Consider the following 57,671-nt stretch of genomic DNA (forward strand, 5'->3'; position numbering starts at 1 on the left):
TTTGTTTGAACAATATATGTGGGAATATAAATTAAAGAGGGATTTTGGATATATATCTAATATGAGAAATTATTATTTTCTTGACAATGATAGAAACCGACTCTATATTTTTATTGAAACATTATTAATTAAAAGCGGCTTATTATGAATGATGAATTATTAAAGAAACGCATAAAGATAGAATTTGATTTCATAGATGGTAAGATCACAGAGCAGGAAGCAATAGAACAATATATTGCTTTGGGGATTAAACCATCTAATGCTAAAATATTAATTAACAATATAAAAAGCGATATGATGAAAGCTAAATATAATTTAAAATAGATATAGTTTTATATTATTAAGTATAATATACGCTAATTTTTGCCATTTGTCCCTTGCTTCTCGCCTTTTTTTATTATTTATTCCCCTGTATGAAAAATGAACACCGATATGACAAGGGTATTGCCCAGGCGCAAAGCTTTGGCGATGGATTTTTACGTGCCAGAGTGACCATCGCACGGCCTGGAGTATTCCCCTATCTAACAAGAGATGGAAATATTCGTTGGGAAGCGAAGCTTCCTGAGGATTTATTTAGCGATATAACAATTAATACTGCGAAAGGTGCGCCTGTAACAGATGGCCATCCCCCAATTGATGATGCAAATGGTATGGTAACGCCTGAAAATTATACTAAATATATAAAAGGAAGCCTTGGAGATAGCATTGTAATTCGTGATGGGATGTTAGAAGCAACCGAAACGGTGTTTGATGCACAACTTATTAACGATTTAAAACAAGGGAAAAAGGTAGAGGTATCAATTGGTTTTATTACGGATGTTGATTATACGCCAGGCGAGTATAATGGCATGAGGTATGATGCGCGGCAAACTAATATTCGCATAAATCATATTGCCCACGTTGAAGCTGGCAGAGCGGGTGAAAAAGTACGGGCATATCTGGATACAGATTATCCATATGCAGTTATGACTGAAACTAATTACAGGAGGGATGTAAAAATGGATATTTTAGAAGCGTTGAAAAAACTTTTAGCAGCGCTTGGTATTGCACTAAACGATAATACCGAAAATGCAAGCAGCGAAAATGGCAAAAACAGTGAAGGAGCTGCTAATGAATCAAAAGAGGGAAACGATACTGAAGAGAAAATGGCAGATGCATCTGATATTGCAAAGCTGAAAGAATTAATTAAAAAACAACAGGCTAAAATTGATGCATTAGAGGAAATTCTAAAAAAGAAAAAAGAAGAACAAAAACGAAACGATGAAGCTGTGCGCATTGATGAAGCAGTAAAAAAGCGTCTTGCACTTATTGATGCTGCTAAAAGCGTTGTTCCAGAATACAAATATGATGGTGAAAGCGAACGTGATCTTAAATTAAAGATAATAAACAAAATACTGCCTTTTGAAAGTTCGGTGAAAATTGATACGCTTGATGATGTATATATAGATGCACGTTATGATGCAGCGCTACAGTTTGCAAAGGAAAAAGCAAATATCGATATTGGCAACAATGCAGTACGCATTGATGAACATGCGATTGAAGAAAAGAAGAAGAAACGATTACAATTGATGGAGGGATAATATGGCTATTAATGATGGTAGCACATACAATGATGATGTGCGTAATGCAGGCGAAATTGCTGAACACTTACCAGATGAATATATTACAACGCATACAGCACAGGAAGAAATTCCTTTTGGATATGCGGTAGCCCGTGGAAGTAATGCTGATGCTGCAAAGATTATTTCTTCTGCAACTGATGAATTATTAGGAATTGCTGCCCAATCGTTTGAAGCATCGTTATTAAATGATATGAAATACGCTGCTGGCGATGTTGCTGGTGTGGTGCGTAAAGGGATAGTAGTAGTATATGTTGAAGAGGCTGTTGATCCCGGTGATCCAGTAAGAGTGCGACATACTGCCGATACCAATAAGCCAAATGGTGTATTTTGCACTACTGCGGTAGCAGGAAAAACTGCAATCGTTAAAAATGCAGAATTTAAAGGAAGCACTACTGGTCAAGGATATGTAGCGCTATGGATAGATGGGCCGTTTACACTAATTGCAGATCAAGCATAGTGGAGGATTATAATGGAAACAAGATTTGATGCAGTATTATTAAGAAAGGAAGATTTGCTGGCAATAGAGAATGTATTATATGAAGCAAAGAAAGAAGAGCTTGTAGCAAGGCAGTTTCTTAATGTTAACACCAATTTTCCACCCTATGCAATGGAAATTGGGTATGACTGGTTTGATGTTGCAGGAAGTGCAAAGATTTTGGCCGCAGGTGCAAGTGCAAAGGATGTCCCATTTGTAGGCGAAAAAGGCGGCCGCGAAACAATGAAGGTATATAGCATCGTTACAGGTATCCGGTATACGAGAGCAGAGCGCATGGCTGCGCAGGCACGAAATGCATTGGGCAAAGGCCCACAAATTAGCCTTGATACCACACGCGTGGCCACTGCACGCAGATTTGTTGCTGAAATGGAGAATAAATTAGCTTTCATAGGCGATACCTCGCATAACATTAAAGGGATTCTTAACCATCCCGGTATCACTGCTGAGGATGTTGCTGCTAGTGGCACTGGAGCAACTGATGCGGCAAAACGGTTATGGGCAAATAAAACTCCTAAGCTTATACTCAAAGACCTTCTTGCTGGGAAAAGGAAAGTGGAACAGGGTAATATATTTAAAGCTCGTGTGCTTATTCTTGATTCTGACCATTATAATGCACTGCTTGAGCCATACAGCGATTATTCTCCAATGACAGTGCTTTCCTGGTTACAGAAAGAAGGTGCTTATTTTGAAAAGATAGTTGTGACAAATAGCATTGCGTCAACAGTGAATGGGCTGAATGTAGGATGCTTTGTTATACTTGATAATGCACCAGAGATAGTAGAACTTGCAGTGCCTATGGATTTGACCCTGGGTGAGCCAGTATATGATCTGCTTGGCACAAGCGAGCAGGTAGTTGAAGAACGTACAGCTGGGTGCATAATTCGCCATCCTGCAGCAATTTATGTTGGCAAAGGAATATAATGCCGCTTGCAACAGTTACAATGTTTAGGGAGCTTTTGGGCGGGGCATCGCATTTGGCCGATGCCCGCCTGCAAAGCGTTTTGAATTTTGCTGAAGTTAAAGTTAAAAATGATGGTATAAGCGATACTCATGAGCTTTTTGCACAAATGCAAATGTATTATGCGGCGAGCATACTTGAACGGAGTGGCGAAATTGATTATGTAACTATTTCACGTCAGGTTGGTGACGTATCAACAAGCTATTTAACCAATCAGTATGGCGGCTTTTTTAACTTATATGTAAAAGAATTACGCAATATTATTGGGAAAAGCGGGTTTATTGTATAATGCCAGGAAAAGTAACATATATTGAAATTGGCAATATAGAAAATGAGCTGCAAAAGCTTATCGGGAAACATATAATTGCTGGCGTTGCTGCGGAAGAGAAATCTGTTTTAGCGCAATATGCAGGTGCAAATGAATTTGGTGCAATTATCCGTCCAAAAGCTGGGAAAAAGTATATTGCAATACCACTACAGCCTGAATTTAAAGGTAAAAGCCCAAAGGATATACCAGTTAAATTTATTATTAAACAAAGCAAAGATCACACTAAGGCTGTGTTATTTATAGGTGATATCCCCGCATTTTTATTAGTTAAATCATCAAAAATACCAGAAAGGGCATTTTTGCGCACAACGTTAGATAATAAAGCTACTATTGATGCAATTATTGCAAAAGCAAAATATGGGCTACGAGCTGTATTGACTGGCAAAGCAAGTGCAGAAACAATATTAAATGCAATTGGGGCAACATTAGTAAGCAGGATAAAAATTACTATATCATCCAATCTTCCGCCAGCTAATAGTGGGATTACATTGCGCATGAAAAATGGCGATGTGACGCTTATAGATGAAGGAATTTTGCTTAAATCAATAAGCTATATGGTTGAGTAATATGCGTCTTGGCAATGATTATAAATTTGTAAAAATTTATAAATATGGGAGCGGAAATTATAGTGATGGTGAATGGGTTAAGGGGGATAACACTGCAATTAACGATATAATGATCCCAAGGCCCATAACCCCGCAGCAGGAGAGAAGATTGCCAGAAGGAAGTTATAAAGCAGGCGATATGAAATTTTATAAACGAGGTGAAGCAGTATATAAAAGCGGTGATGTAATAGAATATAATGGGAATAAATATCGCATTGGTGACATTAGCGAACGACATGAGGGAGGATTTGTAATTTATTTCGGTAAACTTGAATATGGAAATGATAGGTAAAATTAAAGCATATATTAAAGAACTTTCAACATATTGCAATATTCCATTCGTACGCAGCGAGCAAAGTGGCGTGCGCCCAGGCGAACTTTTTTTATCATATAAAATTTTATCAAATCAGCCAGAGCCGGAGCAATGTGTTATCATAAAATACTTAGAAAAGGATGATACACAAGCTATTAAGCAGAAAATTAAAGAAAGTGAAATAATTGTATCGCTTACGTTTATAGGAAATGAAGATAACTTTGGTAATGTATGGGATGCTACAAATAAAGCATATGATTTTATTGATTCAATAGAAGGATTTGAGGCGGCATGTGCTATTGGAATTGGAGTAAGTGTTAAAGGTCCAATCCAGGATAGAACGGTATTTTTAGAAACATCGTATGAATACAGGCTTGGATTTGATATCATAATCAGGAATGAAATGATTACTGAAGTGATAATAGATGCTGTTGATATTAATGCAACATTATACAATTTATAATTTTAATGAGGAGGACACAAATGGCGTATATCAATGATTTAGATATCCAAATTACCCTTGCGACGAAGCCGCTTACCGTGCAGGGTTTTTCGAAAATTTTAATCCTTGGCAATCGAACAAGCCCCAATACTCTCATCGGGCATTATGGGGAATATGCTGACCTTGCGGGCATGATTACGGCGGGATTTGTCAGCACTGATCCCGAATATAAAATGGCCGCGCTTATTTTTGCGCAGTCTCCCTGCCCCAGCGAAATCGCGGTACATATTCATGATGCCGCAACGGACATCGACGATGCGCTTGATACACTGGTACTCACTCACAACGACTGGTATGGGCTGCTCATCACCAGCCGCGACGCGGATGATCTCCACACTGCCGGAACATGGGCTTTGGGGCATGAGAAACTCTTTATTGGATGTACCGCATCGCCGACAGCCTTAACCGATCGCAACAACATCCGGGAAGCGTATGTGATACACGACAAAGCGACGGATTATCCCGAAGCGGCCTGGGCGGGGCTTTGTTTCCCGCAGTCGATTGGTTCTATCACCTGGAAGTGGAAATCGCCAACTGGAGTTGTGGCAAGCAGTTTTACGCTCACGCAACTGAATGCCATACGGGACGGCAAAGGACAGACATTTTCCGAAAGAAGCGGGATTGTCTATTCCGACGAGGGAATCACAACTGGCGGAGAATATATCGACGTCATCATGAGCAGAGATTACATCAAAGCGCGTCTCGGTGAGGCGCTGTTTGCGCTGCAAACTCGCGTGGGTAAAATTCCTTTTGATGATTACGGTGGTGCAATGCTTGAAGCAACGATACGCGATGTATTGCGCCAGGCGGGCAAGCAGGGAATCATCGCGAAAGCGGTGAGCGAAGCAGACAAGAAGCTCAGCGACGAAGGTGAATATATGTATCAGGTCTATGTACCGCCGCGCAGTGAAGTTCCCGCAAATGACAGGGCTGAGCGAAAATGGACGGGTATCACTTTCAGCTTCGCGCTTGCCGGCGCAGTACATAAAACTCAAATTTCCGGTACGATTACGATTTAAGGAGGTAGAAAATGTCTGGTTTTTATGATCCTAAAGAAGTGAGGCTTATAATAAATGGACTGGATGTTACTGGTTTTGCTGAAGGAGAAAAAATTAAAATAGAGCCTGTTACAAAAGAAGACTATAAAAGTTTTGTTGGGGTTGATGGCGAAGTGAGTTTCTCAAAGGTGAACGATGATCGGCATACTATCACTTTCACGTTGAAAGAAGAATCTCCAAGTAATAAGGTGCTGGATGCGCTGCGCAAACTTCCAACAAGTTTTGCGGTTATGGTGAAAAACACCAGCGCAGGCAAATTTATTGGTGGTTCGATTGGTTGCCGCTTCGCCGAAAAGCCGTCGATCACCTTTGGCGCAGAGGATCCGAAGCGTGAATGGAAAATTATAGCCCCAAGCTGGAGTGGCCAGGCTTTGCCAGAATAAGGAGGTAATAATGTCGACAGTGAGTGTGATATCAAGCGAGCGTGATGGGCTTGTTGTAGTAATAAAGTTTGTGGACGGTAAAACATACCGTCTCCAGCATCCTGGGAATCGCACATACCTTGAATGGCAAAAAGAGTTTTTTACTGTAACCGAAGGGATGGATGTGGCAAAGTTTCTGGATAAGGCTTTTGAATATTGTGTAATCCCTGAAGGGCATACCTTTCGTCCTACGGTCGATACGGTAAAGCCTAAAGAATTGGGGGTTTGGAGCCGTGTGCTCCGGCGGTTTCTTGACGGGGACCTTGACGCTCCCGTACGAAATGAAGCAGATGCGCCAAAGAATAGCCAAAGAAGTGCAGGATAACTGGCACTATTGGCGGCCTATAGTATATGGCGTAGTAAAAATTACGTTAGAGGAGTATGATTTATCATCTCCTCTATTTGTATGGAAGCTCAATGCGGCAATGGATTATAGAAGCGAGCTTGAAAAACGGGAATTTGAACGGGCAAAGGCAGAAATAAAATGAGTGATGTAATACGCAGTTTAGGCATAGAGATAAATCTTACTGGTAATGCAGACGATGAACTGCGCGCATGGGGACAGGAATTGCGCGAAGCTCGCGGTGCCGCACTAGGATTTACAGATAATATGAATGAACTTGAAAAAGAAATGCTTGAGGCGGCAAAAAAAATTGGACTCACTGAAGAGCAACTTAAAGATCTTGTTAATGAAACCAGAAGAGGAAGAGAAATTCAAGATTTTGCTCAAAAATATGGCTTTTCAATAGATCAAATCAGGCAAAAAACTGAAGGTGCAACCGAAAGTATCGCTACATTTGGCAACGCCATGCGTGCGCTGGCTGCGGCAGGCTTAATACGAGGATTGTTTGGTGTGGCAAGCGATATAGTGCAGGTAGCAGCGCGCTATGAACAGACCGCAACAAGCTTTGAGGTAATGTTAGGCTCCGCCGAGCGCGCCCGCGATGTTCTAAGACAGCTAACTGAGTTTTCAAACGTAACGCCTTTTACCCCGGAAGAGGTCACGGCGGCAGGCCGTTCACTTATGGCTATGGGTGTGCCGGCAGAACAGCTTATTAATACCATGCGCATGGTGGGCGATGTGGCAAGCGGCGCGAATATGGATTTTAATGAGCTTGCGCAGATATGGGGCAAAAATTTAGCCTCTGGAGTTGTGCAGATGGAAGACCTCAATCAGATTGCCGGCCGCGGTATTCCTATCATGGAAGAGCTCTCAAAAGTGTTTTTCGGGAATAAAGAACATGTGCAGCAAGTACGGGAACTTTCATCTAAAGGGCAAATATCGTTTAAGCATCTTGAACAGGCATTTCGCAACATGACAAGCCAGGGAGGGCGTTATTTTAATTCAATGGAACGCCAGTCGCGCACCGCAATGGGACTCTGGAGTACTCTTACCGGCAACATCGGCGAAACAAAGCGTCAGATTGGAATGATGCTCCTGGAAGCGCTAAAACCTTTACTGGAACTTCTGGTAAAAATTACCGGGTGGCTTGTCAATACCAAATGGGCGATGAATGCGCTTAAAATAATGTTCTTTGCGGCAATCCCGGTAATAATTGGCATATCTGTTGCATTAGTGAAATCGCTCATTCCTGCTATCATCGCCGCGACAATAAAATTCTGGGGTATGGCTGCTGCGACAATCGCCGCAACATGGCCGTTTATGCTCATTGCTGCAGCAATTATCGCGCTAATAGTTGTCATTGAGGATTTATATGTATGGATAACCGGCGGGCAATCGCTTATTGGTGAGTGGCTTGGTTCTTTCTCGGATTTTGCAGCAAAAATTAAAAATATCTTCATTGGGCTATGGGAGAAAATAAAATCTATCTTTATTGGAGTAGTTAATTTTTTTAAGAATTATGGGAAATATCTCATGATGGCAATATTCCCGCTTTCAGCGTTATATTTTTATTGGGATCAGATTGTTGCATTTTTTAAATCAATTCCAAATAGAGTAGTATCATTCTTTAGCTCTATCCCAGAACGTATTGTTTCATATCTATCAGGCCTTGGGTCTCGTATCCGCGATGCACTCACTGGGATTTTGCCTCAATGGGCAGTAAATTTAGTTGCGCGTATTTCAGAACCATCACGGCAGAATCTGCAGGCTCGAGCTTCGGGCGGTCCAGTGAACGCAGGAAGTACCTACTTGGTAGGCGAAGAAGGTCCAGAGCTTTTTACGCCTTCACGGTCTGGCTATATCATTCCAAATGGTGCTTCAATTTCGGCAGGACGTGCACATATTGTAATATCTCCTGTGCTGAATTTTAATGCACCTGTTCGCAAAGACGATGCAGAATATGTACGCGATGTGGTATCAAGAGTGCTATCTGAGATAGCAACGCGTATAGAATGCAGTGTGCGTGCAGGCCTTGGACTGGAGGTTGGCTAATGGGACTTTTAAATCTCATTTTTGGCACACCTGGGATGCTGTATGACAAAAAGACCGGTAAAAACCAGGTGATACTTGGTCCAATATCAGGCGAGGATGAATCGTATTCTGCTAATGTATGCTCTCACGCTGTCGAAAATGGCTCTGAGATTTCGGATCATGTGCATGCTCAGCCAGGGCAATTTTCGATCAAAACATTTTTGGTGGATAAAAACGACCTGATGGCAATGGCAGTGGGGCTTGTAACTGGCGACAATCAAACAGTGTCGGAAAAACTCGCACTTCTGAAACTCTGGCGCGAAAACGGGGAACTGTTGGTCTATAGCGGCCCAGTTTTTTCGGGACTAATTTTACGCGGCTATGATATGTATGTGGAGGACGTGGTAATAACAAGTCTAGGGATATCGCGAACAGTTGATAACGGTGAGGGAATGGAAGTTTCTTTATCACTAAAAAAAATTATAATTGCGGATGCACTCACCACCAGTGTGCGGCTTCCACAGCCAGTGCGTTCTGCAACAATTTCAGGTCAACATAATACTGGCAACATAAGTGCAAATGCAAGTAAAACAAGTTTTGCAGCAAAAGTTTTTGGGAGTAAATGATGATAATACATTATTTGCCATACTCACATGTAGAGCTCCCAATATCGAAGACATTTGATATTTTCGGATCGCGCTATGATGTAACAATATATTACAACGACCGCTGCGATATCTATAGCATACTAATATCGAAAGATGAAAAGGTTTTATTCGCTGGTAAAATTACCTATTTGAGGAATGCGGTCGATGTAATAATGGCAGATATACCCGATAGCGCAATGATAGTACCATTAATACTCGAAGATGTTTTAAGGGAAGTTCCGCGAGTAAAACGTGTTTCGAAGGAAAATTTCGATAGGGTTATGTTAGCATATGAAATTATATAAGCGAATATGCAGTTTTACGATAGAAGGTAGAAAGCTTACCTACCCGCCGATGACGCTTGAATTTGAATCAGAGTTTTCTGCAAACGGCATATCGACTGCAAAGGCAAAAATAATGAACCCTGCGCATGAAACAGTGAATAAATGTCAAAAAGTGGGTAATAAATTCCCACAAATTATTATCGATGCGGGCTATGAATATGATCATGGTACATGCGTAATAGGTGAAATCATTAAATGGGAACTCAAAAAAGGCTCTCCTGACTGGAGTTTAGAGCTTACTATTGCAGATAAATCGTCACTTTGGACAAGCGCAATAGTTAATAAATCGTGGCGGTCGTTTATTACTGCACGGCAAGCCGCAACGGAGCTTTTATCTGAATTTGGTATCACCGCCGTAGAAATGGTATTTGGCGAAGAAAAATCATATCCGAATGGACTTGCATTTTCGGGAGTATCATTACGAAGCGCTCTTGAACGCATTGCACGAGATACGCGAAGCTCATTTTCTTTCGTTAATGGGCAGGCGAAATTTTACACACAGCAAGCAGGTACAGCAACTGCGATAGTTCTGCGATATGATTCCGGGCTTTTGGAAGCAACGAAAACGGAAAAAGGGTATAAGATTAAAACGCTTTTTATGCACAAGATAATGGGGAATTCAATAGTACAATTACAGTTCGACAATCAAATGACAAATTTAAAAGTAATAAAAGGCAAACATGTGTTTTCCCCAGAATCAGCAAGCACTGAGTTTGAGGCGAAACGCTTATGATCGCTGAATTTATAAAACTTTTTGAGGATTTTTGGAATAATCGTGCCAAAGAAATTATCATTGGTGCAATTGGGCGCATTGAATCGCATAATCTTGCAACGATGCGTGCCGATGTAACGCCGCTCTTATATTTTACGCCGCAAGGGACAACTTCACCGCGTAACTTTACGGTTATTGCAAATGTTCCGGTGCTGTTTATATGGGCAGGAGGTTATTATATCCGTCCCGAGTATAAACGCGGTGATTTGGTTTGGCTTAGTTTTGCAACATTCGATATATCAAAAGGCCTTTCTGGACAGGCGGATGCTGCAGATGGGGCGATGTTTCGCCGTGAAAGCGCAGCCGTGGTTGGCGGCATTGCAAAAAATAGCTGGCAAAAGCCTTCCGATATCACTAAACCGGGGCTTCTTGTTGGGCATAAAGACGGAAATGTGCTTTTGCAAATAACAGACAGCAAAATTATAATTAAAGGCGATATCGAGATTACTGGCAACCTATGGGCAAGCGGCGAAATAACCGCCAAAAAGACCACAATGCCAGTGAATCTTTCGACGCATACACATCCTACTGGCGTTGGCCCTTCTGGCCCGCCAAATCCTGGAACGTGAGGTGTAGTATGGCACTTGATAAAAACGGCTTAAAATCTGCATTACAGTCAATTTTTGAAGATTTAAGCAATAAATCAGCTGCGACCGTTGCACAACAGATGGCAGATGCAATCGATACATACGTAAAAACTGCTGAAGTAGTGCCAGGTATTCCAGTGAGCGGGACCTGCCCACAGGGGCCTGTGACAGGACAAACTTCTGGGCCTGGGAGTCTTATATGATTACCTGGGAAATGCAAGACGGTGACATTGTACTGCAAAAAGGATGCCCAGTAATACTTACTGAAAATGAATGCTTGCGACAAAGGCTTGTGAATAAAATTAAACTCGATAAAGGCGGTTGGTTCTTTGATCCAGATAGAGGGATCCCATGGATTGATATTTATAACAATAAAAACGTTACCGAACGGCTTGTTCGATCGCATATCCAAAGAGTTTTACAAGAAGATGCTGAAGTCACAAAAGTGAGGTCAATCAATATTGATTTTGATCGAGCATCGAGAACACTTATTATATATTTTGAAGTTGAAAGCAAATATGGTGTGGTAAGAGGCAATATATGAACTATGGGATTACACCGCAGGGGTTTATTCGAAAACCTTTTAATGTAATTTTACAGGAATTAGTACAGACTGCTCAATCTGGCGAATATTTTGGAAGCGAAATAGACTTATCACCCGAAAGTCCGCTTGGTGCTTTAGTGCATTTAATGGCATTGGCAATAGACAGGCAATGGCAACTTGCAGAAGATGTCTACTACTCAATGTGGCTATCGACTGCAGAAGGGGTACATCTGGACAGAGTTTGTAAATTGGGATTTGTGTCACGAAGACCTGCCACTTATGCAACTGTGATGCTCCGGTTTTATGGCGAGCCTGGATCTGAAATACCAGCAAAAACCCAAGCAGAAACAGCACAGAATATTGTGTTTGAGACGATAAACGATGCGGTAATTGCAAGCGAAGGCTATGTCGATGTTCTGGCGCGATGTGCTCTGCCAGGAACAGTTGGCATAGTACAAAGCGGCATGATTAATAGCATTAAAACACCGTTGCCTGGAGTCGATTCGGTTATAAATCTACAGGCGTCATTTGGCGGGAAAGACATTGAAAGCGATTACGAACTCGTTGAGCGTTACCAACAGCTTCCTGCTGCCACAGGGAGTTCTGTACATTCTCTGATTTCAGCATTAAAAAATACTGAAGGCGTTATTTCTGCTACGGTATTCGAGAACACTGGCAATGTTGTAGATAGCAATGGACTACCTCCTAATTCAATTGTGTGTATCGTGCAGGGTGGCGCTGACCAGGATATTGCACGAACAATATTTACTAAAAAAGCAGCAGGAATTGCAACGCATGGCTCCGAAGAAATACAGATTGTCGATGAGTATGGTATAGATCGGTTAATAAGATTCTCCAGGCCTCTAAATATTAATGTATATGTCCGCTATGAAATACAAACTAATCAGGAGTGGAGCGATGATAATATAATTGTTATTAAGCGCAATGCAATAAAGTATATCGGTGGTGTTGATGATAATAATGTTGAGCATAGCGGTGTCGGGATTGCAAATACGGTATATATCTGGAAACTCATTGCGATGCAGCAGGAGATTGTCGGGATAAGCAGTATTAACGTCAAAATAGGCAAAACATATCCTCCATCACAATTAGATAATCTCACATTTTTACCGCTCGAAAGAGCCTGGACAGATATTAATAAGATAGAGGTTGTGAAGATATAATGTATTCAGAAATAATACAGCTTTTACCAAATACGATATATAGCCGAAGTGGCAATATTAAAAAGCTATTTGAGCTATTCGCCGGTGAGCTTAATAATCTTTATGCGACATTTGAAGAGCTTCGATATGTAAGAGATATAGAGAATCAACAGGGAGTTGTGCTTGATCTCATTGGCGAAATATTGCGCGAAAAGAGGTTTGGCTATGATGATATCTCCTATCGCTTATATTTATCGATTGCTATACAAAAATTATTATGTTCAGGTTCGATAGAATCGTTACAAACTGTTTTGCGCGCAATCCTTGATGATGATTTTGTTGGAATTTATGAGTTAACTCCAGATTATCAGGATTTTTTATATAGTGACAAACGAATATATACTGATGGTAATAGATACCTTGACGGATCATATTATCTTGCTGGCGAACCGCCAGAAGGAAGTTATTCTCCGTATGAGATGTGGCTTGATGGCAAATACTATTTAGATGGAACCTATTATCTCTCCGGAACAATTTTCCAGCCAGGGATGATCGAAGTGGTCGTTGTATCATCGATTAGCGATGTGCTGCTAAATTATGTAAATAGCATCATGGCATATATTAAGCCGGCGGGAGTCCGGTATAGAATAAGAAAACTGGAGGCATAACATGACTATCCCAAACCCTACAAAAACCCGCGAATGGAAAGATGGCAACACCCCCGCGACGGGTACGCCTGCGCTTGGAAGTTATTTCAACGCTGAATTCGATCAACTGTATGCTAATGATAATTATTTAGATACAAACAAGCTTGATAAATCTGGAGGCGTAATCACAGGTAATTTAACTATAAATGGCGATCTAGCCGTTCAGGGCGATAATGTTGTAATAAACGTAACAGAAGTGCAAGTGGAAGATAAAATTATTACATTGAATAATGGCGAAGTTGGTCCGGGAGTGACTGGAACTGGAATTTCTGGTATCGAAATAGATCGAGGAAACGGACAAGATAAAGCAAGATTGGTATTTGATGAAAGCGACGATAGTTTTAAAGCTGGTCTCGGTTCAAATATTGTACAGATAATTACAAAAACTGCATTTGAAGCAAGGCTAGGTTTACAATTTTTTAATGTTTTCCAACGTATACGAAAGAATGGGTCGAACAATGAAGTGATTGTGCCACCTTTTAGGGTTGTGCTTAATTCAAAAGAATATTTTACAACGGACAATGCGATCCTGGGGATTGCACATTTAGATACCGGATCGAGCTGGATGTTTGGCTCTGATTATTACATTTGGGCTGGAGAACCAAATTCCGGAGATGCTCCTGTGCTAAAAATATCATTATCACAAACCTCACCTCAGGAAATGACTAATCCGCGTATTATTGGCGGATTTCATTATGGAAAAATTCGCAATTCAATTACTATTAGCGATGTAAGTAATGGCATAATACCAAATTCTGTATGGGATCTAAACCATATGCCGCGATGTTATTTGTTAGGATTAGAAGATCCAGAAAATTATCAGATCGGCGGGATGGTTGAAGTGGTAAAAGGAAGTCTGTGGGTAGATATCTATCTTGCAAGCCACGGTGGCGGTAGCGGATTTAATAAGCGTGTTTATAGCAAGATAAACCAATTACCTCTTACTGGTACAGATGGGCTTAATTGGTATGATTTTGTTGTTAGGGGTAAAAATTCTGGTAAACGAATGCTTACATACGAAGAATGGATTGCAGCTGCCGTGGGGAGTCCTCAGGGTCGCAGTGATAGCAACCTGCATGGATGGACTAAAACAAGCAATACCGGGAGAATTAAGACTGCAGCTACGAATCAATCTGATGCAGACGCTGATTATATTAATGGCTATAATACAAGTCTTATGAATGTAAGAGACTGCGTGGGCAATGTATGGGAATGGCTCAATGAGCTATCTAACCGAACCGATACGACCTCGTGGAACTGGTATAATGTATTAAATGCAGGAGAGATGGCTGCAGATACCGACTTTGGACAAGCAAATATGCCCAATAATATAGGTCTTGTCGCTTATTTAGCTGGCGGCGATTGGGGCCATGGTATCTATGCCGGCTCCCGTGCGGTGTACGTGGGCAATGTGCCGTGGCTCGTCGGCCCGTACTATGGTTGCCGCTTTGCCTGTGAATCTCTGTAATCTGTATTCTGGGTATCTATTTTATGAAAGAATTTATATTATACCAAAAGGTATATGATTTTATGTTATATCTATTCCCACTTGTGGATAGATTTCCGAAGCATGAAAAATTTGCTCTGCAAACACAAATAAAAAATAGTATATATAACTTGTTGCGATTGACCATTGAGATTCAAAAATCAAAAAATAAAATGAAACTACTTTATGATTTTGATAAAGAATTAGAATTTTTAAAAACGTTGATAATGTTTGCAAATGACAAGAAGCCAGCTTGTTTGAGTACTAAATCGCGCCAAACAAGTATGGAAAAATGCATTGAGATAGGCAAAATTGTTGGAGGTTTGCTTAAAACATTTTCTTAATTTGGGTATTGCTCGTTTAGCAGGCGGCAATTGGGACAATGGTATCTATGCCGGCTCCCGTGCGGTGAACGTGAACAATGTGCCGTGGAACGTCAACCCGAACATTGGTTGCCGCTTTGCCTGTGACTTCATAAAAGAAGTCCAGATTATTGTTTCAGAGCAGACAATAACAGTGACAAAGAGAGTCAGGAGCAAATATCCAGGCTTTACGCCAAAAGAGAGAAGACTGGAGCAGTTGCGACTGCTCCAGATATTATGGTGAAATATATGGATAAATTATTTGCTTCGATTTATGATTATAGTAACTTACTTTTGGCATGGAAGAAGACTCAAAGGCTTCGTAAATATAATCAAGATATTATATTTTTCCGAAAAAATCTTGATGAGAATCTTATAATTATCCAAAATGAGTTAATTTGGAAGTCTTACAAGGTTTCAGAATATCAGAATTTTGTTATTTATGAGCCTAAAAAACGCCTTATAAGCGCTTTACCGGTAAAAGATAGAATTGTGCAACATGCCCTTGTTAATATTATAGAACCAGTCATTGACAGAAAATTTATTTTTGATTCCCATGCTTGTCGCAAGGGTCATGGTCTTAAACTTGCAGTTGATAGATTTATAAAGTTCGCAAAGAAAAATAAATATTGTTTAAAATGTGATATTGCTTCATATTTCCCTTCTATTAATCACGTCGTATTAAAATTATTATATAGAAGACATATCTCATGCGATGACACTTTATGGTTAATAGATAGAATAATAGATTCTACTGAAAATCCAGGCTTGCCAATAGGAAATCTTTTGTCGCAACTATCTGCAAACCTATATTTGCATGAATTAGATTTTTATGTTAAACATCAGCTCAAACTAAAATATTATATTAGATATATGGATGATTTTGTCGTTTTTGATAACAACTACCAAAGTTTAATAAAAATCAAAGATTCAATAAGAGATTTTTTACAAAATCACTTATTATTAAACTTAAAAGAGGAAAAATCAAAAATTCATGAAACAAAAAATGGAGTAGATTATTGTGGATTCCGTTGCTATCCCTCCCACGCGGTTGTCAAAAAAGAAACAAGAATAAGGAATTACAAGCGCATAACTCAATTAGCAAATGGTTTAAAGAATAATATTATAACTCCAGATGATTTTTTGAATTCTTTAACATCTATAATAGGGCATTCGATGTATTCAAGAAATTATTCTTATAGGAAAAATATTATTGATATATTTTATAAAATTAATATTTGAAATTTTAGAATTTCTCATTTTAACTGCGCACGAACAAATTTTTTATCGCACACAAACATGATTTTGAAAATATCGATTATTCATATATTCAAGAAGTACCAGTTACTAGTTCGGAAGATGTTAAATATTCAGAGGAGTATCATTTAGACGGAGTAAATAATAATGTTAAAGAAATATATTCATATTTAAAAGATAAATTATTAAACATTAATAGGGATCTTATTTTTAATCCACAAAAGTATTATGTATCAATTGTAAATAATCGCAATGTAGCTTACTTCAAATTTCGAATGAAAAAAATAGGTATTGTTGTAATGCTTCCTTATGAGGAAATATTAAATAAAATTACCAATCATTCTGTTAAACAATTATCTGATAGTGTTCAAAGTTTTTATAATGGTCCCTGTGCAGAAGTTGAATTATTTGAACCAAAATCACTTGAAGAAGTAATTCTCTTGTTAAAACCTTTAGTAACAAAAGATTAATTGCCAATATTCACTCGAAAACGTAATATAACTAAGCATAGCCGCTTTGTCGCTGCGCTCCTCGGCCTGCGACACACTAGGCCAAACGACTAGCCTGGCGCCGGGTAAGCTTTAATGTTAGACACAAGTGGTGAGCAAGAAAAAAAGGAGGAAAAAACATGAGTAATGAACCAACAGTAAGCCAAGCATTTATGAGTTTTGCAAAGAATGCACCTGAGCATCAAAAGATATGGATGGAGGCTGCACAAAAATTAAGTGAGGCAAGTAAATTAGACAAAAAAACAGATGAACTCGCTTATATTGCTGTCCTTGCGGCTTTATGGTTAGAAGGTGGTATACCTTTTCACGTAAAACATGCTAAAATGTTAGGAGCTTCACGTGATGAGGTTATTAGTGCAGTTCTAATAGGTTTACCTGCTGCCGGAAATGTAGTGATCCAATCAATTCCAATCGCGGTATAAGTATATGATGAAAACGATTGAGAATCTCTTAAAGAATTCTGGACTACCAGGGCCAAGAGGCAATTTAGAACTTTTATATTTATTTTCAAAAAAAGCCACAGAAAACGAAGTAGATGAATGTTTTTCCTTCTATAAAGATGATTTGCATAATTCTCCAGAAGAATTTGTTGTAATGTGTGGGATAGTTGGGTATTGCATTTTAAACAAAGATAATATTAAAAAGACGTTAAAAACGATAAAAAAATATGCGTCTCATAGTAGCTGGAGAATTAGAGAAGCAGTTGCTATTGGTATCCAAGAAATTACAGAAAACAATACGACTGAGATAATTAATAATCTTGAAAAATGGACGGATGGCAATGACTTAGAAAAGCGTGCTGTTGTTGCAGCTTTATGTGAGCCAAAGCTTTTAAAGGAAAAATCATTTATTATTGAATTATTTAAAATTCTTAATAAGATTACGATGAGTTTTAATAAGATCGATGGAAAACTTTCTGAAAACCAAAATTCTTTACGAAAAACGCTTGGATATGGATGGAGCGTTGCGATTGTTTCTCTACCAGACGAAGGCAAAGTAGCTTTCGAGAAAATCGCAAGATGTAATAATAAACATATTAAATGGATTGTGAAAGAAAATTTGAAAAAGAAGAGATTAACTGTATTGGATAAAAAATGGGTTGAGAAGTTGCTTGCCACCTTCGTCTAATGGCGCATTTATGGTTCAACTCCCGTTGGTCGCTTCGATCTTAGCCACATTTTCATCTCCGGGAGTACCCTCTGGCAAAACGTCGCTTACCCCACAAACATTAGAAGAAACGGCAGCGGAAAAGAGAAAATAATTATGAATGAAAAATATAAACAAATAATCGTTATGGGATGCTCTGCAAGTTATTCTTTAAGTGACGATGCATGGCAAATGGCAGACAAAGGTGATGCTCAAATCAGATTGGAAGAAGAAAATATCTCCCTTCCTCCAAAGTTTGCTGATCCGTTATTTTTATCTCGAAAAGATATTCTTGAAAATTTTGAAAATGTCCATAAAATTCATCTTACCCTTGCTTAAAAAGAAATTAACACAATCTTTAATCTTGGCTATAAATAAGAAGATTTCTTGAGTTTGCTCATGTTTGCGCAATTGAAATACTTTTGAAAGATATGATGATGCATGAAACGCTAAAAAAATACGGAGGAGAAGCAGAATTTGTTTTTCAAAAATGAGCAAAGAATTTGACGGGTGCTTCTAAAGGCCTAAACATTCTTAATACTGCTATAAATAAAATATTTACCACATTTATTGTTTTTTTTTGTTATATTAATATAATGAAACCCTATTTGATGCTATAATTGAAGTAACTTAAAATTTATGCAATAAACGAGGTAAACCAATGCCTAATCAGATGCCTGAGAATTTAAAGAATATTAAAGATATACTGGATTTAGATGAGGAATTACATAAAGTATCGCCTGAAGCTGAACCTGTTGGTGGCAAGGCTGGTGTAAGGTCCAGGCGAGGTGATATTAATTTTCAGTTAAAACCTGAGGAACTGGAAAGCTACTTAAATAAATATATTGTTGGTCAGGAAGAAGCAATAGAGATTATTGCTACAAAAATATGTACCCATTTTAACCGCATGCACTTAGAACAGGAATTACCTGAAGATGAGAAGATAGTTGGCAATATTAAAAGCAACATGTTGCTCATTGGCCCTACTGGTGTGGGGAAAACATATATTATTAAATTGATAGCAAAAAAGATTGGTGTTCCGTTTGTAAAGGCCGATGCAACTAAATTCAGTGAAACGGGGTATGTGGGTGGTGATGTTGAGGATCTGGTACGAGAATTAGTACACGAAGCTGATGGTGATATAGCTAAGGCAGAATATGGGATAATCTACTTAGATGAAATTGATAAAATAGCTTCTAGTGGTACTGTGTATGGACCGGATGTATCTCGTGCGGGAGTTCAGCGCAACCTTTTAAAACTTATGGAAGAAGCAGATGTTGACCTTAAAACACCCCATGACTTAGCATCACAGGTTGAAGCTGCAATGGAGGCACAGCGTACAGGAAAGGTAACCCGCAAAAAGATCAATACCAAGAATATTCTGTTTATTGTTTCCGGTGCATTTGGGGGCCTGGAGGACATTATTAATAAACGCTTAAATAAGCAAGCTATTGGTTTTGATAAATCACAGGTGAGGCGCGAGGATAGGCAGAGTGTCCTTAAAATGGTAAAAACACAGGACCTTATTGAATATGGTTTTGAATCAGAATTTGTTGGGCGTTTGCCTGTTACAGTTGTGCTCAATGATCTGGACCAGGAAGGTTTGTACAAGATTTTGAAGAACAAATACAGTACTGTTGTACTGGGCAAAAAGCTAGATTTCAGGGCTTACGGTATAGACCTTGAATTTACCGATGAAGCATTACGGATGCTTGCATCCAAAGCTTATAAAGAGCGTACAGGAGCCCGCGGGCTGTTGAGTGTATTTGAAAAAACGCTGATTAAATTTGAAAAAACACTCCCATCCACTGATATAAAAAAGCTTACTGTAGACAGGGAAGTAGTTGAACACCCTGAAGAAGTATTAAAGCGAATACTGTTGAGTGATAACATTCGCAAATTCCAGAAAGAATTTTTAATAAAGCATGGTATAGTGATGGAATTTGAGGATGAAGCATTACAGATTATACAGGAAAAGGCCCGTGCAGCTGGGATGAGTATAAAACAGTATTGTGATGATTTATTCCATGATTATCCTTATGGGATTAAATTAATGAATCTTGAAAGATTTATAATTACAAAAGCTGCCGTTGAAGACCCTCAAGGGTATATTGATGAATATATCCGTAATTATTACAGCCAGAAAAAATAGGTTATTCTATTATAGATTTTATTAGTTGACATTTATTAAAATGTTCATATATACTACCTTCATAAAGGCTGGTAGGCTTTGTATATAGTGAGGGAACAATGGCTACAACTGAAGACAGAAAGAAAAAATCAAAGAAAAAATCTACTCTTTTTGATAAGGTTTTTACACTCATTATTCAGTATAAAGAAACATCTCTTTTTAGATGGGTGTATAATCATCCTGGTATTGCTATGAGCCTTGTGGCACTCTGGGGTATCATTATTGTTGTTATGTTCATGTGGTTTGTTATTTCTCTGGCTACCCCTTGATGTACTGATAATCTTTAGCAACTAATTTTACCTGCGCACTGAGGTTTGATATGTAAGCATTCCTTTCCTGATGAATTGTTCCTTTTTTGTCATATTCTTCCCTGGTTATTAACTCAATTGCCTGTTCAATATCTCCATTAACTTTATCAAGGTAATCTAATAGTAATTTTTTGTATTTCTCAGTTGCTTTTAATGATGCGGTAAAAAAAGATACTACGTCATCTTCGGTATAAACAAAACCATGGGCCATACAAAGAATCTTTACTTCAAGGGATGCCATTTTTTCCAGTGAAGAATAATACTCTTCATATGATGATAAAAATTCAACCTGAACATCCTGTCCATTCATTCCCTGAGGAACACCCACAGCTTCACCAGGGCATAACATTTTGATTTGGGGGAAATAATACGCCAAGGAATCACGAGTATGTCCTGGTACTTCATACACAATGCAGGTAAGATCTCCAAGATCAATAGTATCACCATCTTTCACAGGTAAGGTTATATCAAAACTGGAAAGTGAAACATCCTCCTGGCCTGTTATATCTGCAAATAACGGTTTTTGGATGTTGCTTAAGTGAGTCATAAAATCAATAACTGACTGTTTTGCAAGTAGTTGCTGAATGCGATCTGCACCTACTATGGTTAATCCGGGAATTTTTTTTAAAAGATATGGAATAGCTCCCAGATGGTCGTAGTGTGAATGGGTTATTGCTGCATAATTGAGTTTTTGCGGATTACCCAGAATAGTTGAAAGATCAGTATAATATTTTGGGGCTAAAAGATTAATACCTGCATCTATCATCATAATCTTGTTATGTCCCTTAATAATATAAGCTGGATAGCCTATATGCCCTATAACCTGACAATAATCGTTAATTGTTCCCTGTGCAAGTAATTTCATAATAACCTCGTATACAATAAGGTTTATACTATGAGCTATCGCCCATGAATTAAAAACAATTCATTTATAAAAAAAATACTGCATGATTATTGCTACAAGATAATAACCTTAAAATTTTTCAATAACATTTGGTATATTCAGATTTTTTTATTATATTGCGTAATGATAATTATTTTTTGTATAATAATGATAACAAAGCTACATTGTTTTAAAATAAGGAATATATATATGGGTGGTTTTACAATAAAAAGGAACGGATTATTGTTACTACTGTTGCTTTTATGGCCGTTGAGCATCTCCGGTTATGAGGTTAATATTGCAAACGTCCGACCAAACTTGATGAATATTAGAACCACTAATGGGAAGTTGTATGCGTATATAGTTTTACTGTTTAATGAAAATCCGCATTTTGTCAATTTAATACAGGCTGATAGTATACCTGTAAGGCTTATGCAGACACCTGGCTTTAATGTTATGCAGTATGAAGCGTATATTAGAACACTTCAGGATGCACCCTTGAAAGGACTGGCACAGCAAATTCTCCAAGTGTATAAAGAGCCGGATAAAGTAACAGATACTGAATTAGAACAACTGACACAGAAACTGGAATATAGAAATATAGTATTACGTTTTTCAAAGGCCAAGGATGGAAATGGATCAAGATATCTTCTTGACTATTGCATTTTTGGTAAACGAAAGCCGGTAACCATTAATCATCCTCTTTTTAATATTAAGGAAAAAATATTTAATATCCAGCCTTTGATTTATTATGATGAATTTTCAACCAGCAATTCAACCTTCTATTTTGACATGATATACATAAATCCTGATGAAGTGTATAATGATTATATTATATCAAAAAGAATAATTGAAGGGAAATCCTGCGAGAATATGTTTTTTGTTGGTGCACATGTAACTGAAGATATAAAGTATTGCATAAAAAAAGCTTTTGCCAGCAAGGAAACTATATTTGATGAAATCTGGAGAATGTTTGAAATACATGAGTTAACCCATAAAATCCTGAATAATTACTATTATTTCTTTGATCAGGTAACAGGCGAAGAGCTTGCATTAAGCAGCACCATTTATTATAACACGTATTTAGGATTGGGAATACTTTACAGCTACTTAGATTACAACACTATTAATCCACATCGCATTGCTGCTACAAATTTCATTAAGTTCTTATCACTGTATACTGCTAATAGTGAGTATATTGAAAAGCCAACACTTATAAAACAAATTCCACTTGAAGATATAAAGAAGATTGCAAAACTTCATTTTGAAACAACTATAAAAAATCTAAAATAATGAAACTTTTAAAAACTGTTTTTTAGAAGTACCCATAAACTTTAATTGCGTAACCTGATAGGGTTCTGCAGAGTCATTTTGTCTATGGAAAACCCTTTTTTACCAGTGTAAGCGTTGGAATATTCCAGCACAGTACTTAATTGATGTGCAGTAATATGTTCTTGTTGGGTAAACAGTTCTTCAAGCTGTTTCCATATGAGCACAGTTTTATCCCTTGCAACCCTGAACAGGTCATCTACAGATTCATAATGCAGTCCCGGCTCTCCGGTGGGGGTAAACCATCGTTCACGATGAAGATTCAATATGTGTCGGTTAATTCTCCTCCCATCGGGGTATCGTACCAGAAAATCGCTGTAGAATCTTTTTTCTAGAAAGCGAAGTAGCTTAACTAACTGTGGACTGTTATTTTTTTTAATCATGTACACAAAAGGCACACATTTTACAGCAATGTCAAACATGTCAAGGGGTGTGTAAGGAAATAATGGTGTAGTTATTTTCAGGGAAGTATTGGTATGGGCGATAGCTCCTGCAATTAAATCCTTGATGGCTTTATACTGAACAGAACCTTTTACTGGAAGCATTACGTACAGATTATAGTCAAATGGCTCAGAATTAAAAAAATATGCCATATACTGGTCAATAGTATATTCAAAAAGAAGATGCTGATTTCTATAGAGGGATATTCTATTGTCTTTGAATGTGGGAAAACCAGACCAGTAAAACACAAATGGATGAAACAGCGCATCGACCACCCAGTGTGAAACATATCCATAGAAAAAACCTTTTTGATAATACATCCATTCGCTTGGTTCATGTGATGAATGCTTTACAATGGTAGAAAACATATAATGAATGATTGGCATGCCGTCATCGGAATGTAACAGGTGTTTTATAGAATTCCCAAAAAATATATCTCTTTTACCAGGGATATAATCAAAAAGGTTTGGAACAAGTAGTCCTGCCATGGCAGATGAAGTAAAAAGGGGATTGGTAAATTGTATATCCAAAAGATGTGTTGCGTAATTGGGATGCTTTTGCTTTTTTAATGACTTAACAGATTCAAAAAAAATTCTTTGATGGGTTATTAATCCGGGCATAGGTCTACATGTCTGGGGGATTTAAAAAATCCCCCAGATACAGTGTTATCGTTTATGGCATTGAGTACATAGTGTTGGGGCTTTACCACCTTTTGTCCGGTGGCATCCTAAACATTTACTATGAATGGCATTATATCCTTTATTCTGTGTTTCCCAGTGGCAACCACTATCGCCGCATTTTTTTGCGGTATTGCCGGTATGATGACATGTTTTGCAATCGGTAATCCCTTTATTTTTATGAATCTGGTGATCAAATGTAACAGCACTCTGTTTGGGTGATGCGCTGGTTTTTTTAACTTTCACTACACCCTGTGCAAAAATAAATGCCGGGATGAGTAGAGCAATGAAACACACTATAAGTATGTTCTTTTTATTCATAGAGCCTCCAATATAAAATATTTAAATAATAATTATTTTCGGATATACACATCATTTTCCCATACACCATCGAAGGTTGTTCCATCTTTCAAAATAAGCTTCCCTTTCCCATGACGTGCATCATCCTTCCATTCCCCTTCATATCGTGTGCCGTCAGCCCAGGTATAAATGCCAAAACCATTTCTCTTACCATCAACCCAGCTACCCCGGTAACTATCGCCATTTTTCCATTTGTATTCACCTTCACCATTACGCAGGTTGTTTTTATAGTTGCCACGGTAGGTATCACCATTGTTGAATGTATATTCGCCAAGGCCTTCACGGATACTGTTTTTAAAATTTCCTTTATATGTACCATTCTCATGAATGGTTGTACCAACTCCATTATTGCAATCACCTTCTTTGCAATTTTTAGGTGCCGAAGCACAGCTTATAGAAAATATGAAAAGTATAATAGTAAAATATTTTATTATTTTCATACTGCTCCTCCCGTTCTTAGAAATAAATCTATATGGTGTTTTTACTGAAGGCATTGTATAAAATGAATTAATATTACGCAAATAGTTTTTTTAAAAAAATAGGTAAGGGCGATAGTTCAATAGAAGGGAAGATTTTAGAGTGTAAAAAATACTAATTTGTATATAAAATATTAATGAACTTTTGCAATTGAATGCTACATTATATAATGTTGAATAATAATACGGTAGCACTTGGTCATTCAGGATAAAGCTATGTAGTCCTGGTAGTGGTATTGGTAATTTTGCAGCAAAAAAGGTTGTAGTATTGATTGGCACTATTACTTAGTAACAAGGGAGAGATCTATGAACGATGACACCATGGTAGATTTAACGACAATCAGAGAATTGCGTGAGTTAGAAGCATCATTGCGTAATGAGATACAGACAGCTAAAAGCGATATAATACGTGATTTACAAAAGAAGGAAGAATATCTTACCCATCTTATTCGTGTATTAATTGCCAAAGTTGATGCACTGGAGCAGGAAAAAAAGGCAGTATTTCAGGAAAAACCAAAGCCAAACACCAGACGGCTTTTCCGTATATAATAATTAGAATATATAAATAAATTTTTTTGAAAAAATAATAGCTTGTGATATAAGGAGTGTATGACCGCATAGGTGATGACCTCACCATGCGTTTCTATATAAAATTCCGTACCACAAGTACGGAATTTTTTTATTGTGTAACATCCTCAATCCACTGTAAGTAGTCATGTGATCCACACGTAATTGGTAGTGATATAATTTCAGCCACTTCATAGGGGTGTATTTTTTTTATTGTTTCTTCAATAGTGGTATAAAGATTACTTTTTGTTTTGATGATAAGAAGCAATTCCTGGTCATTGCATATTTCACCTTTCCATGTATAAATAGAAGTAAGTTCTGGAACAATATTGACACAGGCAGCTAATTTTTGTGAAACAAGGGTATTGGCTATATCCAACCCCACTTCTCTGTTAGGGACAGTACAAAAAATAACGCAGTATTCCATCATCAACTCCTGTTAAAAAAATATAAATTATTTATTTTTCCAATCGCTTTTTTCTTCTCATTTCGGCTTCGCGATATCGGCGTATTTGATCTTCAGTCTCAGGCTGTAACGGTGGAACTTTTTTTGGCATACCCTTTTCATCCAGGGCAACAAAAGTAAGATATGCTGATGCAGTATGTCGCACTTCGCCTGTAATAAAATTTTCGGCCTCAACGCGTACACCAACTTCCATAGATGTAGTGCCAACATAGTTGACACTTGCTTTTAACCGTAACAAATCACCAATATAAACAGGACTGTGAAAATCCAATCTGTCAATAGAAGCTGTCACAACAAGACAACCTGCATGTCGGGAAGCAACAATGCCTCCAGTGTTGTCAATAAGTTTCATGATAGTCCCGCCATGCACATTTCCAGCTAAATTGGCATCCTGATGGGTCATCTGCTGTACTATTGTTATAGTGCTTTCATTGACGGCTTTTGGATTCATATAGCTACTATTCCTTCAATAGAATTAAAATTACAGGGAATAGTGTATTTTTATATATGGAAATCACAAATTTTTGCAACCAAAAAATCAAATCAATTGTCAGCATATAAATGCATTAAAAATATGGGTATATGGTGCCTTCACGGATGATGTTTACATATTCATTATTTTTATCTATGCAGTCAACGAACATAATAGGTATATCATGCCAGTAAACAGATCAGAACTTGTATCATTCTATTCACATATGGCAGGGGTTGTTGCTGCCATCGTTGGGTTGTTAGTGTTAATTTTTACTGCTGATAAGCCTCTTATACAGGTACTATCGGTTATATATGGTATTTCAGTCATTATACTGTTTACGGCAAGCACCCTGTATCATGGGCTGAAGCAACAGGAAAATGAAGATTCACCATGGAGAAGATTTGACCACATGGCTATCTTCATCATGATTGCAGGAACGTATACTCCAGTATGCTATATCTATTTAGATTATCAAACTGCTCTGTATATTATTGTTGCCCAGTGGTTACTGGTGGTATTGGGTATTATCTTCAAGATATATTTTTTCAATGCTCCGCGTTTTATATATACTGCAATATATTTGGCCATGGGATGGATGGCTATAGTGGTAATCAAGGATATTGTCAGGATTATGGATACTGTATCGCTGTGGTATCTTTTTTTAGGTGGTATTGCGTTTACCATTGGCGCACTGTTCTATATCATAAAGTGGCCTCAAAAGAATAATGGACATGTTGGTTTTCATGAAATTTTTCATGGTTTTATTTTGGCGGGTGCTTTCTTTCATTATATGATGGTATACCATAGTATACAATACATACAAAATATTCATTAAAACGATAATTATTCCCACACTTTTTAAAGATCACATATACACCGTAAATATCAAAAAAATTATATTACACTTGACGAAATTCTTATACGGGTAGTATTTTTGTTGTAATTATAGGGGTTGTTATATTTTTGGGGTTGATTCTAGATATGGTTTTAACTGATTATTTAAATAAAAAGACAATACTTATCAATCCGTCGGTAAAAGACCGATGGGAATTAATTGAATCAATGCTTGATGTGGCAATTAAAAATAAAGCTGTAAAATCCGAATATCGTGAAACCATAAAAAAAACGCTGTTTGAACGTGAAAAATCAATGAGTACAGGCATAGGGAAGGGAGTGGCTATACCTCATTGCAGTTGCCCGTATGTTGATGATGTGGTGATGATAATGGCGTTGAGCAAGAAAGGTATAAACTTTGATTCAATTGATAATATGCCAGTGCATATAGCTATTCTTTTAATTGTTCCCAAGGACAAAATCTCACAGCATATCAAAACACTGGCAAATATAGCAAAACTTATGAGTGATGATACATTGCGGGAAGCGCTTTCAGGTGCAAAGGATGCCCAGGATATTATAAAGATTTTGAAAGAATATGAACAAAAAGGAAAAAAACAATAACACATCTCAAAGCCTTATTTCTCCATTATCATTAGAAGAAGAGGATTTTGAAAAAAAATTACGCCCACAGTATCTCAATGAATTCATAGGGCAGAAGCAACTTACTGAGAATATGCGTATTTTTATTGAGTCAGCAAAACTACGCAAAAAACCCCTGGACCATGTACTGCTTGCTGGCCCACCGGGGCTTGGGAAAACCACACTTGCTTTCATTGTTGCAAATGAGCTTGGGGTAAATATCAAGGCAACATCAGCGCCAGCAATTGAAAAACCTGGTGATATGGCTTCAATGTTAACCAATTTAGAGCCAATGGATGTCCTGTTTATTGATGAGATACACAGGCTGTCGCCCACCATTGAAGAGTTATTATATAGTGCCATGGAAGATGGTGAGCTTGATATTATTTTAGGCCAGGGTGTTGGTGCAAAAAGCATCAAGCTGCAACTGGCGCCATTTACCCTTATAGGTGCAACTACCAGAACAGGGTTATTGACGTCAGCACTACGCGACCGGTTTGGCATTCCGCTCAGGCTGGACTATTATGAAATTGAGGATTTAGAAACGATAGCTAAAAGGACAGCAAACATTATTGGTTGCATAATTGATGATATGGCGGCGCAGGAGATAGCACGGCGTTCTCGCCGAACTCCTCGAATAGTTAACAGGCTTGTAAAACGTGTACTTGATTTTGCGATAGTTATGAAAAAAAATTCAATTGACCTGGAAATAGCACGGTATGCGCTGGACAGGCTTCATATTGATTCTTTAGGTCTTGATGATATGGACCGAAAGATACTGACAACTATCATTGATAAATATGATGGAGGTCCTGTTGGTATAAAGACAATTGCTATCTCAATTGGTGAGGAGATAACGACGCTGGAAGATTTTTACGAACCTTACCTGGTACAGATTGGCATGCTGAAACGAACTCCCCGCGGCAGGGTAGCAGCACGACTGGCATATGAACATTTGCAGCTTCCCTACAAAGGCATAGACGAATCAAGCCTGTTTTAGCAGTTCAGGTAATACCACACATCTTCATTCATTTGCAAAAACCACAATTAGAAACGTATAACTTTTGTAGCTTTCATTAAGGTTTCAGTAATGGTATACATGTTGGATACAATGCCAACCTTCAACTGGTCTTTTCGCTTATAAAAATCTAAGCATGTGCCGCAGTTAATAATCTGTACACCTTTTTGTGCAATTTCCTGCAATGCGGGCAATACCGGTGAACCTTCAGTGGTTAAGAATATGCCTGAATTAATGAATATGATGGTGGATGGCAGCATATTGGCCTCATTAATGGTATTGATGAATGATTTCATCAAAAGCTGGCCTAATTCCTGTTTTCCCTGACCAAATTCGTTGGATGTAATAAAGAAGACAATGTTTTCATTAACATACTCCATTGTTACAGGTTGTGAAACTGGTTGTGATTGTGGTTGTGTACCTTTGCTTAATTTGAGGATAAAGTAATCGCCCTGTTGTGTAGTTGTTACAGAATATCCAGTATTTTCTGCAAAACGAGTTACATTGCCCACTGCGGTGTCACTGCTCACCAGTACTGTTAGATTATCGGGATTATCCTTTTCTATTGTTTCTTTGGTTAAAAGTACTGGTTTTGGACATTCAAGCCCTCGTGCATCTATCTCTTTCATAACTATCTCCCTTAAAAAATTTTTTAATTAAGATATTGACCGGTAACTATCGTACAATGTAATACGTACTATGGAGTATAAAACGTACTTTGATACATTGCTATTTTAAACCCATGTGGTATAATAATTATACGTGGGCAGATTTTTAAAACAATTTTTTTAACAGGGTTCTGAATGGATAAAATTTTTAAACGGGATTTTAAATACAGGGAAATACCCTATAACTATACATCATTTTCCGATAGAGAGATAATCTTAAAGTATTTTGATGCACAGACCTGGGATCTGGTGCAGGCTCTCAGAGCCAAGCGGCGAACAGGCAGAAGTGCAAAACTCCTTTTTGAGAATATTGGCGATATCTTTATCATAGACAGAAATCCCTATATTCAATATGATATTGTGGAAAACCCTGCCAAGCTGAAACATCTGTATAAACGGCATCAAAGAAGGCTTGCAACCGTTAAAGAAGGTGCCAATGGTGACCAGCAGGTCCTGCAGTTTATAGAAAAAATTGAACAATTAGATCAGGCTTTTTTTAAAAAGCTAAAAGAAACAAAGAAAGTGCAGGAAAAAATTTTTAATAAATTAAAACATATCACTGCAGCTGGTAATATTCATTTTAGCCCTTTTCATCGTGCATCACATGTCACTGACGCCACAGACTGGCGTGTGGAATACCCTGTTGTTGTGGTGTATCCTGATTCAGTGCATGAAGTACAGGAACTGGTGAAGGCTGCAAAAAAGCTGAATCTTGTTATTATTGCACGTGGTGGTGGCACAGGACTTACTGGTGGGGCAATTCCGCTTTTGCCTAACACCATGATAATTAACACTGAGAAATTGAACAACATTGGGAAAATTGAAAACACAACTATTAATGGTAAAACTATCCCCACCATTACGGTTGAGGCTGGTGCGGTAACCGAAGATGTAATGGAGTATTGTGAACATCAGAACTATATATTTGCTACTGACCCTACATCAGCATGGGCCTGCACTATTGGCGGCAATATTGCAGAAAATGCAGGTGGCAAGAAGTGCGTCATGTGGGGTACCTGCATCGATAATATACTTTCATTTGATATTGTAGATCACAATGGTGATATCATAACAGTATGCAGGGCAGATCATCCCTACCGGAAGATATTACCCGGTGACGAGGTTGTCTTTACTGTAGAAAAAAATAAAAAATTACTAAAAACAATAACCTTATCGGGGCTTGATATTCGAAAAAAAGGCTTAGGGAAAGATATTACCAATAAAGCACTTGGTGGATTGCCAGGACTGCAGAAAGAAGGTTGTGATGGCATTATTGTTAATGCAACGTTTGTTCTGTACAGGCCGTTTAAGTATACCCGTTCTGTATGTTTTGAGTTTTTTGGCAATAATATGATCAATGCCTCAAAAGCTATCGTTGAGATAGTAAAGACTTTTGAGGATGACCCTGTTGTGTTTTTAACAGCCTTAGAGCATTTTGATGAACAGTATGTGAAAGCTATTCAGTATAAGAACAAATCTTCTCGTACTGAAATCCCCAAAGCAGTACTGGTAGTTGATATTGAAAGTGATGATGAAGCAAAGTTAGAAGAGGCTACAGAAGATCTGGTAGTAAAAGTTAAGCAATTCAACACTGAAGGGATCATTGCAAAGGATGCTGAAACCAGAGAAAAATTTTGGCAGGATAGAAAAAATTTAAGTGCTATAGCAAAACATACCAATGCGTTTAAGCTGAATGAGGACATTGTTATACCTCTGGAAAAGTTGCAGGATTTTTCGGATTTTATTGAAAAATTAAATGTCAAAAAAGAACTGGAGAATAATATACAGATTATACGCGCACTTATTGATTACCTGCAGGAACAAGTCAAGACCGAGGAAGATGATGTATGTATTGAACGCTGTCATGCAGGAATTGGGCAGTTACTGTCGATGCAGTCGCGCTATACTGATATTCTTAATAATCTTGATACTGCAGCTAAGGATTATTTCAAGTATGACTCGGAATATGCACTCAGGCTGAATTCGGTTTTTCAGCTCATACAGAATAATGAACTGAGTATGGACTTTGATACAGAAGTTGATAAACCTCTACAAAAGCTTTTTTACGGTTATGATGATATACTGGAAAAGATACAGCAGGTAAAAGAAGCTACAGGGAAGCGCCGTATTGTTGTTGCTACCCATATGCACGCAGGTGATGGTAATGTACATGTCAATATTCCCGTACATTCAAATGATTATCTTATGATGCGTGATGCTGATGAAACTGCAGCAACCGTTATGCGTCAGACGGTAGCACTGGGCGGTGTGGTCAGTGGTGAACATGGCATTGGGCTTACAAAAATACGGTTTATTGATGATGAAACCCTGGAAAAGTTTGCTGAATACAACCGCTATGCTGATCCAGAAGATCTGTTTAATCCTCTAAAACTTACAAAGGATTTTAACTTAGAAACCATCTATACGCCATCGTTTAATCTTCTAGAAGGGGAAGCTTTCATTTTGAAGGCTACAGACTTAGAAACGGTATTCAATTCAATTGCAACATGCATCCGTTGTGGTAAGTGTAAATCTGTATGCAATACGCATTATCCGGATGGGGTGGTCTTCTATAATCCACGAAACAAAATTTTGGCCACAGCTCTTATTATGGAGGCTGTTCTGTATGATATACAGACCTCAACATCACTGAGTTTTAAGCATTTCAATAATTTGCGTGAAATTTCTAACTATTGCACCATATGCCATAACTGCCAGAAGCCTTGTCCGGTTGCTATCGATTTTGGTAATATTACGCTGAATATCCGTTCTATCTTAGAGGAAAGGCGAAAATCCACCTTTAAGCCAGTTACCTCGTTCACATTATTTTACCTGAAGCAGAAGGGATATTACATTAATAAAATATTTAGAATTATACTCCTGAAATGGGCATATAGCATGCAGAGGTTAGGCTTTTATGCAGCCAAGCCTGTTTCCCATATTCTCAGTGTGATCACCCCTTACATTGCTATGATGCTTAAAGGCAGGCTCCCAAAATCGGGGAGTAAAACCCTGCGCGATGAGCTTAAATTAAAAAGCAGCAACACATTTTATGTATTCAGAAATAAAAATAAACCTGTTGTAAAAACTGTAGTATATTTCCCGGGCTGTGGTTCAGAACGAATGTTTCCAGAAATCAGTATGGCCACTATTGCTCTGTTATACAATGCAGGTGTCAGAGTTATCATACCGCCAACGTACCTGTGCTGCGGTTACCCAATGAAAGCCAATGGCAAATTGGACCAGGCACGTATAAAAACCAATGAAAACAGGGTTATATTCCATAGAATGGCCGATACGTTTTCTTATATGGAAATTGAAGATATTGTGGTTTCGTGTGGGACATGTTATGAAATGTTATCCGATTATCATCTTGAAGATGTCTTCAGGGGCGCAAAACTTATTGATATCAATGAATTTATAGCCCGTGAAGGATTATACTCACTGTCAATACGTGATAGTTTGATTTACCATGAACCGTGCCATACACCTATGAAACTCATGGGATATCAAAAGACATTTTCCAAATTATTCAATACAAAACCCCTAGCAGTTCCTAACTGCTGTGGTGAAGGTGGAACACTTGCATTATCAACTCCTGATATATCCAATACACTTCGCGAAAGGAAAGAAACTAACATAAGAACTGCTATAAAAAAGAAAAATGTGTTGGTGCTTACAACATGCCCAAGCTGTGTGCAGGGTTTATGCAAAATTCAGGATAGCGTTAAAGTTACCGGGAAATCGTTAGTAGTGTATTTGGCAGAACAATGTTTGGGCAAACACTGGAAAAAAGAATTTATTAGAGCAATACAAACGGAAGGATTTGATAAATATATTTATTAGTTACTGGAAGTAAAATATTAGGGCAAATCATACTACTACTTTATCCCTGTATAATTCTTCAATCTGTTGGGATGTATAACCAAGCTTTTTTTCTAAAATTATACGCGTATGCTCACCCAAAGTAGGTGCGGGCATCCTTATACTCATTTCACATTCAGAAAGCTTAAAGGGGAACCCGGGGATATCTATTGCTCCAAACTGAGGGTGTTCAATTTTCTGAAACATTTGACGCATTTGTAAATTACTATCATGATTTATCTCCCAGCTTGTATATGCAATTCCACAGGGGGTTTTCTTACGTTGTAAAATTTCAATAATTTCCTCAGAGGTTTTTTTCTCAGTCCATTCCTCAATTAATGATACTGCTTCGCTGTGATTTTTTATCTGCACAATAATGTTTTCAAATTTGGAATCAGTAGCCATTTCAGGCTTACCTATTATGCTAGTTAAGTCCTTCCATTGGCGAGGTGTGAGTGCAACAATTGCCACTTTGCCGTTTTTTGATCTAAAAAATCCATAAAAAGGCATTCTGTCAGTTGAGTTAAATTCTTATACCCTAACCCTACACGTTCAAGTGAACCAGGCACAAGGTTATGGACAAAGATATCAGCATGTTCAGACATCTTTTTAATAACTTCACAACCTCTTGGATCGTGCCAATTGACTGGTATGCCATATTTATTGCGATTGAAAACAGAGTAACAGCGTTCGGCACCAGCCATCAATTTAAAAATAAGTCTAAGCGTATCACCCTGTGGTGGTTCAACCTTGATCACTTCAGCACCCATATCTGCTAAGATCTGTGTGCATCGGGACCCGGATATAAATTGTGTGATGTCAATTACAGTGATTCCTGAAAGCAGCATACAAGACCTCCGTTTTCTCTGCACATAATACTATATATATGCATAACAGTTTCAAGCTCTTTACTAAAATGTCACGTATTAAAATGTAATTATTCTCATTAATGAATAATTGTTGTAAAAATCGTTGGAAGATTTATGTATTATCCCTAAATATACAGGTATGAACAACAAGTCAGATAATACAACAACCACTCTTTTAAGAAGTGGCAGATATATTTCTTTATTCTTGAAATATTTTTTTAATTAAATAGTATATACGGCAACTACAAATTTTATTATATCATATATATATAACATGCTGATACTGTATAAAATTCTGGATATATTTTTTCTGGTATTTCACTCTATCCTTACGGTATTTAATATAGTTGGCTGGATTTCTGTAAAAACCAGAAAAGTTCATTTTTTTGCTATGATAGTAACAGGATTTTCATGGTTTTTTTTGGGTATATGGTATGGGTGGGGATATTGTTTTTGTACCGATTGGCATTGGCAGGTACGGGAAATGTTGGGGAAACCAGTGCTTTTTAATTCTTATATTCAGTTTTTAGTTTATGAAATAACAGGGTACATACCAGATGCCACTATAACAGATTATTTTGTAGTAACAATTTATTTCATGAGTTTATTCATTTCGACAGTATTAAATATACGAGATTTTAAGAGGGATAAAAAAAAATGCTATTCATGATGAAATAAAAAACCCGATTATTAGTCGGGTTTTTTGCCAAATACAACGTGTTAGTATATAACAAGTATTTAAACTTACAAATGTTGTATTTATCGAATGGTTCTTACTGAAACAGCCCGGGGTCCTTTTTCACTCTGTTCAATAGAAAATTCTACTCGATCACCTTCAAAAAGAGTTTTAAACCCGTCGCCAGCAATCCCTGAATGATGAACAAAAACATCCTTACCATCATCCTGTGATAGAAAGCCATAACCTTTGCTTTCATTGAACCATTTTACTGTACCTTTTGCCATTGTGTGACACTCCATAAATAATTTGTTATAACAGGAGATTATACCTGTTACCGTTGAACATCCCGCATGTACTGTTTTAACTTGCCAATGGATAAGGAAGGAAAAACGAAGTAATTAAGAGGATACCAACTATCTAGTCATATGAAGTATAGCGTAATAATTGTCAAATAAAATAAATTTTTTTCAAAAGTTATGTTTTTTCAATTTTATTTCTGAATATAATTTAGTGAACAATATATAAAAAAGTGTACCTTCAAGTTGCCGATGGTAAGATAGTAGACTTAATTTATTTTATCATTTTTCTTAAAATGCCGATAAATCGTATAGGAGCATAAAGCAAATTAAATATAGAAAGGAACAATTACCATGAAACTAATTGAAAATTTAGAAGCAAAATTAGATGATCTCATGCATATATACGGATTGGTGGCACTCAAAGGTGGCACTGAAGTTGAAGATATGACATATGATGAACTGCTCTTTTTAAAACAGATAGCTATTAATCTTCCCGTTATTGTAAAAATTGGTGGTCCAGAAGCAAGAAATGACATCAGATATTGTAAATCGATAGCAATTGATGGTATCCTGGCACCTATGATAGAGTCAGAATATGCATTAGAAAATTTTATTACAGCAGTTTTGGATATATATAAAGAGGCAACAATGCCTTATCTGGCAATAAATATTGAAACAATTACTGCATACCATAACCTTTCAGCTATATATACAAATCCATATTTTTCATATATTAATCAAATTACTGTTGGGCGAAGTGACCTGTCGCAATCAATGAAAAAGAGAGTAGATGATGATGATGTGTTATATGCTACTGCAAATATTGTTAAAGCTGCAAAATTATCAGGCAAGGTAACATCGGTAGGAGGCCAGGTAAATCCTTCAAATGCTGAAGTGGTTCAAAAGATTATTCAACCGGATAGGATAAATACACGCCATCTTATTTTTGATTGTAAAAAAGCTGAGAATATTGCAAAATCCATACAACTGGGGCTTGAATTTGAATTGGATTTGTATAGAGCTTTCTCTAATGTTGAACCCGCCAAAAGTCATATATACCAGAAAAGGATTGCCGTTACATCTGACAGACTGGCAGTTGTGTAATATGACACAAAAATGTTAGCTTAAAAAAATTTTTTTTAAAAAAACTTGACTAAAACCACTCTTTCTAACGATATCCTTCCCCAATTGATATTACTTTAATTGCTAATAGTTTTATGGGGTTTTTCTATGTATTCTGTATTTGTTTTGATAATGGTGATTTCTTCGCTTTTGGTTCTGTTTATTTTGCCAAGAATTGAAAGTAAGCCAGATAAATACGATATCAGTAATAACTGGCAGTCAGTCTGGGAAGAGCGTTTAAAGATTGATAATTAAAAGGGGAACAGGTACATAAAAATAATTGTTATTATATGTAACAATGTGGCCTGTACCAGTGATTGTACCCTGCTATAAATAAGACCTATTACTGTCCCAATAATAAAAAATAATACTGCTAAATACAGTGAATGTGCTGCTATGCCTGGTATACTATATAACAGGGCAGCAATAACTATTCCTCCATACTTTCCAAAGAAAAAAGAAAGGTTATACTGCGCAAAACCTCTGAAAAAGAGTTCCTCACAGGGGGCTATAATTGCCACCATAATAAGCATTGATTCTAACGATTTACTGTTACCCTGATAAAAATGCAGTAGTAGAGTTGTAGGATTAAATTGCACAGCTATATTGCGAATAGGAATAAGGATAATAATCATAACAAAAAGGTAAAATATTTTTCTTTCAAAAGGGAAGTCAAAAGAAAAAATACGATCTTTAGTGAATAATCTTTCATCCAAATATTGGGCTATGATGATCAAAATAAGGAGTGTGATGCTGTACTGATAGAGAAAAGAAAAATAGGAATAATGAATAACCCATTTTAGTAATGGATACACCAATAGCATGGGTATAAATACTTTCCAGGATGGTCTTTGCTGAGCATATGGATTATCAAGCTTAACCATAGCAAATATATTTGTGGCAAAATGGAATTGGTCAAGCAATTAATTATGGTTTTTTATTGTTCATGAAATTTTTTTTCAAAAAAATAAAAAATTTTTACACTATTTTATAAGTTTTTTCATCTTCCAGCGTATTTATACATAAAAGACAAAAGTGGAGTTAATAATGCGCTGGATACTATTAATCTATATTTTTACACCATCGTTACTGTATGCACAATTATTAATTAATGAAATTGCATGCAATGTGTCAGGGAGTGATTGGGTTGAGCTTTTTCTTTATTCGGTTCAACCGTTGTCCATTGATATCTCTTCACTATATGTAACCATGTATTATGGTACAAATGAACCGCTTTCACAAAATCCAGTTACCATTTATAGCTATGACAGGACGGAAACACCATGGGATGATCGGTTTGTTGTGGTACACCTGACTGATCCGTTAACTCCTGATGAATGTGATGCAACTGGAGATAGCAATGGCAATGGTGTACTTGATGTATACTGCAATAATTATAGCAGCAGTCTTTGGAATACTGACTGTGTGGTTGCCATTGATACCGATGATGACCCATCAAATGGTGGTATCATTGATTTTGTTGCATATGCAAACAGAGATGGCAGCTTTAATCAATCTATTTTACAGTATGTTACTGCTGCAATACAGCATGGACAATGGTTGGGCACAGCATCTGAGGAGTGCATGGTTGATATAGGAAAAAATGGCCTGCAAGAATATCAGAGTATTATCCGGAAAGCAGCAGTGGATTCAAATTCATTAGATGATTTCGTTATAACACCATATCTAACACCCGGACATACCAATATACTGCCAGTTAACCATTCTCAAAATACATTTATTAAAATAAACAGGAAGGTTGTCCTCACTAAAAGCGCTATAGAACAATGTAAAATTTTTATACTAAAGCCATGCACGCTGAGGGTACGGCTTTTTTCCTCACAGGGATACAAAATGTATGAAAGTGAGCTTCTTTCAGCGTCACCGGGGTTTTATACTATCGATTGGGTACGGTACATAAAAAAAATGCGTTGCGGTTTGTATTTAGGAACTGTTGAGGCACAGGATAGTAAAAATCGGCAACGCGAGGAATTTTACTGTATTGTGGTTGAGTGATGGCTTCATTACTTGTTTCAGTACTGTTGATGCTACAGGCGTTTGAGACGGCTCAACCACTGGCACTTAGTGTATGGGCAATAGCTCCGGCATATCAGGCAAACCCTTCACCAATAATCTCTGGAGTAACGTATGCCAATCCTTTTGGATATCCGGACTTATATAGAACAACATCATTTATTCATACTGCAACAAATGGTTATTCGGCGGGATTACAATGGCAGTACTTTGGAATACCTGAATATCGTGAAGATACGGTTAGTGTTGGTGCAGGCTGGGCGATAGTTCCATGGATAAGCTTAGGCGTGGAAGTCCATGATTACATTCTTTCAATACATACAGAAGAGTATACCTATACACAAAGCTTATATGATTATGGAGTGTATTGTACCATCAAACCTTTTGACCATGTAAGCCTTTTTGTTATGCAGAATAATATCAGGAATTTTCATAATGATGGGTATATTCCTACTGAATCAATACTATCAGCACGTGTAGAAATTTTTAACGGATGTGCAATTGAATATAAATTACAGTATAGTGATTATATCTCACAGATTTTTAAAATAAATGGCTATATTACACGGTACTGCGCAGTTGATATTGCCTATAGCAGAGAATTAAACCTATCTTCTGCCGGGATTACTATACTGTGGGGTTCTTTTTTAATGCGGTATGAAATGAACCATCACTCCTTTTTGGGCAATACCCATAGTTTTGGATTGGTATATTCACATGCAGGGTTTATGTATGTATCTGGAGCTAAGTCTGTAAAAAAAGAAAAGCCCAAGTTAGACATACAAGTATGTACTGCTGAAGAATTAATAGGGCTTGATGTCATGTCGGAGGTATTGTGTCAGCGTATTATTAAGTATCGGTCAATGTTTGGTAATGTCAGTGTTGCGTCATTGTATCAATTGGGTTTATCAACACAGCAGATCCGTGATCTGCAACAATATACATACAATTATATTGAAGATGAAATAAGCAGAATACAAAACAATGAAAAGCAATCTTCAATAAAGCAAAATAATTATATTTCATACGAAGAAAAAAATAGACGGATAAAAATACTTTTTCAGTCCATGGTTGCTGCTGATATACCAGCGTATATTGCCATATCTTTAGCTGAAGAATATCAGAAATCCGGAGAAAAAGGAGTATTGCAGTCACCGTTGTTTAAAAGTTTATCTTCTTTGCAACAAAAGAGAGTTAAAACAGCATGCGGAATGCAGTGATACTATGGTTATATGTATATCTTGGTATAATGTTGCAGACACAAGCAATAGCTTTACAGAGTATATCCGTTGAATACAGACAGGATGCTCTGGATTATGGTGTGGAAAAAGAACATTACCTCCGCACCACTGTGACAATAGCAACAGATACCACAGAAGTAAATGCAGCAGTTGTACAATCACATGGTACAAAACATGCCACATGGTCATTTTCAGCTCAGGGTGACTATGCTGCAATTTCAGGTGGATATTATTTTATTAACAATGCCACCGGGTTGTTATTGGGAAAAGCTTCTGTGTATAACCCGGATCCCTATTCCATTCATGTTCAAAAACATGATGCATTCATATCATTATGTAAAAGTGGCAATCCACAGTATGCTATGTATGGGGTGGTTTCATCATTATTTAATGCAAGATGCTCATCTACCATAAAACTGGATGCAGGAGTTTCATATAAAGAATGTTATATTTCACCTGCTGATGCTCAAAATGGTGTATACCCATACAGTGTCCAGAGCTTACTATCACACTTTAAAAGGGAAGGACAATATACTGAACCAGTACAGATTATTACATCGTTTGTGCATGCAACCGTTAATCCTGCTGAGTATGTAACTTTACAGGGATGTTATTATTATACACATATATATTATAATAATGCACACATATTATTCAATGCAAATACACAGGATAATTATGCAATGGAATCATTTGGTGGGTACAGTCTGTATGCACACTATCAGGACAGTATTGTATCACTTTTTTCGGAATATGCTGTTTCACGTGTTTTGATAAAAAATGAAGGTAAATCGGGAGATAGATATAGTAAAGCATATTATTGTGGGGTATTGGTTAAAGACAAAAATTATAAAATCAGCAGTATTGTACAAAAGTCAGATAAAAACTTTTATGCCCCATTTGGCAATACATTTGGGGGAAATTCGCCACGCGATATTTATTATTATTTTGTCAGTGTTAAACCTGTAAAAAAGTTTGCATGTTCATGGATATATATAGACCAGAATAACCTTCTACCATCCACGTATTATACTGAATATCCACACAAACGTATTCATACTTTGCGTATGGTATATAAAAACAAAAATTTTTCTGTTAAATCGGATTATCGTTATGCACAGTTTTATAAAGGTGGGGAAGAAAAGGCATCACGATATCAGGAGGGTGTTAGATGGGGAATAACAAAAAACTCATCAATACATCTTAAATGTGGGTTGTATCAGGGGGATACTGTCGCATGGTATGTTGCATCAGGTATTGGCATAAAAGTTGGCAATCTGCAAAATGATTTTGGATCAGTTTATGCTCATACCAATGGCGAAAAAATATATGTAGCAATGCTTCCGCTCCCACAAACAAATATTATTTCAGATACTATCGCCGCATCCTCATTTTTTATTGTTGCACGCTTTCGTTTCAGTAATACATTTTGTAAGCTGTCAGCTCGATTAGTTATGCAGCTACAACCCCAAAAACAATCGACAGGGGAAGTTGGAGCAGCAGTGTGGTTTTAAAATTTTAGTTTTTTTGATACCGTGCTACAATCGTTATACATAGTTCAGTAAAATTATATAATAGTAATGCTATGGAAAATAAAAAAATAGATATATTGCAGAAAAAGTTGCAGGCTCTCAATCCCTATGTAATAGCCTATTCTGGTGGTAATGATTCAACATTTTTAGCAGCTATCTCCAAACATTTTTCATTGGATTTTTGCCTTGTTCACTGTATAAGCGAATTTACAATTCCAGGTGACACACAGCGTGGGCGCACGTTTGCCACAGAACATGACATCCCCTATCATGAGATTGCTATTTCAGTATTGGGGATTGTGGAGATAGTAACCAATACTAAAAACCGTTGTTATTATTGCAAAAAAGCAGTGTTTAAAAAAATACAGGAATTTGCATCCCAAAGTGGTTTCCAGAATGTGGTTGATGCTGGCAATGTGTCGGATACTTCTGATTATAGGCCTGGAAGAAGGGCACTTGTTGAGTTAGGTATTCATTCCCCACTTCTTGAAGCAGGTTTTACCAAAGAGGATATTATACAGGGATTACAACATTTCAATATCCCTTATTCAAAGGCATCCAATTCATGCCTTGCTACGCGCATTCCCTATGGTACAGGTATTACTCAGGATATACTTGACACTATACGGAAGGCGGAGGAATTTATTATTTCCTTAGGCTTTGATGGTGTACGTGTACGGTACCATTATCCTGTGGCACGCATTGAAGTAATGGTACAGGATATACAAAGACTCGTTGACCCTGAGGTTCGGAATAAAATCGTTGCGTTTTTTAAGCAATTGGGATTTTTATATGTTACGATGGATTTAGAAGGATTCACATCAGGTAATTTAAACAGGATGTTAGATAATGAGTGATGTTCTGGTAGCAATTATTGTTCGCAATAATGAGGAATTATTACGTCGTACATTAGACACTATCTGCAATTGTCCATATGCTCATGTCATGCCACTTATTATTGATGATGGCTCTTTTGACCAGTCGCCCTCAATTGTTTCTGATGTGGATGTGCATTTTGTGATGCATGAAGAGCCTTTAGGTTATGGAGGCGCACTCATGAGTGCATTTGCATATGCAAAGGATTATTCATTGAGTTTGTTATTTATGTTGCCCCTGGAAGCTTTTGCTGATTGGAACATAGTTTCCAGGTACCTATCCTTTTTTCAGGATGCGGATATCATTACCGGGAATAGATTTACCACACAATCTCTTGATGAAAAAAAGCAATATAAAGATATTGTACAGTATTTCAATCAGCACGCAGGCTTGAACATAGTGGACCCTTTTTCACCCGTAAAAGGCATATCTATGAACCATGCCGATTTATTTGAAATAACAGAATTTTCTGATGCTGCACTTGTGCAGATACTGATTCAGGCTGCACATTACAAGTTAAAGATAAAAGAATTTGAGTGTGTATATCCTGAGAAAGGATTACTATCTCATCTGGATGATATTGATAATATCACTGGACTTAAAGATTTTATTACAGGCGAGCTTCACCTTTACCCATATACAAAAGGGCATTAAAACGTGAAGAAGTCAGCTATTTACATAGTAGTATTATTTTGTATTTTTAAACTATCATGTACAACCCCTGAGGAACGAATCCCCAAATATTCTATAGCAACTTCTTCTGGCTATGGCATGCTGTTTATTGGCGATATGATGTTTGAATGGGCAGTAAAAGATATAATGCAGCGCTATGGTACAGATTATCCATTAAAGAAAGTTAAACCCTTTTTCCAATCTTTTGATTTTGTAATGGCAAATTTGGAATCACCATTAACAAATAACAGAACAAGTTTGGTATATCAAAAATATATTTTTAAAGCACCGCCTTCAATTGCATTTGTTATAGCTGATGCTGGTATTACAGCAGTTACTCTGGCAAATAATCATATGCTTGATTATGGTGGTACAGGATTATTGGATACATTGACTTCTTTATCTGATGCAAAGGTACTCTATGCTGGAGCAGGGAAAAACGAAACAACAGCATCTTTGCCGGTTATGCATCAGTTGGGGCCAGCACGCATTGCTGTGTTATGTTATACTCAGATTTCCTCAAAGGAAATGATTGCAAAAAATAATCCAGGTATAAATTTCTTTGAATTAAAGAAAGCTCAAAGTGATATTAAGAAGTATCGCTTCTGCGATAGTGTTATTATTAATATTCATTGGGGTAATGAATACTTTTACTACCCTTCATCAAAACAGATTGATATAGCCCATGCACTCATTAATGCCGGTGCGGATGCTATTATTGGTCATCATCCACATGTGTATCAAGGAATTGAAATATATAAAAATAAACCGGTTATCTACTCACTGGGAAATTTTCTTTTTGGCTCTATGCATGAAGGAATTAATGATAATATTGCCTGTGCACTGTACATGTCGGGAAACGGGAAAATTATTAAGATGCACATTTATGCAATCAAAGGAATATATACTGATGGAATTATACAGCCTGAAGTGTTAGAGGGGCCTTCGGCTATAAAAGTCTTTGATCATGTTCTTGAGATTTCAAAACCACTGGGTATTATTTTTACCAGCAGAACTACAAAACACAATAATTATGCTGAATTTATTTTCAGGTAATTACTCCATTAATGCTTTCAGTACATAATCCACGCTTTCTATCATTGATTGTATTTCATATCCACCTTCAAGCACCACCACAATCCTGTTGTTGGAATACCGTGTTGCAATATCCATAAGCATACGAGTAAACATGTAATATGCCCCACTTGAAAGATTTAATGATGATAAAGGGTCGCTTTTATGGGCATCAAAACCTGCTGATATGAGAATAAATTCGGGTTTAAAGTGGTCTAAAGCAGGAATAATAATTTCGCTAAAAGCACTTTTGTAAGTTTTATCATTGCTGCCAGGATTCATTGGTATGTTAATGGTATACCCGTAACCGGGGCCAATGCCTATCTCATCTACACTACCAGTACCGGGATAAAAGGGGAACTGATGTGTACTAATATAAAAAACAGAAGGGTCAGCCTCAAAGATATGTTGCGTGCCATTGCCATGATGGGCATCCCAATCTATTATGGCTATCTTTCGTATATTATATGTATATTGGAGGTAGCGTGCAACAATTGCAACATTATTAAAGATACAAAAGCCCATTGCTTGAGCTATCTCAGCATGGTGGCCGGGTGGTCTTACAGCACAAAATCCATTAGTGGCCTCACCAGCAAGGATATAGTCACATACCTCAAGTATCCCTCCAATTGCCCATAATGAAACATCATATGTTTCATCGCATATTACAGTGTCATAGCCATCAATGCAAGTGATTCCATTTGGCTTTGCATTGGCAATCATTGAAACATACTCAGGATCATGAGCATAGAATAAAACATCAGGATGAGCTTTACGTGGCTGAACGTAAAGCAATGAGGAATAATTTTTATTTGTACGGATATATTTATCAAGTATCTCTAAACGTTTAGGGGATTCAGGATGTGAATCGCCTGTTTTATGGTGCAGATAATGCGGGTGAAAGCAATATGCTGTATAGCTCATAATTATAAAATGTTTGATAGTTTAATTAACACAAACAATCTACTTTATAATATTGTAATATAATATTTAAAAAAATCAAGTATTTTTTTTGTTTAATATTTTTTTTGCCTGCAGTAGGAATTCTATATCCTGCGCATCTTTAGCATTATAGCTCCTGATTTTTTTTAGCTTGATCAAATCATCAATTGAGGGGACTCTAAAATGTATAGAATCTTTTTTAGATTCAATAATATATGAATTAGTAAAGCATTCATCAAATGTTATAATTTGGCCTTCGCTATTGGTAATACTTTTATGGAAAAACAAATCATATTTTTTTGTACCGCAAAACACAAAAACGATAGGACTTTTTGTATGGATATCTTTTGAAAGTTCGCATCCTGAATTTTGTAAAAAAGTAAGCGTTTTTACTTTATCTGCATTGTAAATCCAGAAGTCATAATCTGCTGTCATCACAGGGGCACCGTATAGTATAAGAGCCCGTCTTCCTATTATTAAATAATGGATGTCCTGAGAGTTAAATAATTGTATCATTTCTAAGAATGATAATTCTTTTTCTGCTTCCATTGTTTTATTAATGAAAATTCCTGTATATAATCTTGAGTTTCATCCCAGTGTTGTTCAGAAATCTTTATTCTGTCAACAGGGGAAAATCGTAAAAACCATAGTATAGATGCTTCTAAATCCTTTTGTCTGTTTTTTGGAATATCAGAAAGTTTTTGAGGATACTTTTTATGTGGCATTTTTATCCTTCAGCTATTATAATATTAAAATATTTATGGGCACCTCTAAAAACCGCTTTCATCATTACGGGTACAATTATAAAGAAAGTGGTTTAATCCTCTATATTGTACACACAAGGAAACATCTGGAAAAACAGTTTTTAGAAGTTCCCATCCTTTTAATATATTATATTGTGAAGTCAAGAACAAATCAAATGATTATATCAATAGACTATCTGAGCAATAATCTTTCTATTCCTTTTACGAGTGTCGCATTCTATGACAACTATTTGCTGCCAGGTTCCTAACGTTAATGTTCCATCAACTATAGGAATAGTAATAGATGGTCCTATCATAGAGGCTCTCAGATGTGAAGAACCATTGTCATCATGCCAGGTATCATGGTGATGATAGTGGGCATTGCGCGGGATTAGCTTTTCTAAAAATATATTGATATCTTTTTTTAAGCCTGGTTCATATTCAATGGTGGTTATAGCAGCAGTTGAGCCGGGTATAAAAAGACAAAGTATTCCGCTATGCACATTGTGCTTGTGTATAATTTCTATGGCCTGTGAGGTTATATCAATAATATCACCCTGCCCTTGGGTTGATAGAGATATATATTCAGTGATGGTACCCATAGAATTTTATACAAAGCTATTTAATTTCATCGATAGTTAACGGGTATTGTGATAAAGGTTCACAATAACCCTTATGAATTACAATTGGATTTTCATATCTGAATCCAATGTTATCCTGTGGGCATGCATATTGCAAAGCACAGATTATTAATTCGTTTTCCTGATATACATGGTCAGGATTGGTCCAGAATGGGAAAGGCCCGTCATTTAATCCTATACGCCATTCATCACCCATCATCCCTATCCCATGTTCAAATCCAGGCACCATGTAATCAGCAAAGCCTTGCTCCTCTGCAAAAGCCATCATCTGTTCAGCTAATAGAGAAGGAGTTATTCCAGCTTTATAAGTTTTCAGTGTAAGGTTGACAATATCAAGAAAATTCTGTGCATGCCAGCGTTGCCGGTCAGTAACAGGTTCTATCAGATAATTATGTGAATGATCCCCCAATCCTAACATAAACATTGCATGAATATCTACCATAAGAGGTTCCCCAGCAGCAATTTTTTTCCTTGTTGCAGGTGTGCAGGCCCCACCAGCAAGCCCTGTTCTATATCCTGATGCTATCTCATTTCCACCGGTATAACTCCATTCCCATTCGCTACCTTCTTTACGCATGGCATACGCTGCAAGGCCAGCTATCTCAGTTTCAGTCATGCCTTTCCACCCACCGTTGCTGATAGCTTCATATACTGCTTTATGTCCTACATCAACTATACGGGATGCTTCCCGAAACCTGTTTATTGTTCCCTCATCTTTTATCATTGATAGTTTATCAATTATAGTATACGCATTGACCAGTTCAACATCTGGTAGGGCATCCCTGAATCGTTCATATTCATAATGTGTCAGGTTTCCCTCAGGCAAATAATTAGACATGCCACTTTCTATCCCAACTCTTCCCTTTTTGTTTTTTAAAAGGTCTTTGATATAATCAGCAATAAGCTCAATCTGATCCTGACCACCCATTGGTGCAAAACCAAATACATGATCTTCATCTAACCATGTCTCGTCAGCTACTCTTGCTGCATCAATAACAAAGGTAAACGCAGCTGGCATCCCTTCGTTAGGAATAACAACAAAACTTCTCCATGGGCAAAACGCATCTAAAGTCCAGGATAATGTTCGTAACCGGGAACCTAGATAAACATCAATATGTTCCTTTGCCATTTCCTGTTGGATAGCCTTGACTCTGCCAGGAAAGTCAATATAATAGGGCCCTTTATTTTCTAATCGTGATGTCATAGTGTATACCTCATAGTGTTATAATGTAGTGTGGTTAGTTAATATTGTGCAGGTATTTGTGATAATACTTTATTTAACCTGTCCGCTATAGCTGCTAATTTTAATGCTTTTACCATATTCCCTTTTAATTTTAATTTTCCTGTCATAAGAGCTTTTTGTGAACCTAACTCGGCTCTGGAAATCATGGCAAAAACCTGATAGTCACCGGATATGCGGAACTCAGCATCAGGTGGTTCACCCTCACCAAGGGCTAATGTGTCAAGCTTGCCATCAACAAATTTGAAAAAAAGATATTTGTTTTTACCATCAGGGCAGTCTAAATAAATATTGGACATTGATGATGTGATAAAATTCATCTTTTCTGGTGTGAGTTCACTTTTCAGGCGACGTTCAGCTTCATCACGCCATTCCTTTGTTAAATACATTAATTCCTGGGGCATAAGACACCTCCTAAAAATAAAAAAATAGTATTGAATTATTGTTTAAACAAACCCTGAGTAATCAGTTCCAGTGTTTGCTCAAACATTGAACGCACATATTTTTCCTCACTCCGTATGTACATGCGGATAATAAACATCTTATAAATAGAAAAAATTGCCTTTGACATCGATGATATATCCACAGGTCTAAAAAGACCTTTTTCAATTCCCTCTTTTAAGATATTTTTTATCATGGTAACTGAATTATTATTAATACGTTCATAGGGGTCTTTATTAGTAAACATGGGGAATATATCAGGGTCATGTATTAGGATATTGCGAAATTCAGCATCCATGGATAAATACTCTACTGCTTTTTGGCACATAATAATAAATTTATCTCTGGGATCATGTTCATTTTGAATTGCCTGACGTACATAATTTTGCCAGCGCAATAGAGCAAATTCAACTGTCTTGTGGTACAGGTCCTTTTTATCTTTAACATATAAATACAGGTTACCTTTTGTCATGTTGAGCTCTCTGGCTATATCTTCGACGGTGGTTTTTTTATACCCATATCTGGAAAAAACCTGAAGAGCAGCGGCATATATTTTTTCAGTGTTTTCTTTCTTTCTCATAACATAACTAAATAAATGAACAATATGTTAATATGTTCATTTATAATTTATACCTGAATATGTCAATGATAAAATTAATAAGTAAATAAAAAAAGTATCCAATTAAAAGTTGTTTGTGATTAAAAAGTTAAAGATTGAATATTCATACATACATCAGTGTTTAGAAAAATTACATTTTATTTTCATAGTAGCCAGCTGGGAAAATAACAAAAAATAATATAACTAATATTAAAAATGTTGACTATAAAAATATGTCTATAACATAGTGCTATATATGTATTATTGTATGATAAGGATATGAGGAATTTATGAAAACATTTTTTTATCCCAAAAGTATGGTTGTTGTAGGTGTTTCTCTGACAAAGATTAATTTAGGTAAGATTATACTTCTTAACAATCTCCAGCAAGCGTATACAGGAAAGCTGTATGGTGTAAGTACACAGGAAGGCCAGATTGAAGGAATACCAGTATATAAAGATATCCTTGATTTGCCTGAAACACCTGATGTTGCCATTATCATTACGCCAGCAAAAACAGTTCCTGAACAGCTGGAAAAATGTGGCAAAAAAGGGATACAGCATGTGGTCATAGAATCGGGTGGCTTCAGTGAATATTCACAAGCAGAGCAATCATTGGAACAACAGGTTCTTGCGATAGCCAACAGGTATGGGATAAAAATTATTGGTCCTAATTGTATTGGTACCATCAACTTTGAAGAACGGATGTTCATGCCGTTTGCATTTTTCCGTAAAGAATTAGTTGCAGGTGAAGTTTCAATGATTTCCCAGAGTGGTGGTGTTGGTAATACCTATCTGCATGCATTGCCTGAAAATCACATATTTATCAATAAATTTGTAAGCATTGGCAATAAACTCATGCTGGATGAGGTGGATTTTCTCAATTATTTTGTCAATGATGATGAAGCAACCAGAATTATTATATGCTACTTAGAAGGATTTAACCGGGGAAGGGAATTTTTTGATATAGCTCGTGCATCAGAAAAACCAATTATAGTACACAAATCAAACAGATCTCCAATTAGTGCAAAGATTGCTCAATCACATACAACAGCACTGTCAGCAAGCGATGCTGTTGTTGATGCTGCATTTGCGCAGGCAGGCGTCATACGTGCTGAAGATGAAGAGGAGGTTATTCTGGCTGTGAAAGCAATGCAGCTTCCACCCATGAAAGGAAGGAATGTGGCAGTATTGTCACGTTCAGGTGGGCATGCAGTTATTTCCGCTGATGCATGTTCCAAGTATAATTTTAATCTTATTACGTTCCCTGAAAGCTATATTGATACAATCCGCAGCCTCTACAAAACACGAGTCATTTCACATCAAAATCCACTGGATTTAGGTGAGATATTTGATTATACAATATTTGGCAAAATTGTTGAAGAGACCATTAAATTAGATGAGGTTGATGGCATTTTATTTAATCATCTATACCAGTCTGAATATGAAGCTGGCATGTCACGCACATTCCTTGATACAGTAGAACGACTGGTGCGTGTATATAACAAACCAGTCATGGTGGCAATGATTTCTGATGCTAAAGAAATGCTTGATATTAATATGAACCATCCAATGCCAATTTTTAATACACCATACAGCGCTGCACATGCACTTGCTATATCTGCTGATTACTATCAAAAAAAGGCAATGCGCAATAACAGAGGCATCGTTGACACTACCATAATGAAAGCAGTTAAAACTCACATCCCATATTTTGATACAATAGGAAAGGAAAACAGGGACCCACTTTTACATGAATCCATACAATTTTGTAGGTCTATTGGGGTACCGATAGTTAATGGAATATTGATCCAATCAGCAGAGGAAATTGAAAAAACAGAATTTCAATTCCCGATCGCTGCCAAGATAGTATCGCCGGATGCCATTCATAAAACTGAGGTTGAAGGTGTTAAACTTAACATTCAAACCAAAGACCAACTCAAAGATGTTTTTGAAGAAATGAAAAAATCATTATACGATTATAATCCCAATGCAGTGTTTTCTGGTGTGTATGTGCACACCATGGCACCGGGTGGAACAGAATTTTTTGTAGGAGCTAAAAAAGATCCAGTTTTTGGGCCGATAGTTGTTGCTGGATTGGGAGGTATTTATATTGAGCTATTCAAGGATGTATCTATTCGACTTGCTCCTGTTACAAGGGTAGAAGCATTGGAGATGATACAGGAGTTGAAAGCAGCACGGTTGTTTGAAGGGTTCAGAGGTAAGGAGCCACTTGACGCCCATGCATTCAGTGATGTCATCGTGACACTGAGTCAAGCAATAGCTTCAATTGAAGAAATTTTAGATATTGAATGCAATCCCGTTATGGTGTATTCACATGGGTGTATGGCTGTTGATGCGCGAATCTTTTTGCAAAAGCAGAAAGTTGCATCACCAACATCATTGTAGAATAATCGTAACCGAGAATAGAATAAACCCGCCTTAACAATACTAAAGGGCGGGTTTTTTATTTTGTTACAATTTTTTTGATACCGTAAATACGCTTGAAGAGATAGTTATTACCAAATATAATTTTGGAATGACATGCATAAAATCAACGTTTCAAAATATGTATTCTATACACTAATTATTCCTAAATGTGGAAATTTGAATAAAATGTAAAATAGTGTACACCGGGGGTGTCCCAAAAGACACCTTATTGCAATTACTTTGCCTTCCTGTCATTGCGAGGAACGAAGTGACGAAGCAATCTTATCTTGTGCGGCATTGAGATTGCTTCGCTACGCTCGCAATGACATTTCATCCGCGTCATTGCTATCCACACGGTTTGTTTTGACACGGCTCCGGTGTGCACTATATTCAGTATGAAATTTTTTAAGGAATTATTGCTGTATTCTATACAGGATTTCAAAAAAAATACCTATAGAATAATAAAATTACAGGTATACAATAAAAAAAGATTGATTTTAATTTCAGGCATAATAATATCGTTATCGATATATTGTCGAGTACATATCGCTATTCATCCTGATGAAAGGATATTATTACCTGTGGGGAGGAAACAGCATGGAATACACAGTTGAAAAGTTACCGTTATGGAAAAAGATCATCTATGCTTTAGGGCAGTTAGGATGGTCATTAGCTTCATTCAGTGTTGGTAATTTATTAATATATTTTTATCTGCCACCAGAGTCAGCTGATAAAGCAATATTTCCGGCATATATCTACCAGGGGTATGTGATTGGAGTGCTAACGATTATTGGACTAATCTACGCCTTTGGAAGGCTGTGGGATGCTATAACCGATCCAATAATTGCAACAATGTCTGATAGGTCACGTTCACCATTTGGACGAAGACGAAAATTTTTAGCCATTGGCGCATTCCCCTTTGCAATACTGGGAATGTTAGCGTTTATGCCACCGGTGAATGCTCTGTCACCATGGAATGCTGTATGGCTTTTTATAGTTGTAACGCTATTTTACTGGTTTATGACTATGTATGTAACGCCATTTTTTGCCTGGCTTTCTGAATTGGGACACAATCCCAAAGAACGGTTGTTTTTAAGTACGTTGATTTCAATAACCTGGGCTATAGGATTTGCCATTGGTTCGCAGGCAGTTGCATTACAGTCATTATTTGAACAAAGCTATGGCTACAGTTCAACAAAAGCATTTCAGGTTGTGATGATACTATTCAGTGGCGTATCACTGGTGTTGATGTATTTGCCGGTTATTTTTATTGATGAACGGCGATATTGTGAGCCCAATGTTTCCAATGAGGGTACCTTTGAGGCAGTACGTTCAGCATTTAAGAATAAAAATTTCTTATATTTTACTATCTCAGATTTAGCGTACTGGGTTGCACTTACATTCATTACAACTGGTTTAGTGTACTATGTAACAGTGTTACTTGAGCTGGATAAGGCTGTGTATTCTCAATATATGATTATTTTGTTTGCATTGAGTTTTCTATTCTATGTTCCGGTAAACTTGATAGCACAGAAGATAGGGAAGAAAAAGCTACTGGTGTTTGCATTTGTGCTGTATTCATCGGTGTATGTGGTGGCATCCATGTTAGGATGGTTCCCAATTGATAAAAATGTACAGGGCTTGATCATCATTGTTATGACGTCTTTACCATTAGCTATTTTTGGAATTTTACCCAATGCTATCATTGCTGATATTGCTGAAGCGGATGGGATACAAACAGGCAATTTTAAAGCTGGGATTTTCTTTGGAGCACGTACCTTCATGTCAAAGATGGGTCAGATGATTGCTGCACTTTTATTCCCATCACTCATATTACTGGGAAAAACACCACAGAATGATATAGGTGTACGATTAACGTGTGCTGTGGCATTTGTATTCTGTATTGCCGGATTAATTCTTTTCTTAAAGTATGATGAAAAGAAGGTTCTTGAGATACTGGCAACAAAAGAAAAGGTGTAATTTGTAATTATTGAAATTTAAGACATTTTGCTTGGGCACTTTCTTTTGTTTCCGCCGGGACAAAAGAAAGTGCATAGCAATATAAAGGCATTTTTTAAAAAATTGCTTATGAGATGTAGAGTAAGCTAAAAGACGTACGCAAAAAAGGAAAGAATACAATAAATATACGGGTAAAAGACTCGCTATTTTTAACTGATGAAAATTCTCATTTTGTGGATAACAGTAAACTTGGCACAAGGTTAAAGGATAGCAATCCTGGTATGAGGTTTTACAAAAACAACTGAATGGCGCAATTCTTATTGGAACGTGCATTGCTTAACAGGAGATGATGCAATTAAGTATTTGACAAATAGTTTTGCCATTTACACAATACCATTTGCACTTTAGTATTGTGTGATGGAGTATGATAAAAATAAATGTATCACAATCCTATAACTCTTCTGCTGCTGAAGTTTTTGCAGCACTTGACCATATTAATAAACTGGCACGGGTGAAGGCTGATTTAAAGAACTATCGCATTGCTCGTGATGAGGAAGGATTGCAGCTTATTGATGTGGATGTGCGTTTTATTATTAAGCGCTACCCACTGCGGCTTAAGTACACTGCTGTTCCCTTTAAATACTGTGAGCTCAAAATGCTGAAAGGAGCTTTGAAGCAGTACGAATACAGGTATACCGTTATGGAAGATACTGTGTCTGCAACGGTTACTATTGAGTGTTCAATCAGGTTGCCGTTGAGATATTTTATTGTTGCACCGCTTCTTAGAGCTATACTAAAACGCAGAATCAAAAAAGAATTAACGTTGCTAGGAAAAATATTACACACTACACTATAACACATGACAAAACCACTTATCGTCCAGAGCGACAATACGCTACTACTTGAGGTAGATAATCCCCTGTATGAAGAGGTGAGGGATGCAATTTTGCCTTTTGCTGAGCTTGAAAAAAGCCCCGAGCATATCCACACCTACCGTATAACGCCGTTATCGTTGTGGAATGCAGCCTCAGCTGGCCTTAGTACAAAAGAAATCCTGGAGCGTATTGAGCGATACTCGCGCTATTCTGTTCCTGCAATAGTTATCACCACCATCAAAGAGCAGATGGATCGCTATGGTTTGCTTACCCTGATAAAGCGTGGTGATACCCTCATCCTGCAATCTGATGATGTGCATATTATACGGGAGATAGCTACCCATAAACAGATTCAGAAATTTATTGAAGGGCAGCTTTCTGAGTATGAAATACGCGTAAAGCCTCACAATCGCGGGCATATAAAACAGGCGTTAATAAAGATTGGATTTCCCGTTGAAGATAAAGCGGGATACGTTGATGGTGATCCCTGCCCATTTGAGTTGCGAACTGTTACAGCCAGTGGCATGCCGTTTGAGATTCGTGATTATCAGAAGAATGCAATTGATAGTTTCTATCGCTCAGGAAGTGAAGAGGGTGGAAGCGGTGTGGTTGTGCTGCCCTGTGGTGCAGGCAAAACTATCGTTGGTATTGGCATTATGCACCGGTATCAAACAAAGACGCTCATCTGTGTTACCAACACCGTTGCGCTTCGCCAGTGGATTGATGAGCTATTGGATAAAACTACATTGACTAAAGATATGATTGCTGAGTATTCCGGTGATAGCAAAGACATTAAACCGGTAACTATCGCCACCTATAATATTTTGACATACCGCCGTAAAAAAGAAGATGAATTCAAGCATTTTGGCCTGTTTACACAGAATAACTGGGGCTTAATCATTTACGATGAAGTGCACCTTTTGCCAGCCCCCGTATTTAGAATGACTGCCGAGATACAGTCAAAGCGCCGTTTGGGGCTTACTGCCACACTGGTGCGTGAGGATGGACTGGAAACAGACGTGTTTAGCCTCATTGGGCCAAAAAAATTTGATATGCCCTGGAAGATGCTTGAAGAATGTAGGTGGATTGCAAAGGCTATCTGTACCGAGGTGCGTATTGAATTGCCCGAAAGCTTGCGCTATCAGTATACGGTTGCCGGCGATAGGCAAAAGTTTAGAATTGCTTCGGAGAATGAAAAAAAACTGCATTATGTGGAGCAATTATTAAAGGCTCACCCCAATGACCGTGTTCTTATCATTGGGCAATATATTGACCAGTTAGAAAAGATTCAGGAGCGTTTTTCATTTCCGCTTATTACCGGAAGCACTCCCATAAAAGAACGCGAGGAACTGTATAAACAATTTAAACAGGGTGCCATTACACGGCTTATTGTTTCAAAGGTTGCAAATTTTTCTATAGATCTTCCTGATGCCAATGTTGCCATTCAGGTTTCCGGTACGTTTGGTTCACGCCAGGAAGAGGCACAGCGTTTGGGGCGCATCCTTCGTCCAAAGCCGGGGGACAACACGGCGTATTTTTATTCGCTCATAACGGCACACACCGTTGAGGAAAATTTTGCGCACAACCGCCAGCTTTTCTTAACAGAGCAGGGGTATACCTACATCATCATGAATGAAAGCATGTTCCATGAAAAGTTTAGTTCTTAGTCTTTGTGCATTGGTTACTTCACTTTCCTATGCCTGGCAGCCGCTTCTTTATCAGGGCACAAATGGGAAATTATACTATAAGGGAAAACCATATCATCAGGGACTGCCTGATACAATAAGCATAAAAGACATTCAGTATGTGGGGAATACATTCTACTGTTCTACACGTGAGCACGGTTTATTTAAACGTACCGTGGGCGATAGTTCCTGGCATAGTATCACTCCCCATGACGCTCACGTGCGGACAATAAACGGGTTGCTTCCCACCTACCGCAGTATATCAGCTTTTTGTGTTGATGGCTCTGACCCCACAATCCTTTATGTTGCCACCAAGTATTCGCTGTATTGCTCAAAGGACAGCGGTACAAGCTGGCAAAGTGTTGCATTGACCGGCCTTCCTGCCAATGCATGTATTACGGCACTCTATGCTTTTGGTAGCACGCTTATGGTGGGGACATCTTGGAATGGGGTGTATCGATATACAGATAACAGGTTTACCAATGTAAGCAATGGCCTTCCCCAAAGACAGTATTCTGACAGCATTGTGTTTATTGAAGAGGTATACAGAGTTTCACCTGAAGTTTGCATAACAACATATACAAACCAGGTGTTTGCGTATAACGGAAAGGAATGGAAAAAACGATTACGTGGACATATTGGCAACCTATGGGGTGGTAGTATTGATGGCAGTGTGGTTGTGATGGACAACGATGCAGTAGTGACAATTACAGGGCAAAAGGAATATTATCAGGAACTATTGCCCATACAGGCTCACTGTGCTTTGCTTACCGATGGCACACACTGTTTATTTGTAAAGGCGATTGAACAAAAAAAGGATACAATACGCGGGTTGTATGCGGGAGTTCCTTCATCGTGGAAAATGGTTAAGGAGCTTGTTGCCGTTGCAAAAAAAACAGGTTATAATGCACTGGTGTTTGACATTAAAGATGATTATGGTAATGTGTATGTAAGTGAACCAACTGCTGCATCCATTGGGGCATTGCGTAAAGGATTGCCGCCAGAAGAGGTGTGTGCATATGTACACAAACACAATGTGAAGGCAATTGCACGCATGGTGGTATTTAAGGATCAGCGATTGTTTCAAGCGTTTGATACAAAATATGCAATTAAGGATGGTGCTACAAAGAAAGCGTGGCGCGGCAATCCAAAGGAGTACTGGGTTGATCCATATTCGGAGTTTGTACACAGCTACAATATTGCAATTGCTAAAGAAGCACAAAAGGCTGGCTTTGATGAAGTACAGTTTGATTATATTCGCTTCCCTACCGATGGACCTGTGCATCGCTGTATGTTTACGTTTAAGCCCACCAATGGTATCTACAAATATGAGGCCATTGCGGCGTATCTGCGCAGTGCGAAGCAGGCGTTGCATGTGCCAATAAGCGTGGATGTGTATGGCTTTACAGTATGGTATGAATTTGGGCAATGGTTAGGGCAGGATATTGAGGCCATGGCCTCTATAGTGGATGTGCTGTGTCCTATGGTATATCCTTCGCATTATGGGAGGAAATTTTTTGACGGAAGCATAGATCCCGGGGATTATTATGCAATAGTTACCGAAAGCAATCGCAGGGCATTAATCAAATCACAGGCTTATGTGCGCCCGTACCTGCAGGCATTCAAGATGCTTTCGCCAGGATGGGGGTATGACTATATACAGAAACAGATTCAGGCTTGCAGCGATGTAGGTGTACATGGTTACATACTATGGAATGCAGGCAGGGATTATGGGGTATTAAAAAAAATTCAATGATGTGAAATACTGGAAATAAAAAAGATTTTATTTATCTCTTACAGGGGATAAAGCCTTTTTATATATATCTATTTTTCTTAATTTTTTGCACTTTTTTGCCGATAATGCCTACATGAGAATCTCTGATGGATTATCAATTATTTCATTGCCACAAACGTCAGCAAAACCTGCACGCACGATGATGGTATGGCCGGTGTATGACGATTCTCGCATCACACCGGTAAAAGGTGTTGCACGCAGGTTAGAGAATAACATCCAGTACATAAAGCCCACTCCCGATGAGCATGCACGGTTGCTATCGCATATACAAGATAACCCTGAGCCCCTGTATACCCGCACCGCTTATATACAAAAAAGTATATCTATTGCCATTCCCGGCACGTTTTTTGACGCAATTGCATAAAAACTGCAATTGTGTTGTTATAGTTTAAACTGGAATGGAATAATTTTGTTATATAAAAAATAATCTGAAAGTGTATTTTTTATAAATCCAATAATGAGGAATGTATAAGGCTACTATATTCATTCACATTAGGGTATTGAGGTTAAAAGGGATAAACTAA

At 37.5% G+C, this 57,671-nt stretch carries 68 protein-coding genes (1 of these 68 only partly in view); 50 read left to right on the forward strand and 18 right to left on the reverse strand.

Annotation, left to right across the window (positions count from 1 at the left end; all coding sequences use genetic code 11):
• The 30 genes from AB1444_00245 to AB1444_00390 form a co-directional block, all read left to right on the forward strand.
• Nucleotides 1–148: the end of a minor capsid protein gene (locus AB1444_00245; GenBank protein MEW6525076.1), read on the forward strand. Its footprint begins 1,298 nt before the window's first position; only the last 148 of its 1,446 coding nucleotides appear in the window; its start codon lies off the left edge, out of view; the stop codon is at nt 146–148.
• On the forward strand, nt 145–324 hold the full coding sequence (locus AB1444_00250) for a hypothetical protein (protein MEW6525077.1): 180 nt from the start codon (nt 145–147) through the stop codon (nt 322–324). Before AB1444_00245 ends, AB1444_00250 begins: the two co-directional genes overlap by 4 nt.
• 89 nt (nt 325–413) lie before the next feature.
• Entirely contained in the window at nt 414–1,580 is a 1,167-nt protein-coding gene (locus tag AB1444_00255; GenBank protein MEW6525078.1) for a DUF2213 domain-containing protein, read from the forward strand.
• 1 nt (nt 1,581) lies between these two features.
• Nucleotides 1,582–2,079, forward strand: coding sequence for a hypothetical protein (locus tag AB1444_00260; protein ID MEW6525079.1), 498 nt, complete (start codon nt 1,582–1,584; stop codon nt 2,077–2,079).
• A 12-nt stretch (nt 2,080–2,091) separates the two neighbouring features.
• Nucleotides 2,092–3,039 (forward strand): encapsulin, encoded by a 948-nt coding sequence (locus AB1444_00265; GenBank protein MEW6525080.1) that lies wholly within the window; start codon nt 2,092–2,094, stop codon nt 3,037–3,039.
• A complete protein-coding gene (locus tag AB1444_00270; protein MEW6525081.1) occupies nt 3,039–3,365 on the forward strand; it encodes a hypothetical protein in 327 nt (108 codons plus the stop codon). The genes AB1444_00265 and AB1444_00270 overlap by 1 nt, the downstream gene beginning before the upstream one ends.
• Nucleotides 3,365–3,970, forward strand: a complete 606-nt coding sequence (locus AB1444_00275) for a hypothetical protein (GenBank protein ID MEW6525082.1) — start codon at nt 3,365–3,367, stop codon at nt 3,968–3,970. Before AB1444_00270 ends, AB1444_00275 begins: the two co-directional genes overlap by 1 nt.
• 1 nt (nt 3,971) lies before the next feature.
• Nucleotides 3,972–4,301, forward strand: a complete 330-nt coding sequence (locus tag AB1444_00280) for a hypothetical protein (protein ID MEW6525083.1) — start codon at nt 3,972–3,974, stop codon at nt 4,299–4,301.
• Nucleotides 4,291–4,785: a hypothetical protein gene (locus tag AB1444_00285; protein MEW6525084.1), complete on the forward strand. Its 495-nt coding sequence runs from the start codon at nt 4,291–4,293 to the stop codon at nt 4,783–4,785. Before AB1444_00280 ends, AB1444_00285 begins: the two co-directional genes overlap by 11 nt.
• Before the next feature lie 20 nt (nt 4,786–4,805).
• Nucleotides 4,806–5,843, forward strand: coding sequence for a DUF3383 family protein (locus tag AB1444_00290; protein MEW6525085.1), 1,038 nt, complete (start codon nt 4,806–4,808; stop codon nt 5,841–5,843).
• Between the two features lie 11 nt (nt 5,844–5,854).
• Nucleotides 5,855–6,265, forward strand: a complete 411-nt coding sequence (locus AB1444_00295) for a DUF3277 domain-containing protein (protein ID MEW6525086.1) — start codon at nt 5,855–5,857, stop codon at nt 6,263–6,265.
• 10 nt (nt 6,266–6,275) lie between these two features.
• Nucleotides 6,276–6,629: a hypothetical protein gene (locus AB1444_00300; GenBank protein MEW6525087.1), complete on the forward strand. Its 354-nt coding sequence runs from the start codon at nt 6,276–6,278 to the stop codon at nt 6,627–6,629.
• Nucleotides 6,595–6,792, forward strand: coding sequence for a hypothetical protein (locus tag AB1444_00305; protein ID MEW6525088.1), 198 nt, complete (start codon nt 6,595–6,597; stop codon nt 6,790–6,792). The genes AB1444_00300 and AB1444_00305 overlap by 35 nt, the downstream gene beginning before the upstream one ends.
• Nucleotides 6,789–8,699, forward strand: coding sequence for a tape measure protein (locus AB1444_00310; protein MEW6525089.1), 1,911 nt, complete (start codon nt 6,789–6,791; stop codon nt 8,697–8,699). Before AB1444_00305 ends, AB1444_00310 begins: the two co-directional genes overlap by 4 nt.
• Nucleotides 8,699–9,304, forward strand: coding sequence for a phage baseplate protein (locus AB1444_00315; GenBank protein ID MEW6525090.1), 606 nt, complete (start codon nt 8,699–8,701; stop codon nt 9,302–9,304). The genes AB1444_00310 and AB1444_00315 overlap by 1 nt, the downstream gene beginning before the upstream one ends.
• Nucleotides 9,305–9,616: 312 nt before the next feature.
• On the forward strand, nt 9,617–10,402 hold the full coding sequence (locus AB1444_00320) for a hypothetical protein (GenBank protein ID MEW6525091.1): 786 nt from the start codon (nt 9,617–9,619) through the stop codon (nt 10,400–10,402).
• Nucleotides 10,399–11,010, forward strand: coding sequence for a Gp138 family membrane-puncturing spike protein (locus AB1444_00325; protein ID MEW6525092.1), 612 nt, complete (start codon nt 10,399–10,401; stop codon nt 11,008–11,010). The genes AB1444_00320 and AB1444_00325 overlap by 4 nt, the downstream gene beginning before the upstream one ends.
• An 8-nt stretch (nt 11,011–11,018) precedes the next feature.
• Entirely contained in the window at nt 11,019–11,231 is a 213-nt protein-coding gene (locus AB1444_00330; GenBank protein MEW6525093.1) for a hypothetical protein, read from the forward strand.
• Nucleotides 11,228–11,572, forward strand: coding sequence for a hypothetical protein (locus AB1444_00335; GenBank protein ID MEW6525094.1), 345 nt, complete (start codon nt 11,228–11,230; stop codon nt 11,570–11,572). Before AB1444_00330 ends, AB1444_00335 begins: the two co-directional genes overlap by 4 nt.
• Nucleotides 11,573–11,718: 146 nt before the next feature.
• A complete protein-coding gene (locus tag AB1444_00340) occupies nt 11,719–12,756 on the forward strand; it encodes a baseplate J/gp47 family protein (GenBank protein MEW6525095.1) in 1,038 nt (345 codons plus the stop codon).
• Nucleotides 12,756–13,403 (forward strand): hypothetical protein, encoded by a 648-nt coding sequence (locus AB1444_00345; protein MEW6525096.1) that lies wholly within the window; start codon nt 12,756–12,758, stop codon nt 13,401–13,403. Before AB1444_00340 ends, AB1444_00345 begins: the two co-directional genes overlap by 1 nt.
• A 1-nt stretch (nt 13,404) precedes the next feature.
• Nucleotides 13,405–14,910 (forward strand): SUMF1/EgtB/PvdO family nonheme iron enzyme, encoded by a 1,506-nt coding sequence (locus AB1444_00350; protein ID MEW6525097.1) that lies wholly within the window; start codon nt 13,405–13,407, stop codon nt 14,908–14,910.
• Nucleotides 14,911–14,933: 23 nt separating this feature from the next.
• Nucleotides 14,934–15,272: a diversity-generating retroelement protein Avd gene (gene avd, locus AB1444_00355; protein ID MEW6525098.1), complete on the forward strand. Its 339-nt coding sequence runs from the start codon at nt 14,934–14,936 to the stop codon at nt 15,270–15,272.
• A gap of 267 nt (nt 15,273–15,539) precedes the next feature.
• Nucleotides 15,540–16,532, forward strand: a complete 993-nt coding sequence (locus tag AB1444_00360; GenBank protein MEW6525099.1) for a reverse transcriptase/maturase family protein — start codon at nt 15,540–15,542, stop codon at nt 16,530–16,532.
• An 86-nt stretch (nt 16,533–16,618) separates the two neighbouring features.
• Nucleotides 16,619–17,017: a DUF5655 domain-containing protein gene (locus tag AB1444_00365; protein MEW6525100.1), complete on the forward strand. Its 399-nt coding sequence runs from the start codon at nt 16,619–16,621 to the stop codon at nt 17,015–17,017.
• Between the two features lie 158 nt (nt 17,018–17,175).
• On the forward strand, nt 17,176–17,478 hold the full coding sequence (locus tag AB1444_00370; protein ID MEW6525101.1) for a carboxymuconolactone decarboxylase family protein: 303 nt from the start codon (nt 17,176–17,178) through the stop codon (nt 17,476–17,478).
• Nucleotides 17,479–17,482: 4 nt separating this feature from the next.
• Nucleotides 17,483–18,184, forward strand: a complete 702-nt coding sequence (locus AB1444_00375; GenBank protein ID MEW6525102.1) for a hypothetical protein — start codon at nt 17,483–17,485, stop codon at nt 18,182–18,184.
• A gap of 135 nt (nt 18,185–18,319) precedes the next feature.
• Nucleotides 18,320–18,541: a hypothetical protein gene (locus AB1444_00380; protein MEW6525103.1), complete on the forward strand. Its 222-nt coding sequence runs from the start codon at nt 18,320–18,322 to the stop codon at nt 18,539–18,541.
• Nucleotides 18,542–18,863: 322 nt separating this feature from the next.
• Nucleotides 18,864–20,354 (forward strand): AAA family ATPase, encoded by a 1,491-nt coding sequence (locus AB1444_00385; protein ID MEW6525104.1) that lies wholly within the window; start codon nt 18,864–18,866, stop codon nt 20,352–20,354.
• A 98-nt stretch (nt 20,355–20,452) separates the two neighbouring features.
• Entirely contained in the window at nt 20,453–20,662 is a 210-nt protein-coding gene (locus AB1444_00390; GenBank protein MEW6525105.1) for a hypothetical protein, read from the forward strand.
• Here the strand turns inward: AB1444_00390 and AB1444_00395 are convergent.
• Nucleotides 20,652–21,566, reverse strand: a complete 915-nt coding sequence (locus tag AB1444_00395; GenBank protein MEW6525106.1) for an MBL fold metallo-hydrolase — start codon at nt 21,564–21,566, stop codon at nt 20,652–20,654. The genes AB1444_00390 and AB1444_00395 overlap by 11 nt on opposite strands.
• A gap of 228 nt (nt 21,567–21,794) precedes the next feature.
• Here AB1444_00395 and AB1444_00400 point away from each other — a divergent pair, with 228 nt between their 5' ends.
• On the forward strand, nt 21,795–22,877 hold the full coding sequence (locus AB1444_00400) for a hypothetical protein (protein ID MEW6525107.1): 1,083 nt from the start codon (nt 21,795–21,797) through the stop codon (nt 22,875–22,877).
• Between the two features lie 41 nt (nt 22,878–22,918).
• On the opposite strand, the gene AB1444_00405 is transcribed toward AB1444_00400, so the two are convergent.
• From AB1444_00405 to AB1444_00415, 3 genes are read right to left on the reverse strand one after another with little or no spacing between them, the layout of a single operon-like run.
• Nucleotides 22,919–23,974 carry a hypothetical protein gene (locus AB1444_00405; protein ID MEW6525108.1) on the reverse strand — a complete coding sequence of 352 codons (1,056 nt, stop codon included), beginning with the start codon at nt 23,972–23,974 and terminating at the stop codon, nt 22,919–22,921.
• A gap of 45 nt (nt 23,975–24,019) precedes the next feature.
• The gene (locus AB1444_00410; protein ID MEW6525109.1) at nt 24,020–24,352 is read right to left on the reverse strand and encodes a cytochrome c3 family protein; all 333 of its coding nucleotides are present in this window, start codon (nt 24,350–24,352) and stop codon (nt 24,020–24,022) included.
• Nucleotides 24,353–24,384: 32 nt separating this feature from the next.
• On the reverse strand, nt 24,385–24,831 hold the full coding sequence (locus AB1444_00415) for a hypothetical protein (GenBank protein ID MEW6525110.1): 447 nt from the start codon (nt 24,829–24,831) through the stop codon (nt 24,385–24,387).
• A gap of 342 nt (nt 24,832–25,173) precedes the next feature.
• Here AB1444_00415 and AB1444_00420 point away from each other — a divergent pair, with 342 nt between their 5' ends.
• Nucleotides 25,174–25,416, forward strand: coding sequence for a hypothetical protein (locus AB1444_00420; GenBank protein ID MEW6525111.1), 243 nt, complete (start codon nt 25,174–25,176; stop codon nt 25,414–25,416).
• Between the two features lie 130 nt (nt 25,417–25,546).
• Here AB1444_00420 and cutA read toward each other — a convergent pair whose 3' ends face one another.
• On the reverse strand, nt 25,547–25,864 hold the full coding sequence (cutA, locus tag AB1444_00425; GenBank protein ID MEW6525112.1) for a divalent-cation tolerance protein CutA: 318 nt from the start codon (nt 25,862–25,864) through the stop codon (nt 25,547–25,549).
• Between the two features lie 28 nt (nt 25,865–25,892).
• Entirely contained in the window at nt 25,893–26,351 is a 459-nt protein-coding gene (locus tag AB1444_00430) for an acyl-CoA thioesterase (GenBank protein MEW6525113.1), read from the reverse strand.
• 205 nt (nt 26,352–26,556) lie between these two features.
• On the opposite strand from AB1444_00430, the gene AB1444_00435 reads away from it, so the two are divergent.
• The 3 genes from AB1444_00435 to ruvB all read left to right on the forward strand — a co-directional run bounded on the left by AB1444_00435 (nt 26,557) and on the right by ruvB (nt 28,851).
• Nucleotides 26,557–27,210 carry a hemolysin III family protein gene (locus AB1444_00435; GenBank protein MEW6525114.1) on the forward strand — a complete coding sequence of 218 codons (654 nt, stop codon included), beginning with the start codon at nt 26,557–26,559 and terminating at the stop codon, nt 27,208–27,210.
• A 128-nt stretch (nt 27,211–27,338) separates the two neighbouring features.
• Nucleotides 27,339–27,833, forward strand: coding sequence for a PTS sugar transporter subunit IIA (locus AB1444_00440; GenBank protein ID MEW6525115.1), 495 nt, complete (start codon nt 27,339–27,341; stop codon nt 27,831–27,833).
• Entirely contained in the window at nt 27,808–28,851 is a 1,044-nt protein-coding gene (gene ruvB, locus AB1444_00445; protein MEW6525116.1) for a Holliday junction branch migration DNA helicase RuvB, read from the forward strand. The genes AB1444_00440 and ruvB overlap by 26 nt, the downstream gene beginning before the upstream one ends.
• A gap of 47 nt (nt 28,852–28,898) precedes the next feature.
• Here the strand turns inward: ruvB and yedF are convergent, their stop codons facing one another.
• Nucleotides 28,899–29,498 carry a sulfurtransferase-like selenium metabolism protein YedF gene (gene yedF, locus AB1444_00450; protein ID MEW6525117.1) on the reverse strand — a complete coding sequence of 200 codons (600 nt, stop codon included), beginning with the start codon at nt 29,496–29,498 and terminating at the stop codon, nt 28,899–28,901.
• Nucleotides 29,499–29,672: 174 nt separating this feature from the next.
• On the opposite strand from yedF, the gene AB1444_00455 reads away from it, so the two are divergent.
• Nucleotides 29,673–33,383: a DUF3683 domain-containing protein gene (locus tag AB1444_00455; protein MEW6525118.1), complete on the forward strand. Its 3,711-nt coding sequence runs from the start codon at nt 29,673–29,675 to the stop codon at nt 33,381–33,383.
• Between the two features lie 27 nt (nt 33,384–33,410).
• Here the strand turns inward: AB1444_00455 and AB1444_00460 are convergent, their stop codons facing one another.
• Nucleotides 33,411–33,911: a CoA transferase gene (locus AB1444_00460; protein ID MEW6525119.1), complete on the reverse strand. Its 501-nt coding sequence runs from the start codon at nt 33,909–33,911 to the stop codon at nt 33,411–33,413.
• On the reverse strand, nt 33,830–34,249 hold the full coding sequence (locus AB1444_00465) for a CoA transferase (GenBank protein ID MEW6525120.1): 420 nt from the start codon (nt 34,247–34,249) through the stop codon (nt 33,830–33,832). The genes AB1444_00460 and AB1444_00465 overlap by 82 nt, the downstream gene beginning before the upstream one ends.
• 295 nt (nt 34,250–34,544) lie before the next feature.
• Between AB1444_00465 and AB1444_00470 the strand changes: the two genes are divergently transcribed.
• Nucleotides 34,545–34,940 carry a DUF2784 domain-containing protein gene (locus AB1444_00470; GenBank protein ID MEW6525121.1) on the forward strand — a complete coding sequence of 132 codons (396 nt, stop codon included), beginning with the start codon at nt 34,545–34,547 and terminating at the stop codon, nt 34,938–34,940.
• Between the two features lie 89 nt (nt 34,941–35,029).
• Here the strand turns inward: AB1444_00470 and AB1444_00475 are convergent, their stop codons facing one another.
• Nucleotides 35,030–35,233, reverse strand: a complete 204-nt coding sequence (locus AB1444_00475) for a cold shock domain-containing protein (protein ID MEW6525122.1) — start codon at nt 35,231–35,233, stop codon at nt 35,030–35,032.
• 366 nt (nt 35,234–35,599) lie between these two features.
• Here AB1444_00475 and AB1444_00480 point away from each other — a divergent pair, with 366 nt between their 5' ends.
• Nucleotides 35,600–36,352 carry an aldolase/citrate lyase family protein gene (locus AB1444_00480; protein ID MEW6525123.1) on the forward strand — a complete coding sequence of 251 codons (753 nt, stop codon included), beginning with the start codon at nt 35,600–35,602 and terminating at the stop codon, nt 36,350–36,352.
• Between the two features lie 269 nt (nt 36,353–36,621).
• On the opposite strand, the gene AB1444_00485 is transcribed toward AB1444_00480, so the two are convergent.
• A complete protein-coding gene (locus AB1444_00485) occupies nt 36,622–37,254 on the reverse strand; it encodes a CPBP family intramembrane glutamic endopeptidase (protein ID MEW6525124.1) in 633 nt (210 codons plus the stop codon).
• Nucleotides 37,255–37,417: 163 nt separating this feature from the next.
• Here AB1444_00485 and AB1444_00490 point away from each other — a divergent pair, with 163 nt between their 5' ends.
• From AB1444_00490 to AB1444_00515, 6 genes are all read left to right on the forward strand, one after another.
• Nucleotides 37,418–38,386 (forward strand): hypothetical protein, encoded by a 969-nt coding sequence (locus AB1444_00490; protein MEW6525125.1) that lies wholly within the window; start codon nt 37,418–37,420, stop codon nt 38,384–38,386.
• Nucleotides 38,386–39,624, forward strand: a complete 1,239-nt coding sequence (locus tag AB1444_00495) for a hypothetical protein (protein ID MEW6525126.1) — start codon at nt 38,386–38,388, stop codon at nt 39,622–39,624. Before AB1444_00490 ends, AB1444_00495 begins: the two co-directional genes overlap by 1 nt.
• Nucleotides 39,621–41,159 (forward strand): hypothetical protein, encoded by a 1,539-nt coding sequence (locus AB1444_00500; protein MEW6525127.1) that lies wholly within the window; start codon nt 39,621–39,623, stop codon nt 41,157–41,159. Before AB1444_00495 ends, AB1444_00500 begins: the two co-directional genes overlap by 4 nt.
• Nucleotides 41,160–41,230: 71 nt before the next feature.
• Nucleotides 41,231–42,034 carry an ATP-dependent sacrificial sulfur transferase LarE gene (larE, locus tag AB1444_00505; GenBank protein ID MEW6525128.1) on the forward strand — a complete coding sequence of 268 codons (804 nt, stop codon included), beginning with the start codon at nt 41,231–41,233 and terminating at the stop codon, nt 42,032–42,034.
• Nucleotides 42,027–42,707 carry a glycosyltransferase gene (locus AB1444_00510; protein ID MEW6525129.1) on the forward strand — a complete coding sequence of 227 codons (681 nt, stop codon included), beginning with the start codon at nt 42,027–42,029 and terminating at the stop codon, nt 42,705–42,707. The genes larE and AB1444_00510 overlap by 8 nt, the downstream gene beginning before the upstream one ends.
• A gap of 3 nt (nt 42,708–42,710) precedes the next feature.
• The gene (locus AB1444_00515; protein ID MEW6525130.1) at nt 42,711–43,781 is read left to right on the forward strand and encodes a CapA family protein; all 1,071 of its coding nucleotides are present in this window, start codon (nt 42,711–42,713) and stop codon (nt 43,779–43,781) included.
• Here the strand turns inward: AB1444_00515 and AB1444_00520 are convergent, their stop codons facing one another.
• The 7 genes from AB1444_00520 to AB1444_00550 form a co-directional block, all read right to left on the reverse strand.
• Nucleotides 43,782–44,723 (reverse strand): histone deacetylase, encoded by a 942-nt coding sequence (locus tag AB1444_00520; protein MEW6525131.1) that lies wholly within the window; start codon nt 44,721–44,723, stop codon nt 43,782–43,784.
• 75 nt (nt 44,724–44,798) lie between these two features.
• The gene (locus tag AB1444_00525) at nt 44,799–45,290 is read right to left on the reverse strand and encodes a hypothetical protein (protein ID MEW6525132.1); all 492 of its coding nucleotides are present in this window, start codon (nt 45,288–45,290) and stop codon (nt 44,799–44,801) included.
• On the reverse strand, nt 45,260–45,466 hold the full coding sequence (locus AB1444_00530; protein ID MEW6525133.1) for a hypothetical protein: 207 nt from the start codon (nt 45,464–45,466) through the stop codon (nt 45,260–45,262). Before AB1444_00530 ends, AB1444_00525 begins: the two co-directional genes overlap by 31 nt.
• 203 nt (nt 45,467–45,669) lie before the next feature.
• The gene (locus tag AB1444_00535; protein MEW6525134.1) at nt 45,670–46,086 is read right to left on the reverse strand and encodes a secondary thiamine-phosphate synthase enzyme YjbQ; all 417 of its coding nucleotides are present in this window, start codon (nt 46,084–46,086) and stop codon (nt 45,670–45,672) included.
• 16 nt (nt 46,087–46,102) lie between these two features.
• Nucleotides 46,103–47,329 (reverse strand): M24 family metallopeptidase, encoded by a 1,227-nt coding sequence (locus tag AB1444_00540; protein MEW6525135.1) that lies wholly within the window; start codon nt 47,327–47,329, stop codon nt 46,103–46,105.
• 38 nt (nt 47,330–47,367) lie between these two features.
• Nucleotides 47,368–47,769: an SCP2 sterol-binding domain-containing protein gene (locus AB1444_00545; GenBank protein MEW6525136.1), complete on the reverse strand. Its 402-nt coding sequence runs from the start codon at nt 47,767–47,769 to the stop codon at nt 47,368–47,370.
• 35 nt (nt 47,770–47,804) lie between these two features.
• Nucleotides 47,805–48,386: a TetR/AcrR family transcriptional regulator gene (locus tag AB1444_00550; GenBank protein MEW6525137.1), complete on the reverse strand. Its 582-nt coding sequence runs from the start codon at nt 48,384–48,386 to the stop codon at nt 47,805–47,807.
• Between the two features lie 308 nt (nt 48,387–48,694).
• Here AB1444_00550 and AB1444_00555 point away from each other — a divergent pair, with 308 nt between their 5' ends.
• The 6 genes from AB1444_00555 (at nt 48,695) to AB1444_00580 (ending at nt 57,511) form a co-directional block, all read left to right on the forward strand.
• Nucleotides 48,695–50,812, forward strand: a complete 2,118-nt coding sequence (locus AB1444_00555) for an acetate--CoA ligase family protein (protein MEW6525138.1) — start codon at nt 48,695–48,697, stop codon at nt 50,810–50,812.
• A gap of 618 nt (nt 50,813–51,430) precedes the next feature.
• A complete protein-coding gene (locus AB1444_00560) occupies nt 51,431–52,813 on the forward strand; it encodes an MFS transporter (GenBank protein MEW6525139.1) in 1,383 nt (460 codons plus the stop codon).
• Between the two features lie 403 nt (nt 52,814–53,216).
• Nucleotides 53,217–53,648 carry a hypothetical protein gene (locus AB1444_00565; protein MEW6525140.1) on the forward strand — a complete coding sequence of 144 codons (432 nt, stop codon included), beginning with the start codon at nt 53,217–53,219 and terminating at the stop codon, nt 53,646–53,648.
• Nucleotides 53,649–53,651: 3 nt separating this feature from the next.
• Nucleotides 53,652–55,334, forward strand: coding sequence for a DNA repair helicase XPB (locus AB1444_00570; protein MEW6525141.1), 1,683 nt, complete (start codon nt 53,652–53,654; stop codon nt 55,332–55,334).
• Complete coding sequence (locus AB1444_00575; GenBank protein MEW6525142.1) at nt 55,315–57,108, forward strand: putative glycoside hydrolase; 1,794 nt, start codon at nt 55,315–55,317, stop codon at nt 57,106–57,108. Before AB1444_00570 ends, AB1444_00575 begins: the two co-directional genes overlap by 20 nt.
• A 112-nt stretch (nt 57,109–57,220) precedes the next feature.
• Nucleotides 57,221–57,511, forward strand: coding sequence for a hypothetical protein (locus tag AB1444_00580; protein MEW6525143.1), 291 nt, complete (start codon nt 57,221–57,223; stop codon nt 57,509–57,511).
• Nucleotides 57,512–57,671 lie beyond the last annotated feature (160 nt).

The organism is Spirochaetota bacterium, from assembly GCA_040756435.1.
GTDB lineage: Bacteria > Spirochaetota > UBA4802 > UBA4802 > UB4802 > UBA4802.

Bases quoted from the DNA above. Each gene is read 5' to 3' on its own strand.
- AB1444_00250 (MEW6525077.1), top strand. From the start codon at position 145: ATGAATGATGAATTATTAAAGAAACGCATAAAGATAGAATTTGATTTC.
- AB1444_00255 (MEW6525078.1), top strand. From the start codon at position 414: ATGAAAAATGAACACCGATATGACAAGGGTATTGCCCAGGCGCAAAGC.
- AB1444_00260 (MEW6525079.1), top strand. From the start codon at position 1,582: ATGGCTATTAATGATGGTAGCACATACAATGATGATGTGCGTAATGCA.
- AB1444_00265 (MEW6525080.1), top strand. From the start codon at position 2,092: ATGGAAACAAGATTTGATGCAGTATTATTAAGAAAGGAAGATTTGCTG.
- AB1444_00270 (MEW6525081.1), top strand. From the start codon at position 3,039: ATGCCGCTTGCAACAGTTACAATGTTTAGGGAGCTTTTGGGCGGGGCA.
- AB1444_00275 (MEW6525082.1), top strand. From the start codon at position 3,365: ATGCCAGGAAAAGTAACATATATTGAAATTGGCAATATAGAAAATGAG.
- AB1444_00280 (MEW6525083.1), top strand. From the start codon at position 3,972: ATGCGTCTTGGCAATGATTATAAATTTGTAAAAATTTATAAATATGGG.
- AB1444_00285 (MEW6525084.1), top strand. From the start codon at position 4,291: ATGATAGGTAAAATTAAAGCATATATTAAAGAACTTTCAACATATTGC.
- AB1444_00290 (MEW6525085.1), top strand. From the start codon at position 4,806: ATGGCGTATATCAATGATTTAGATATCCAAATTACCCTTGCGACGAAG.
- AB1444_00295 (MEW6525086.1), top strand. From the start codon at position 5,855: ATGTCTGGTTTTTATGATCCTAAAGAAGTGAGGCTTATAATAAATGGA.
- AB1444_00300 (MEW6525087.1), top strand. From the start codon at position 6,276: ATGTCGACAGTGAGTGTGATATCAAGCGAGCGTGATGGGCTTGTTGTA.
- AB1444_00305 (MEW6525088.1), top strand. From the start codon at position 6,595: ATGCGCCAAAGAATAGCCAAAGAAGTGCAGGATAACTGGCACTATTGG.
- AB1444_00310 (MEW6525089.1), top strand. From the start codon at position 6,789: ATGAGTGATGTAATACGCAGTTTAGGCATAGAGATAAATCTTACTGGT.
- AB1444_00315 (MEW6525090.1), top strand. From the start codon at position 8,699: ATGGGACTTTTAAATCTCATTTTTGGCACACCTGGGATGCTGTATGAC.
- AB1444_00320 (MEW6525091.1), top strand. From the start codon at position 9,617: ATGAAATTATATAAGCGAATATGCAGTTTTACGATAGAAGGTAGAAAG.
- AB1444_00325 (MEW6525092.1), top strand. From the start codon at position 10,399: ATGATCGCTGAATTTATAAAACTTTTTGAGGATTTTTGGAATAATCGT.
- AB1444_00330 (MEW6525093.1), top strand. From the start codon at position 11,019: ATGGCACTTGATAAAAACGGCTTAAAATCTGCATTACAGTCAATTTTT.
- AB1444_00335 (MEW6525094.1), top strand. From the start codon at position 11,228: ATGATTACCTGGGAAATGCAAGACGGTGACATTGTACTGCAAAAAGGA.
- AB1444_00340 (MEW6525095.1), top strand. From the start codon at position 11,719: ATGGCATTGGCAATAGACAGGCAATGGCAACTTGCAGAAGATGTCTAC.
- AB1444_00345 (MEW6525096.1), top strand. From the start codon at position 12,756: ATGTATTCAGAAATAATACAGCTTTTACCAAATACGATATATAGCCGA.
- AB1444_00350 (MEW6525097.1), top strand. From the start codon at position 13,405: ATGACTATCCCAAACCCTACAAAAACCCGCGAATGGAAAGATGGCAAC.
- avd (MEW6525098.1), top strand. From the start codon at position 14,934: ATGAAAGAATTTATATTATACCAAAAGGTATATGATTTTATGTTATAT.
- AB1444_00360 (MEW6525099.1), top strand. From the start codon at position 15,540: ATGGATAAATTATTTGCTTCGATTTATGATTATAGTAACTTACTTTTG.
- AB1444_00370 (MEW6525101.1), top strand. From the start codon at position 17,176: ATGAGTAATGAACCAACAGTAAGCCAAGCATTTATGAGTTTTGCAAAG.
- AB1444_00375 (MEW6525102.1), top strand. From the start codon at position 17,483: ATGATGAAAACGATTGAGAATCTCTTAAAGAATTCTGGACTACCAGGG.
- AB1444_00380 (MEW6525103.1), top strand. From the start codon at position 18,320: ATGAATGAAAAATATAAACAAATAATCGTTATGGGATGCTCTGCAAGT.
- AB1444_00385 (MEW6525104.1), top strand. From the start codon at position 18,864: ATGCCTAATCAGATGCCTGAGAATTTAAAGAATATTAAAGATATACTG.
- AB1444_00390 (MEW6525105.1), top strand. From the start codon at position 20,453: ATGGCTACAACTGAAGACAGAAAGAAAAAATCAAAGAAAAAATCTACT.
- AB1444_00395 (MEW6525106.1), bottom strand. From the start codon at position 21,566: ATGAAATTACTTGCACAGGGAACAATTAACGATTATTGTCAGGTTATA.
- AB1444_00400 (MEW6525107.1), top strand. From the start codon at position 21,795: ATGGGTGGTTTTACAATAAAAAGGAACGGATTATTGTTACTACTGTTG.
- AB1444_00405 (MEW6525108.1), bottom strand. From the start codon at position 23,974: ATGCCCGGATTAATAACCCATCAAAGAATTTTTTTTGAATCTGTTAAG.
- AB1444_00410 (MEW6525109.1), bottom strand. From the start codon at position 24,352: ATGAATAAAAAGAACATACTTATAGTGTGTTTCATTGCTCTACTCATC.
- AB1444_00415 (MEW6525110.1), bottom strand. From the start codon at position 24,831: ATGAAAATAATAAAATATTTTACTATTATACTTTTCATATTTTCTATA.
- AB1444_00420 (MEW6525111.1), top strand. From the start codon at position 25,174: ATGAACGATGACACCATGGTAGATTTAACGACAATCAGAGAATTGCGT.
- cutA (MEW6525112.1), bottom strand. From the start codon at position 25,864: ATGATGGAATACTGCGTTATTTTTTGTACTGTCCCTAACAGAGAAGTG.
- AB1444_00430 (MEW6525113.1), bottom strand. From the start codon at position 26,351: ATGAATCCAAAAGCCGTCAATGAAAGCACTATAACAATAGTACAGCAG.
- AB1444_00435 (MEW6525114.1), top strand. From the start codon at position 26,557: ATGCCAGTAAACAGATCAGAACTTGTATCATTCTATTCACATATGGCA.
- ruvB (MEW6525116.1), top strand. From the start codon at position 27,808: ATGAACAAAAAGGAAAAAAACAATAACACATCTCAAAGCCTTATTTCT.
- yedF (MEW6525117.1), bottom strand. From the start codon at position 29,498: ATGAAAGAGATAGATGCACGAGGGCTTGAATGTCCAAAACCAGTACTT.
- AB1444_00455 (MEW6525118.1), top strand. From the start codon at position 29,673: ATGGATAAAATTTTTAAACGGGATTTTAAATACAGGGAAATACCCTAT.
- AB1444_00460 (MEW6525119.1), bottom strand. From the start codon at position 33,911: ATGCCTTTTTATGGATTTTTTAGATCAAAAAACGGCAAAGTGGCAATT.
- AB1444_00465 (MEW6525120.1), bottom strand. From the start codon at position 34,249: ATGCTGCTTTCAGGAATCACTGTAATTGACATCACACAATTTATATCC.
- AB1444_00470 (MEW6525121.1), top strand. From the start codon at position 34,545: ATGCTGATACTGTATAAAATTCTGGATATATTTTTTCTGGTATTTCAC.
- AB1444_00475 (MEW6525122.1), bottom strand. From the start codon at position 35,233: ATGGCAAAAGGTACAGTAAAATGGTTCAATGAAAGCAAAGGTTATGGC.
- AB1444_00480 (MEW6525123.1), top strand. From the start codon at position 35,600: ATGAAACTAATTGAAAATTTAGAAGCAAAATTAGATGATCTCATGCAT.
- AB1444_00485 (MEW6525124.1), bottom strand. From the start codon at position 37,254: ATGGTTAAGCTTGATAATCCATATGCTCAGCAAAGACCATCCTGGAAA.
- AB1444_00490 (MEW6525125.1), top strand. From the start codon at position 37,418: ATGCGCTGGATACTATTAATCTATATTTTTACACCATCGTTACTGTAT.
- AB1444_00495 (MEW6525126.1), top strand. From the start codon at position 38,386: ATGGCTTCATTACTTGTTTCAGTACTGTTGATGCTACAGGCGTTTGAG.
- larE (MEW6525128.1), top strand. From the start codon at position 41,231: ATGGAAAATAAAAAAATAGATATATTGCAGAAAAAGTTGCAGGCTCTC.
- AB1444_00510 (MEW6525129.1), top strand. From the start codon at position 42,027: ATGAGTGATGTTCTGGTAGCAATTATTGTTCGCAATAATGAGGAATTA.
- AB1444_00520 (MEW6525131.1), bottom strand. From the start codon at position 44,723: ATGAGCTATACAGCATATTGCTTTCACCCGCATTATCTGCACCATAAA.
- AB1444_00525 (MEW6525132.1), bottom strand. From the start codon at position 45,290: ATGGAAGCAGAAAAAGAATTATCATTCTTAGAAATGATACAATTATTT.
- AB1444_00530 (MEW6525133.1), bottom strand. From the start codon at position 45,466: ATGCCACATAAAAAGTATCCTCAAAAACTTTCTGATATTCCAAAAAAC.
- AB1444_00535 (MEW6525134.1), bottom strand. From the start codon at position 46,086: ATGGGTACCATCACTGAATATATATCTCTATCAACCCAAGGGCAGGGT.
- AB1444_00540 (MEW6525135.1), bottom strand. From the start codon at position 47,329: ATGACATCACGATTAGAAAATAAAGGGCCCTATTATATTGACTTTCCT.
- AB1444_00545 (MEW6525136.1), bottom strand. From the start codon at position 47,769: ATGCCCCAGGAATTAATGTATTTAACAAAGGAATGGCGTGATGAAGCT.
- AB1444_00550 (MEW6525137.1), bottom strand. From the start codon at position 48,386: ATGAGAAAGAAAGAAAACACTGAAAAAATATATGCCGCTGCTCTTCAG.
- AB1444_00555 (MEW6525138.1), top strand. From the start codon at position 48,695: ATGAAAACATTTTTTTATCCCAAAAGTATGGTTGTTGTAGGTGTTTCT.
- AB1444_00560 (MEW6525139.1), top strand. From the start codon at position 51,431: ATGGAATACACAGTTGAAAAGTTACCGTTATGGAAAAAGATCATCTAT.
- AB1444_00565 (MEW6525140.1), top strand. From the start codon at position 53,217: ATGATAAAAATAAATGTATCACAATCCTATAACTCTTCTGCTGCTGAA.
- AB1444_00570 (MEW6525141.1), top strand. From the start codon at position 53,652: ATGACAAAACCACTTATCGTCCAGAGCGACAATACGCTACTACTTGAG.
- AB1444_00575 (MEW6525142.1), top strand. From the start codon at position 55,315: ATGAAAAGTTTAGTTCTTAGTCTTTGTGCATTGGTTACTTCACTTTCC.
- AB1444_00580 (MEW6525143.1), top strand. From the start codon at position 57,221: ATGAGAATCTCTGATGGATTATCAATTATTTCATTGCCACAAACGTCA.